This is a genomic window from Pseudomonas sp. 13B_3.2_Bac1, from assembly GCF_025466205.1.
GTDB classification, from domain to species: domain Bacteria; phylum Pseudomonadota; class Gammaproteobacteria; order Pseudomonadales; family Pseudomonadaceae; genus Aquipseudomonas; species Aquipseudomonas fluorescens_H.
Genome location: NZ_JANLOG010000065.1, coordinates 1 through 54,227, shown reverse-complemented (window position 1 = coordinate 54,227; position 54,227 = coordinate 1). Strand labels below are relative to the sequence as shown.

General features: G+C 60.4%; 60 protein-coding genes (1 of these 60 running past the window's edge). 26 read left to right on the top strand and 34 right to left on the bottom strand.

Translation table 11 applies throughout. From position 1 onward, the window contains the following. The 4 genes from NTD85_RS10090 to hmgA form a co-directional block, all read right to left on the bottom strand. Nucleotides 1-592: the 5' portion of an MFS transporter gene (locus NTD85_RS10090; protein WP_262142053.1), read on the bottom strand. The gene continues 779 nt to the left of window position 1, outside the view; 592 of the gene's 1,371 nt are visible here — the first part of the coding sequence; it begins with the start codon at nucleotides 590-592; the stop codon falls past the left edge of the window. A 146-nt stretch (nucleotides 593-738) separates the two neighbouring features. Next, on the bottom strand, nucleotides 739-1,374 hold the full coding sequence (gene maiA, locus NTD85_RS10085; RefSeq protein WP_103521449.1) for a maleylacetoacetate isomerase: 636 nt from the start codon (nucleotides 1,372-1,374) through the stop codon (nucleotides 739-741). Between the two features lie 12 nt (nucleotides 1,375-1,386). Next, complete coding sequence (fahA, locus tag NTD85_RS10080; RefSeq protein ID WP_103521450.1) at nucleotides 1,387-2,691, bottom strand: fumarylacetoacetase; 1,305 nt, start codon at nucleotides 2,689-2,691, stop codon at nucleotides 1,387-1,389. A gap of 3 nt (nucleotides 2,692-2,694) precedes the next feature. Beyond that, entirely contained in the window at nucleotides 2,695-3,999 is a 1,305-nt protein-coding gene (hmgA, locus tag NTD85_RS10075) for a homogentisate 1,2-dioxygenase (RefSeq protein WP_262142052.1), read from the bottom strand. Nucleotides 4,000-4,163: 164 nt separating this feature from the next. Between hmgA and NTD85_RS10070 the strand changes: the two genes are divergently transcribed. Then, nucleotides 4,164-4,958: an IclR family transcriptional regulator gene (locus NTD85_RS10070; protein WP_103521452.1), complete on the top strand. Its 795-nt coding sequence runs from the start codon at nucleotides 4,164-4,166 to the stop codon at nucleotides 4,956-4,958. Between the two features lie 24 nt (nucleotides 4,959-4,982). Here the strand turns inward: NTD85_RS10070 and NTD85_RS10065 are convergent, their stop codons facing one another. From NTD85_RS10065 to NTD85_RS10040, 6 genes are all read right to left on the bottom strand, one after another. Continuing rightward, on the bottom strand, nucleotides 4,983-7,379 hold the full coding sequence (locus NTD85_RS10065) for a dermonecrotic toxin domain-containing protein (RefSeq protein ID WP_410017535.1): 2,397 nt from the start codon (nucleotides 7,377-7,379) through the stop codon (nucleotides 4,983-4,985). Nucleotides 7,380-8,350: 971 nt separating this feature from the next. Continuing rightward, nucleotides 8,351-9,262, bottom strand: a complete 912-nt coding sequence (locus tag NTD85_RS10060) for an SDR family oxidoreductase (protein WP_201135777.1) — start codon at nucleotides 9,260-9,262, stop codon at nucleotides 8,351-8,353. Between the two features lie 202 nt (nucleotides 9,263-9,464). Then, on the bottom strand, nucleotides 9,465-10,367 hold the full coding sequence (locus NTD85_RS10055) for an alpha/beta fold hydrolase (protein WP_262142050.1): 903 nt from the start codon (nucleotides 10,365-10,367) through the stop codon (nucleotides 9,465-9,467). Then, nucleotides 10,367-11,149, bottom strand: a complete 783-nt coding sequence (locus tag NTD85_RS10050; protein WP_262142049.1) for a class II aldolase/adducin family protein — start codon at nucleotides 11,147-11,149, stop codon at nucleotides 10,367-10,369. Before NTD85_RS10050 ends, NTD85_RS10055 begins: the two co-directional genes overlap by 1 nt. Before the next feature lie 131 nt (nucleotides 11,150-11,280). Continuing rightward, nucleotides 11,281-11,967 (bottom strand): LrgB family protein, encoded by a 687-nt coding sequence (locus NTD85_RS10045; RefSeq protein ID WP_103485812.1) that lies wholly within the window; start codon nucleotides 11,965-11,967, stop codon nucleotides 11,281-11,283. Further along, nucleotides 11,957-12,343: a CidA/LrgA family protein gene (locus NTD85_RS10040; protein WP_226500625.1), complete on the bottom strand. Its 387-nt coding sequence runs from the start codon at nucleotides 12,341-12,343 to the stop codon at nucleotides 11,957-11,959. The genes NTD85_RS10045 and NTD85_RS10040 overlap by 11 nt, the downstream gene beginning before the upstream one ends. 94 nt (nucleotides 12,344-12,437) lie before the next feature. Between NTD85_RS10040 and NTD85_RS10035 the strand changes: the two genes are divergently transcribed. Continuing rightward, nucleotides 12,438-13,325, top strand: a complete 888-nt coding sequence (locus tag NTD85_RS10035) for a LysR family transcriptional regulator (protein WP_045122297.1) — start codon at nucleotides 12,438-12,440, stop codon at nucleotides 13,323-13,325. Here NTD85_RS10035 and NTD85_RS10030 read toward each other — a convergent pair. Continuing rightward, complete coding sequence (locus NTD85_RS10030) at nucleotides 13,315-13,770, bottom strand: flavodoxin (RefSeq protein ID WP_003221747.1); 456 nt, start codon at nucleotides 13,768-13,770, stop codon at nucleotides 13,315-13,317. The genes NTD85_RS10035 and NTD85_RS10030 overlap by 11 nt on opposite strands. A gap of 153 nt (nucleotides 13,771-13,923) precedes the next feature. On the opposite strand from NTD85_RS10030, the gene NTD85_RS10025 reads away from it, so the two are divergent. Together NTD85_RS10025 and NTD85_RS10020 are read left to right on the top strand one after the other, a co-directional pair. After that, a complete protein-coding gene (locus NTD85_RS10025; protein WP_201135781.1) occupies nucleotides 13,924-14,400 on the top strand; it encodes a PAS domain-containing protein in 477 nt (158 codons plus the stop codon). A gap of 55 nt (nucleotides 14,401-14,455) precedes the next feature. Then, nucleotides 14,456-15,061 carry a hypothetical protein gene (locus NTD85_RS10020; protein WP_003221742.1) on the top strand — a complete coding sequence of 202 codons (606 nt, stop codon included), beginning with the start codon at nucleotides 14,456-14,458 and terminating at the stop codon, nucleotides 15,059-15,061. A gap of 3 nt (nucleotides 15,062-15,064) precedes the next feature. Here NTD85_RS10020 and NTD85_RS10015 read toward each other — a convergent pair whose 3' ends face one another. Beyond that, on the bottom strand, nucleotides 15,065-16,024 hold the full coding sequence (locus NTD85_RS10015; RefSeq protein ID WP_262142048.1) for a MerR family transcriptional regulator: 960 nt from the start codon (nucleotides 16,022-16,024) through the stop codon (nucleotides 15,065-15,067). 210 nt (nucleotides 16,025-16,234) lie between these two features. Here NTD85_RS10015 and NTD85_RS10010 point away from each other — a divergent pair, with 210 nt between their 5' ends. From NTD85_RS10010 to NTD85_RS09985, 6 genes are all read left to right on the top strand, one after another. Continuing rightward, a complete protein-coding gene (locus NTD85_RS10010; protein ID WP_003221739.1) occupies nucleotides 16,235-16,804 on the top strand; it encodes an antibiotic biosynthesis monooxygenase in 570 nt (189 codons plus the stop codon). A 179-nt stretch (nucleotides 16,805-16,983) separates the two neighbouring features. Continuing rightward, entirely contained in the window at nucleotides 16,984-17,694 is a 711-nt protein-coding gene (gene folM, locus NTD85_RS10005; protein WP_262142047.1) for a dihydromonapterin reductase, read from the top strand. A 21-nt stretch (nucleotides 17,695-17,715) separates the two neighbouring features. Continuing rightward, a complete protein-coding gene (folE, locus tag NTD85_RS10000) occupies nucleotides 17,716-18,276 on the top strand; it encodes a GTP cyclohydrolase I FolE (RefSeq protein WP_003221735.1) in 561 nt (186 codons plus the stop codon). Then, entirely contained in the window at nucleotides 18,277-18,648 is a 372-nt protein-coding gene (folX, locus tag NTD85_RS09995) for a dihydroneopterin triphosphate 2'-epimerase (protein WP_003221732.1), read from the top strand. Nucleotides 18,649-18,716: 68 nt separating this feature from the next. Further along, nucleotides 18,717-19,013 carry a DUF1244 domain-containing protein gene (locus NTD85_RS09990; protein WP_003221730.1) on the top strand — a complete coding sequence of 99 codons (297 nt, stop codon included), beginning with the start codon at nucleotides 18,717-18,719 and terminating at the stop codon, nucleotides 19,011-19,013. Continuing rightward, the gene (locus NTD85_RS09985) at nucleotides 19,006-19,344 is read left to right on the top strand and encodes a HopJ type III effector protein (RefSeq protein WP_003221728.1); all 339 of its coding nucleotides are present in this window, start codon (nucleotides 19,006-19,008) and stop codon (nucleotides 19,342-19,344) included. Before NTD85_RS09990 ends, NTD85_RS09985 begins: the two co-directional genes overlap by 8 nt. A gap of 183 nt (nucleotides 19,345-19,527) precedes the next feature. Here the strand turns inward: NTD85_RS09985 and trxB are convergent, their stop codons facing one another. After that, the gene (gene trxB / locus NTD85_RS09980; RefSeq protein WP_003221727.1) at nucleotides 19,528-20,490 is read right to left on the bottom strand and encodes a thioredoxin-disulfide reductase; all 963 of its coding nucleotides are present in this window, start codon (nucleotides 20,488-20,490) and stop codon (nucleotides 19,528-19,530) included. Nucleotides 20,491-20,801: 311 nt separating this feature from the next. Between trxB and cysZ the strand changes: the two genes are divergently transcribed. Then, the gene (gene cysZ, locus NTD85_RS09975; RefSeq protein WP_007968036.1) at nucleotides 20,802-21,554 is read left to right on the top strand and encodes a sulfate transporter CysZ; all 753 of its coding nucleotides are present in this window, start codon (nucleotides 20,802-20,804) and stop codon (nucleotides 21,552-21,554) included. Nucleotides 21,555-21,608: 54 nt separating this feature from the next. After that, complete coding sequence (locus NTD85_RS09970; RefSeq protein ID WP_262142046.1) at nucleotides 21,609-22,808, top strand: glycosyltransferase family 4 protein; 1,200 nt, start codon at nucleotides 21,609-21,611, stop codon at nucleotides 22,806-22,808. Nucleotides 22,809-23,134: 326 nt separating this feature from the next. Here NTD85_RS09970 and NTD85_RS09965 read toward each other — a convergent pair whose 3' ends face one another. The 3 genes from NTD85_RS09965 to NTD85_RS09955 all read right to left on the bottom strand — a co-directional run bounded on the left by NTD85_RS09965 (nucleotide 23,135) and on the right by NTD85_RS09955 (nucleotide 25,472). Further along, the gene (locus tag NTD85_RS09965) at nucleotides 23,135-24,238 is read right to left on the bottom strand and encodes an NADH:flavin oxidoreductase (RefSeq protein ID WP_003221722.1); all 1,104 of its coding nucleotides are present in this window, start codon (nucleotides 24,236-24,238) and stop codon (nucleotides 23,135-23,137) included. 142 nt (nucleotides 24,239-24,380) lie between these two features. Beyond that, complete coding sequence (locus NTD85_RS09960; protein WP_103486179.1) at nucleotides 24,381-24,863, bottom strand: glutathione peroxidase; 483 nt, start codon at nucleotides 24,861-24,863, stop codon at nucleotides 24,381-24,383. Nucleotides 24,864-24,986: 123 nt separating this feature from the next. Further along, nucleotides 24,987-25,472: a peptidylprolyl isomerase gene (locus NTD85_RS09955; RefSeq protein WP_003221719.1), complete on the bottom strand. Its 486-nt coding sequence runs from the start codon at nucleotides 25,470-25,472 to the stop codon at nucleotides 24,987-24,989. Between NTD85_RS09955 and NTD85_RS09950 the strand changes: the two genes are divergently transcribed. From NTD85_RS09950 to NTD85_RS09940, 3 genes are read left to right on the top strand one after another with little or no spacing between them, the layout of a single operon-like run. After that, nucleotides 25,441-25,767, top strand: a complete 327-nt coding sequence (locus tag NTD85_RS09950) for a DUF3565 domain-containing protein (RefSeq protein ID WP_103486182.1) — start codon at nucleotides 25,441-25,443, stop codon at nucleotides 25,765-25,767. The two genes, NTD85_RS09955 and NTD85_RS09950, sit on opposite strands and share 32 nt — an antisense overlap. 60 nt (nucleotides 25,768-25,827) lie before the next feature. Beyond that, the gene (gene pta, locus NTD85_RS09945) at nucleotides 25,828-27,927 is read left to right on the top strand and encodes a phosphate acetyltransferase (RefSeq protein WP_003221718.1); all 2,100 of its coding nucleotides are present in this window, start codon (nucleotides 25,828-25,830) and stop codon (nucleotides 27,925-27,927) included. Beyond that, the gene (locus NTD85_RS09940; RefSeq protein WP_262142045.1) at nucleotides 27,928-28,833 is read left to right on the top strand and encodes an acyltransferase; all 906 of its coding nucleotides are present in this window, start codon (nucleotides 27,928-27,930) and stop codon (nucleotides 28,831-28,833) included. Nucleotides 28,834-29,667: 834 nt separating this feature from the next. Here the strand turns inward: NTD85_RS09940 and cysN are convergent. From cysN to NTD85_RS09925, 3 genes are all read right to left on the bottom strand, one after another. Beyond that, on the bottom strand, nucleotides 29,668-31,566 hold the full coding sequence (cysN, locus tag NTD85_RS09935) for a sulfate adenylyltransferase subunit CysN (protein ID WP_003221716.1): 1,899 nt from the start codon (nucleotides 31,564-31,566) through the stop codon (nucleotides 29,668-29,670). Nucleotides 31,567-31,575: 9 nt separating this feature from the next. After that, nucleotides 31,576-32,493, bottom strand: a complete 918-nt coding sequence (gene cysD / locus NTD85_RS09930) for a sulfate adenylyltransferase subunit CysD (protein ID WP_003221715.1) — start codon at nucleotides 32,491-32,493, stop codon at nucleotides 31,576-31,578. Between the two features lie 256 nt (nucleotides 32,494-32,749). Further along, on the bottom strand, nucleotides 32,750-33,508 hold the full coding sequence (locus NTD85_RS09925; protein ID WP_003221714.1) for a Nif3-like dinuclear metal center hexameric protein: 759 nt from the start codon (nucleotides 33,506-33,508) through the stop codon (nucleotides 32,750-32,752). A 103-nt stretch (nucleotides 33,509-33,611) separates the two neighbouring features. Here NTD85_RS09925 and algW point away from each other — a divergent pair, with 103 nt between their 5' ends. Beyond that, nucleotides 33,612-34,772, top strand: a complete 1,161-nt coding sequence (gene algW, locus NTD85_RS09920) for a Do family serine endopeptidase AlgW (protein WP_262142044.1) — start codon at nucleotides 33,612-33,614, stop codon at nucleotides 34,770-34,772. Nucleotides 34,773-34,894: 122 nt separating this feature from the next. On the opposite strand, the gene hisC is transcribed toward algW, so the two are convergent. From hisC to NTD85_RS09870, 10 genes are all read right to left on the bottom strand, one after another. Next, nucleotides 34,895-35,947, bottom strand: a complete 1,053-nt coding sequence (gene hisC, locus NTD85_RS09915) for a histidinol-phosphate transaminase (protein ID WP_262142043.1) — start codon at nucleotides 35,945-35,947, stop codon at nucleotides 34,895-34,897. A gap of 2 nt (nucleotides 35,948-35,949) precedes the next feature. Then, the gene (gene hisD, locus NTD85_RS09910) at nucleotides 35,950-37,287 is read right to left on the bottom strand and encodes a histidinol dehydrogenase (RefSeq protein ID WP_003221712.1); all 1,338 of its coding nucleotides are present in this window, start codon (nucleotides 37,285-37,287) and stop codon (nucleotides 35,950-35,952) included. A gap of 125 nt (nucleotides 37,288-37,412) precedes the next feature. After that, nucleotides 37,413-38,048: an ATP phosphoribosyltransferase gene (gene hisG / locus NTD85_RS09905; protein WP_003221711.1), complete on the bottom strand. Its 636-nt coding sequence runs from the start codon at nucleotides 38,046-38,048 to the stop codon at nucleotides 37,413-37,415. A 126-nt stretch (nucleotides 38,049-38,174) separates the two neighbouring features. Continuing rightward, nucleotides 38,175-39,440 (bottom strand): UDP-N-acetylglucosamine 1-carboxyvinyltransferase, encoded by a 1,266-nt coding sequence (gene murA / locus NTD85_RS09900; RefSeq protein ID WP_045122295.1) that lies wholly within the window; start codon nucleotides 39,438-39,440, stop codon nucleotides 38,175-38,177. 22 nt (nucleotides 39,441-39,462) lie between these two features. Next, nucleotides 39,463-39,702, bottom strand: coding sequence for a BolA family protein (locus NTD85_RS09895; protein ID WP_003221710.1), 240 nt, complete (start codon nucleotides 39,700-39,702; stop codon nucleotides 39,463-39,465). Between the two features lie 116 nt (nucleotides 39,703-39,818). Beyond that, complete coding sequence (locus tag NTD85_RS09890; protein WP_003221709.1) at nucleotides 39,819-40,124, bottom strand: lipid asymmetry maintenance protein MlaB; 306 nt, start codon at nucleotides 40,122-40,124, stop codon at nucleotides 39,819-39,821. Beyond that, nucleotides 40,121-40,774: a phospholipid-binding protein MlaC gene (locus NTD85_RS09885; protein WP_003221707.1), complete on the bottom strand. Its 654-nt coding sequence runs from the start codon at nucleotides 40,772-40,774 to the stop codon at nucleotides 40,121-40,123. The genes NTD85_RS09890 and NTD85_RS09885 overlap by 4 nt, the downstream gene beginning before the upstream one ends. An 11-nt stretch (nucleotides 40,775-40,785) precedes the next feature. Next, the gene (gene mlaD, locus NTD85_RS09880; RefSeq protein ID WP_007967220.1) at nucleotides 40,786-41,253 is read right to left on the bottom strand and encodes an outer membrane lipid asymmetry maintenance protein MlaD; all 468 of its coding nucleotides are present in this window, start codon (nucleotides 41,251-41,253) and stop codon (nucleotides 40,786-40,788) included. Continuing rightward, nucleotides 41,253-42,050: a lipid asymmetry maintenance ABC transporter permease subunit MlaE gene (gene mlaE / locus NTD85_RS09875; protein ID WP_003221704.1), complete on the bottom strand. Its 798-nt coding sequence runs from the start codon at nucleotides 42,048-42,050 to the stop codon at nucleotides 41,253-41,255. The genes mlaD and mlaE overlap by 1 nt, the downstream gene beginning before the upstream one ends. Then, entirely contained in the window at nucleotides 42,050-42,859 is an 810-nt protein-coding gene (locus tag NTD85_RS09870; protein ID WP_003221703.1) for an ATP-binding cassette domain-containing protein, read from the bottom strand. Before NTD85_RS09870 ends, mlaE begins: the two co-directional genes overlap by 1 nt. Before the next feature lie 275 nt (nucleotides 42,860-43,134). On the opposite strand from NTD85_RS09870, the gene NTD85_RS09865 reads away from it, so the two are divergent. The 10 genes from NTD85_RS09865 (at nucleotide 43,135) to NTD85_RS09820 (ending at nucleotide 50,164) form a co-directional block, all read left to right on the top strand. Next, entirely contained in the window at nucleotides 43,135-44,109 is a 975-nt protein-coding gene (locus NTD85_RS09865; protein ID WP_103520210.1) for a KpsF/GutQ family sugar-phosphate isomerase, read from the top strand. Next, nucleotides 44,109-44,633 carry a KdsC family phosphatase gene (locus NTD85_RS09860; protein WP_003221699.1) on the top strand — a complete coding sequence of 175 codons (525 nt, stop codon included), beginning with the start codon at nucleotides 44,109-44,111 and terminating at the stop codon, nucleotides 44,631-44,633. The genes NTD85_RS09865 and NTD85_RS09860 overlap by 1 nt, the downstream gene beginning before the upstream one ends. An 8-nt stretch (nucleotides 44,634-44,641) precedes the next feature. Continuing rightward, on the top strand, nucleotides 44,642-45,214 hold the full coding sequence (gene lptC, locus NTD85_RS09855) for an LPS export ABC transporter periplasmic protein LptC (RefSeq protein WP_103485944.1): 573 nt from the start codon (nucleotides 44,642-44,644) through the stop codon (nucleotides 45,212-45,214). Next, nucleotides 45,201-45,749, top strand: a complete 549-nt coding sequence (gene lptA, locus NTD85_RS09850) for a lipopolysaccharide transport periplasmic protein LptA (protein WP_262142042.1) — start codon at nucleotides 45,201-45,203, stop codon at nucleotides 45,747-45,749. The genes lptC and lptA overlap by 14 nt, the downstream gene beginning before the upstream one ends. After that, nucleotides 45,749-46,474 carry an LPS export ABC transporter ATP-binding protein gene (gene lptB, locus NTD85_RS09845; RefSeq protein ID WP_003221693.1) on the top strand — a complete coding sequence of 242 codons (726 nt, stop codon included), beginning with the start codon at nucleotides 45,749-45,751 and terminating at the stop codon, nucleotides 46,472-46,474. Before lptA ends, lptB begins: the two co-directional genes overlap by 1 nt. A 186-nt stretch (nucleotides 46,475-46,660) precedes the next feature. Next, a complete protein-coding gene (locus NTD85_RS09840) occupies nucleotides 46,661-48,154 on the top strand; it encodes an RNA polymerase factor sigma-54 (RefSeq protein ID WP_045122294.1) in 1,494 nt (497 codons plus the stop codon). 73 nt (nucleotides 48,155-48,227) lie between these two features. Next, nucleotides 48,228-48,536: a ribosome hibernation-promoting factor, HPF/YfiA family gene (hpf, locus tag NTD85_RS09835; RefSeq protein ID WP_003221690.1), complete on the top strand. Its 309-nt coding sequence runs from the start codon at nucleotides 48,228-48,230 to the stop codon at nucleotides 48,534-48,536. A gap of 12 nt (nucleotides 48,537-48,548) precedes the next feature. Next, nucleotides 48,549-49,013, top strand: a complete 465-nt coding sequence (ptsN, locus tag NTD85_RS09830) for a PTS IIA-like nitrogen regulatory protein PtsN (protein ID WP_003221688.1) — start codon at nucleotides 48,549-48,551, stop codon at nucleotides 49,011-49,013. A 2-nt stretch (nucleotides 49,014-49,015) separates the two neighbouring features. Next, nucleotides 49,016-49,873 (top strand): RNase adapter RapZ, encoded by an 858-nt coding sequence (gene rapZ, locus NTD85_RS09825; RefSeq protein ID WP_103485942.1) that lies wholly within the window; start codon nucleotides 49,016-49,018, stop codon nucleotides 49,871-49,873. A 15-nt stretch (nucleotides 49,874-49,888) separates the two neighbouring features. After that, nucleotides 49,889-50,164, top strand: coding sequence for an HPr family phosphocarrier protein (locus NTD85_RS09820; protein ID WP_003221684.1), 276 nt, complete (start codon nucleotides 49,889-49,891; stop codon nucleotides 50,162-50,164). A 37-nt stretch (nucleotides 50,165-50,201) separates the two neighbouring features. Here the strand turns inward: NTD85_RS09820 and NTD85_RS09815 are convergent, their stop codons facing one another. From NTD85_RS09815 to NTD85_RS09795, 5 genes are read right to left on the bottom strand one after another with little or no spacing between them, the layout of a single operon-like run. Next, nucleotides 50,202-51,095, bottom strand: coding sequence for a ZIP family metal transporter (locus NTD85_RS09815; RefSeq protein WP_262142041.1), 894 nt, complete (start codon nucleotides 51,093-51,095; stop codon nucleotides 50,202-50,204). 30 nt (nucleotides 51,096-51,125) lie between these two features. Further along, complete coding sequence (locus NTD85_RS09810; RefSeq protein ID WP_103521622.1) at nucleotides 51,126-51,737, bottom strand: superoxide dismutase; 612 nt, start codon at nucleotides 51,735-51,737, stop codon at nucleotides 51,126-51,128. Nucleotide 51,738: 1 nt separating this feature from the next. Continuing rightward, a complete protein-coding gene (locus tag NTD85_RS09805; protein ID WP_262142040.1) occupies nucleotides 51,739-52,179 on the bottom strand; it encodes a hypothetical protein in 441 nt (146 codons plus the stop codon). A 27-nt stretch (nucleotides 52,180-52,206) separates the two neighbouring features. Further along, a complete protein-coding gene (locus tag NTD85_RS09800) occupies nucleotides 52,207-53,583 on the bottom strand; it encodes a class II fumarate hydratase (protein WP_262142039.1) in 1,377 nt (458 codons plus the stop codon). Beyond that, nucleotides 53,564-53,971 (bottom strand): FagA protein, encoded by a 408-nt coding sequence (locus tag NTD85_RS09795; RefSeq protein WP_103521624.1) that lies wholly within the window; start codon nucleotides 53,969-53,971, stop codon nucleotides 53,564-53,566. Before NTD85_RS09795 ends, NTD85_RS09800 begins: the two co-directional genes overlap by 20 nt. Nucleotides 53,972-54,227: the final 256 nt, after the last annotated feature.

Here is a 54,227-nt window from a genome sequence, read left to right as displayed (position 1 = left end):
GCATCCACCACAGGAACGGGAACAGCAGCAGCGGCGTGACGCCACCGGCGAGGAACACCGCTTGCCAGCCAAAGCGGTCGATGAAGCCTGCGGCGACAAAACCACCCGCCGCACCGCCGAACGAAAACCCACAAGCGGCCAGCGTCACCATCAATGTGCGCAGACGCGGCGGCGAATATTCCGACATCAAGGCCATGGCACTGGGCATCGCCCCGCCCATGCCGATGCCGCAGATGAAGCGCGCGATCATCAGGGTATTCAGCGAATCGGCGAACACCATCAGCACCGTGAGGCTGGCGTAGATCAACACGCAGGCGAGCAGGATTCGCCGCACACCGAAGCGGTCGGCCAGTGGTGTCACGGCCAGCGAACCGAGCGTGAGGCCCAACAGGTTGGCGCTGAAAACAGGCCCGAACGCGGCTTTTTCCAGCCCCCAGTCCTGGGCCAGGGCCGGCACCACGTAACCGAGCACTTGGGCGTCGTAACCGTCGGTGACCAGCAACAAGGCGAGCAGGATCAAGAGCAACCACTGATAGCGGGACACAGGACGGGCGTCGAGTGCCGCGCGGAAGCTGGCAATCTGGTTGTGCATCGCAAGGTACCTGTTTTGTTTTTATGATTTTTTAGGTGCAACACGGACTACAGGTGGGAGCGGGCTTGCTCGCGAAAGCGGTGTGTCAGTCAACATCCCCGTAGCTGACACTCCGCTTTCGCGAGCAAGCCCGCTCCCACAGGGTCTTACGGGGTATCGGGCTGGTTGGCCGGATGCGCCTTGATGAACGCCGGATGCTCAGCCGCCAACGCCGCCACCCGCCGAATCCGCGGATAAGCCTCAAGACTCACGCCGAACCGCTCGGCCGCATACAACTGCGGAATCAGATAAACATCCGCCACACACGGCCACTCGCCGAAACAGAAACCGCTGTCACCGATCAATTGCTCGACGGTCGCCAGCCCCTGACTGATCCAGTGCGCGATCCACTCCACCACCTGCGGCTCTTCGTGGCCCAACTGGCGCAGGCGATTGAGCACGCTGACGTTATGCAGCGGATGCACATCGCAGCCGATCACCGCCGCCACGCCGCGCACATGGGCACGGGCGGCAAGGTCTTCGGGCAGCAGTGGCAACTGTGGATAACGTTCTTCCAGGTACTCGATGATCGCCGGCGACTGAATCAGCAACTCGCCTTCATCGGTGCGCAAGGCCGGCACCCGGCCCTGCGGATTGATCGCCAGATACGCCGCCTGCCGATGCTCGCCCCCCGACGGCGCGATCAGGTTGACCGGCAACGCGGTGTAGTCGAGCCCTTTCAGCGCCAGAGCGATGCGCACCCGGTATGACGAGGTCGAGCGGTAATAGGTGTAGAGATCCATGATCCGCTCCTGTCAGCGCGCCGCCAGCACTTTGCCGCGGCATTCGCCGAAGCCGATCGAGGCGAAACCGTCACGGGCACAACGCGCACGCAGAATGATTTCGTCGCCGTCCTCAAGGAATTTGCGCACTTCGCCGGAGGCCAGTTCGATCGGCTTTTTACCGCCCTCGGTGATTTCCAGCAGGCTGCCGAACTGACCGCTTTGCGGGCCGGACAAAGTCCCCGAACCGAACAGGTCGCCGGCCTGCAACTGGCAGCCGTTGACGCTGTGGTGCGCGACCATTTGCGCGACGGTCCAGTACATGTAGCGGGTGTTGCTCAGAGTCAGGCGATGGGCCGGCAGATTCTGTTCGCGCATGGCTTCGGTGAGCAGCAGCACTTCCAGTTCAATGTCGAAAGCGCCGCCATCCTGATCGCGTTTGTCGAACAGGTATGGCAGCGGCTGTGGATCACCTTCCGGGCGCGCAGGTTGTGGGGTGCGGAATGGCTCAAGCGCTTCGGCCGTCACCACCCACGGCGACACACTGGTGATGAAGCTCTTGGAGAGGAACGGGCCGAGCGGCTGGTATTCCCAAGCCTGGATATCGCGGGCCGACCAGTCGTTGAGCAGGCAGAAACCGGCGATGTGTTCGGCGGCATCACCGATGGCAATCGGCTCGCCCATTTCGTTGCCCTGGCCGATCCAGATGCCCAGCTCCAGTTCGTAGTCCAGACGTGCGCAAGGGCCGAAGGTCGGCTCGCTCGCACCGGCCGGCAGGGTCTGGCCTTTCGGACGACGCACGTCGGTGCCGGAGGCGCGCACCGTGGAGGCGCGACCGTGATAGCCGATCGGCACGTGTTTGTAGTTTGGCAGCAGCGGGTTGTCCGGACGGAACAGTTTGCCGACGTTCTGCGCGTGCTCGATGCCCACGTAGAAGTCGGTGTAATCGCTGATGCGCGCCGGCAGGTGCAACTGGCAATCGGCAGCCAGTGGCAACAGTTTCGCGCCTTGGGCTTCGATGGCGCCGCGATGGCTGCTGCCCTCGCTGAACAATTCCAGCAAACGGCTGCGCAAGGCTACGCGGGCTTCGCGACCGAGGTCGAAGAAGGCGTTCAGCAGACCGCCGTGCATGGCTTCGACCGCGCTGCGTGCCGCGCCGTCGAACAGCCCGGCTTCGAGCGCCACTTGCAGATCGAAAATGTGCTCGCCGATCGCCACGCCTGCGCGCGGCGCCGCGCCATTGAGGCTGAACACGCCCAGCGGCAGGTTCTGCAACGGAAAATCCGCGTGGCCGTTGGCCGAAGCAACCCAACTGCGGGTGATGGAAGTCTGAGTCATGGGTTATCTCCGGGTCGGGTCGAACGTGGCGGGCAGCGTGGCCCAGCAGGCGTCGTAATTGGATTGCAGTTGCGGGCAGTCGAGGGCGAAGCGGCTCGGGCGCAGCACCTGACTGGTCTCGAACATGAAGGCCATGGTGTTGTCGATCTTCGCTGGTTTGAGTTCGGCGTTGATCGCTTTGGTGCAGGTTTCGCCATCCGGGCCGTGGGCGCTCATGCAACTGTGCAGGGACGCACCGCCGGGCACGAAACCTTCAGCCTTGGCGTCGTACTCGCCCTGAATCAGGCCCATGAATTCGTTCATCAGATTGCGGTGGAACCACGGTGGACGGAAGGTGTTCTCGGCGACCATCCAGCGTGGCGGGAAGATCACGAAGTCGAGGTTGGCCAGCCCGTGCACGCTGGTCGGCGAGGTCAGTACGGTGAAGATCGACGGATCCGGGTGATCGAAGCTCACGGTGCCGATGGTGTTGAAACGGCGCAGGTCGTATTTGTACGGCACGTTGTTGCCGTGCCAGGCCACCACGTTCAACGGCGAATGATCGAGCTCGGTGCCCCACAACTGGCCGAGGAATTTCTGCACCAGCGTGGTCGGCTGCTGCAGGTTTTCGTAGGCGGCGACCGGGGCGAGGAAGTCCCGCGGATTGGCCAGACCGTTGCTGCCGATCGGCCCCAGATCCGGCAGGCGCAGCGGCGCGCCGTGGTTCTCGGCAACGTACCCGCGCGCTTCCGGATCAAGCAGCTCGACGCGGAATTTCAGCCCACGCGGCAGCACGGCGATTTCCAGCGGCGCGATTTCGAGCACACCAAGTTCGGTGGCAATCCGCAGCCGCCCGAGTTGCGGCACCAGCAGCAGCTCGCCGTCGGCGTTGTAGAACACCCGCTCCATCGAGCGGTTGGCGCAATAGTTGTAGATGCTGATGCCGGCAGGTTTTTCCGCCGCCGAATTGGCGACCATGCCGACCAGACCGTCGATGAAATCGGTCGGCTCAGCGGGGATCTGCAGCGGATTCCAGCGCAGGCGATTGGGCGTCACTTCACCCAGCGGGCCGCCGGCCAGTTGCCGCTCCAGTTTGACGAACGCCGGGTGATTGGCCGACGGCTGAATGCGATACATCCAGGTGCGCCGGGCTTCACTGCGGGTCATGGTGAATGCAGTGCCGGAGAGCAATTCGGTGTAGAGGCCGTAGGGGGCTTTTTGCGGGGAGTTCTGGCCGATGGGCAAGGCGCCGGGCAACGCTTCACTGCTGAATTCGTTGCCGAAACCGGACTGGTACGCCAGCTCCGACGCGTTTGAATCGAGGTTCATGGAGCCTCCTGAACAGGGAGTCGGCAGTGGCCCATCGCTCTGGCTCAGAGGTTTGCGCACGCCGGGGTTGTTATTATCGTAATTCGATTACGCATAACGTAATTTGCTCGCTATCCAGCGTCAAGCTATAAAGACGCCCATTCGTTTTGGAACCCGGCCGCACCATGGAAAAAACCAGCGACAGTAACGGCAAACAGAAAGTCCGCTCCGCCGAGGTCGGCACCGACATCCTCAAGGCTTTGGCCGAGTTGTCGCCGTCCACCTCGCTGTCGCGTCTGGCCGAACATGTGCAGATGCCGGCCAGCAAGGTGCACCGCTATCTCCAGGCCCTGATCGCCAGCGGCTTCGCCGAGCAAAACGCCGCCACCAACCATTACGGCCTCGGCCGTGAAGCGTTGCGCGTGGGCCTTGCAGCCCTGAACAGTATGGACGTACTCAAAGTCGCCGCCCTGCCCTTGTCCGAGTTGCGCGACGAACTGAACGAAACCTGTTTTCTCGCAGTGTGGGGTAATCAGGGCGCGACCGTGGTGCACATCGAACCGGCGGTGCGCGCGGTGACGGTGGTGACGCAGTTGGGTTCGGTATTACCGCTGCTCAGTTCGTCCACCGGGCTGGTGTTCAGCGCCTACCTGCCACATCGCGAAACCGATGAATTGCGCGAGCAGGAAACCGCCGTCGCCAATCATCCGCTGGCCGATGAAAAAACCTATTCGGACCTGTGCGAACAGATCCGCGCGCGCAGCCTGCATCATGTGCATGGCTTGCTGATGCCCGGTGTGGATGCGCTGTCGGCGCCGGTGTTCAACGCGGTCGGGCAGATCGCCGCCGTGCTCACCATCGTCGGCCCGACTTCGCTGTTCCACGCCGATGAAAACGGCCCGGCTGCCCAGCGTTTGCTGGCGGCAGCGCGAGCCGTCAGTTGGCGAATGGGCTATCAGGCCGACGACCTCCATCCCTGAAGCGCCGCCGGCCATGTCTCGCAATCAGGCGAGGGTGGTTTTGCTGGCGGTGCTCTGCGGGTCATCAAGGATCTCTTGAATCACCTCCAGCAAGCGTTTGGGCAATCGAGTCTGACCGGACGCTTCGGCCACCAGCTTCTCGATCACGTAAGCATCGCCTATCAGCCCGATGACGTTCTTCTGAACTTGGGTCACCGACGCCTTGGTGAACCCGGCCTTGCCCAGGGATGCCAACTCGATCAGCGCATCCTTGAAATGCCCGAGGGCGCGCGCCCGCTCGCCCAACCCATAAGCCTCGAACCCTTGCACCATCGCTTTGGTGAACAGCACGGCCGTGAGGGCGATGCCGACGGGCGCGAACACAATACTGATGGCTCCCGCCGCCGCGACCACCGCGTCGAACAGCAGACCGCCGATGATTTCCTTGAGGCTTCGGGTCTTTTCATCCACATCGGCAATCACCTTGTGCAGAACGCTTTCGTAACACTCGTTGAAGTCGGTGATGTGAATCCTGCCATTGAGCGTTGGGGCCTGCGTGGCTCTGGACGATTCTTCAAGCTCACGCAGATAGCTCCCCACCTGCAGCTGATGCTTCACGTAGAGCCGCTGATGCAGGTAGTCGCCCAGGCCTAGTGTCTTGACCGCACTGACAAACTCGCTGAACGGTCGCAACTCGCGGCCATCCGGAGCGTCGGGGGTAAACAGGTATTCGATGACCTGCCCCTGCAGACGCAGCCTGAACACATAGACCCCCACTACCGGCCGCAACAACAGATGCAACTGATGCAGAACACTGTGCCCGACGTTGCCGAAGGCGTCGGCCTGCCGGGTGATCTGTCGCAGATCATTTTCGACGTACAGGTTGACTACCCCGAGCAAGGCCTCAACGTGCGCCTGCGGCAGTTGCCCGTTGAACTGTCCCTGCATGATCGCCACCCGCATCCGCCGCTGGAGGATGGCCAGTGCAATGCCTCGCTTGAGCAGCCCCTCGGAATTGGCTGGATTGAGGTCAACGGCGCGTAGCTGACCGATGTATTGTTCCCCCGGACGCAAGGTTCTCGACCAACTGGCGATGTCACGGATGTCCAGCCCAGTGAACGGCGGGTGCCCGTCCAGCAGCACGAAACGCGGGTATAGCGGCTGCCCCGTTTGATCGGCATAAAACGCGACCTCACCCACGATCAACTCATGCAAGGTCATCCTCTGTCGCTCGTCGATCTGCACCTCGATCAGGTCCGGATCGATGACAACCTGCTGGCCCCGTTGCAACAAGACTTCTTCTACCCGCGCCTTGATCAGATCACGGCAAAACTTTTCATAGGATGCAAAACCGCACTGGCGTATCTGGATGGTCTGCAGCGCCTTGAGTTCGCAGTTGATCCGGGTGAAGCCCTGACGCAACGTTTCATCCGCCGTGCGGTAGCCGTATGGCGTCTGACCCTCTTCCTGCGACACCCGCCAGGCGCGCTCGTTGAAAACCAGAGGGTCGAGCACTGCGGCACCGCCAGAGTGCGCGGGCGCGAGCGTCAGGCCGATCCAGGCATCGCCGCGCTGAGAAGCCTGCTTGAGGTAACCAGTGATTTGCTGGCGATCCAGGGCATGGGACTGCCAGGTCAGATAGTCACGTCCACGCTCGGTGGCCGCCCAGGCCGCTACTTCAAGATTGAGGATCCGGAAGGTGTGTTTCTCATACCAGTCCCGACCGTCGGGCGACCCCGGGGCATACAGCAGCCAGCTATCCTCGCCCGCGCCGCGACTGCCGACGGCCACCAGATCCTTGAGCGCGCGGACGTCCGCACGCAGCTGCAAAGGGGCAATCGTCAGCGCCGCGTCCCCGGCGACGGCACTTTGAATCCGCTGCAAGTTGGCGTCACTCAAATGTCCCTGACACTTCGCGGCAAAAGCACTCAGCAGCAATTGATCACGGATGAGACTGTTCAAGGCTGCCAGCACGCCCTGGCGTTCGTACGCCTTGCGCAAGCGGACACCGTATTCGGCGCGAACACTGCTGGTGACGATTTTTTCCAGCCATGGCTGGTTCAGACCCGCGGGCAGTCCGTCCCCGGAAAAGCTGATTCGCCCGCGCATGCCCGGCTCATGCAGGCCTTGCAGCAACAGATCCGTCAACGAGCGCCTGTCCTCCTGAATCACCGTGCGCCCCGCCGCCTGGAATACATAACGGCTGTGAGTGACGATCAAATCGGGATCCAGTGGGTTGCCGAAGTCCTGCTCCAACTCCCGACTCATCAGTGAACGGGCGAAAGCGCGCAAACTTGCGGCGTCCTCCAGTTGCCGATCCAGCTCGATCTGGCTATCGACCCACTGCTGTTCCAGCTCGCAGTACTTAAGTTTCTCTTTCGCCCCCACTCGGCTCAGCCATGTCGGCGCAGTGCTGTCTTGAGTGGAAATATGTGTATTCATGACGTTCATTGAAATGCCCTTATGAGAAGTCGATCAGCCAATTCCAAAAATTGGCAACCCAATCTAAATAAGGACAAACCAACTCCCAACCTCACAACCAATACCAAAATCCAGAGAACATGACCGCATATGACACAGCGTTAATGTCGAAACATAAATGTGATTTAACCCACACCGCACTCGACTGACGTCTAGTGCCTCTGCCCGGTATTCGTTATTCAGCCATCCCATTGAATAGAGGCGCCAGGATCGACAACTTCACATCGTGCAAAAGAAACAGCATCGCTGCGGCAATATATTGATCAAAATAAGCGTCGGCCCCTCAGTGGTGCCACGACATGAAATGCACGCGGATGCCCTCTGACGAAGGGGCAGTGCCCTCAATGAGTCTTTGGACTGTTGCATGCCCCGTAACAGTGCATGTCCGGAATCGCTATTTTTCCTTCGGATCGAACCCCTTATTCTGAGCGGGCTTTCACGGCAGGCGCCGTGAAGCAGGAAGCCTTGGCTGCTGAGCCCCTCGCGCCATCGCTGACCGTTTTCAGATCAATCGAATCTTCGGATTGATCGCCCCGGTGTTCACTGACGTTGATTTGTAGCTCCTTGATCCAACGTCTTACCTTGGCCGCTGCGTTTGCAGCGGCCTTTTTTATGCCTGACAAAAAGCAAGCGTACCCTCCTGAAAGAAAACTCCGAAAAACCCATCGAACACTTCTTATTGCGTAGAAGTACGCAACCCTGCGATTAAAGAAAATTCGAAAGCGCACTCCATCAAACAAGCTTCAATTCATGGAGTGTTCAGACTTTGAATTCAGGCCTTGTCGTAACTTGAACGACTCAAGCATCGCCTGGCGACAAGGGTCGTATTGCCGAGCGTCAAGGCACGGCGTGCTGCCAATGGAAAACCCGGATTCAAACCTGAAAAATAAAAAAACGAGCAAACACGTTGTGCCTGCTCGTTATTTTTCTTGTTAGAGCGAATACTTCTGCAAATTCCCCATCATTTCCTTCAACGCTTCAATATTGTCCTTCGGATGCGCCGCGCCCTCGAAATCGCAGATCTGTTGCCAGTGCGCCGCGACATCTTCCGGGGAGAAGCCGCTGCGGGGATCGAACCCGGCGCCGAGGCTGCGTTCCCAGCGCACCTTGCCCATCCAGCCGCCACCGACTTCAAACAGGCCGGAGGTCTCCTGGCACTGCTCGCTGGCCAGGTACACCACCAGCGGGCTGACCAGTTCCGGTTTGAGCTGTTCGAACACTTGCGGCGGGATCAGGCCTTCGGTCATGCGCGTGCCACCGGTGGGGGCGATGGCGTTGACCAGGATGTTGTTCTTGCGTCCTTCGATGGCCAGGGTACGGGTCAGTCCGTAGAGGCCAAGTTTGGCCATGCCATAGTTGGACTGGCCGAAGTTGCCGTAGATGCCCGAAGTCGAAGCCGTGAAGATCACTCGACCGTAGCTTTGCTCGCGCAGGTGCGGCCAGGCGGCGCGGGTGACTTTATAGGCGCCCTCGACGTGGACGCGATAGACCAGATCCCAGTCGGCGTCGTCCATCTTGTGAAAGGTCTTGTCGCGCAGGATCCCGGCGTTGTTCACCACCACGTCGACACGGCCAAAGACATCGAGGGCGTTTTGCACCAGTTTGTCGCCGTCAGTGACCGAATCGTGGTTGGCCTCGGCGATGCCGCCGGCTTCGCGAATTTCCGCCACCACCCGGTCGGCGGCGGAGGCGTTGGCACCTTCACCCTGGGTCGAGCCGCCGAGGTCGTTGACCAGCACTCTGGCGCCGTGCCGGGCGAACAGCAAAGCGTGCGCCCGACCGAGGCCACCACCGGCCCCAGTGACGATCACGACTTTATCTTCGAAACGTACGGACTCATTCATCGCGGGAACTCCAGCTGGCCTGAGGGACAATAATCCCGAGTGTCAGGCACGGGGCGTTAGGTCACAACGAACAGGGCTGGGGCTGAATGGTGGGCGATAAGGCTGGGGGATGATGAACAGCAAAATCCAAAGATCGCAGCCTGCGGCAGCTCCTACAGAAGGTTGGTGCAGGAGCTGGCGCAGGCTGCGATCTCTTGATCTTTCAGGAACACGCGACCTTGCGCGGCGGCAACTCCAGGCGCTCACGAAACGCCAGATAATGCTTGAGCACCTGCACCGGCGCTTCGATCTGCGGATAGTGGCCGATGCCCGGCAACAGTACGGTGTCGGCATCGGTAATCAGCTTGCGGTAACGCTCGACCATGTGCGCACCGGAGATCGGATCGACTTCGCCATCGATCACTCGTAAGGGCACATCTCCACGTTGCATCGCCGACACCCAGCGGTCACGTTGCACCCGACGCTCCGGGATATAGCCGATCAATTTGTGCAGGATGCGCGGGCCGCGATGGGTCTCGATCAGACTCCAGAAATCATCCAGTTCGCTTTCGCTGGGCCGGGTCTGCGGGCCGAAAATCTGCCGAAAACTTTTCACCAATGCATCACGGGTAAACGCACGCCCGATCATCCAGCCCAGCGGACTGAGCAGCAGCTTTTGCATCAACACCGGTCTATGGGTTTCCGGGAACAGGCCGCCATTGAGAAAGACACAACTGGCGACCTCGATACGATTTTCGTAATGCCGGGCGAGCAGTTCCTGGGCAACGCTGTCGCCATAATCGTGGGCCAGCAGGTGCACCGCTTGCTCGACCTGAAGATGCGCCAACAGCGCCTGTTGCAGGTCGGCCTGTTCCAGCAGGCTGTAGCTGTGATTCAGCGGTTTGGCCGAATCACCGAAACCGAGCATGTCGCAAGCGATCACTCGGTAACGCTGGGCCAGCGGCTGCCACAGGTAGTGCCAGTCCCAACTGGCCGTCGGGAAACCATGGATCAGCAGCAGCGGTTCACCCTGCCCCGCCGTCCAGTAACGGATCGACTGGCCGCGAAAGACAAACGTCCGGCTGCGTTTGCGCCAGACACACAAAGGAATCTCGGCAAGAGGCATTAGAGTTTATATCCGGGGTCTTGTTTATCGAGTTTGCGCAGCAGTGCCGGCCAAGCCAGCGCGCCGCCCATGCCTTGAGCACTTTTGGTCACGCCGGCGATCATCGCCTTGGCTCCCGCGAGGATTTGCGGTTCGATGGCGATCAGTTCAGCACCGCCGGTTTGCGCCATGACCTGAATGTCGCAGGCGCGCTGGAAGGTGAACATCATCAGAAAGGTGTCGGCGATGGTGCCGCCACAGGTCAACAGACCGTGGTTGTGCAGCATCAGGAAATTGTTATCGCCCAGGTCGGCCTGCAAGCGCGCCTTCTCATCGTGATTCAGCGCCACGCCTTCGTAGGCGTGATAGGCCAGGCTCGACAGCACGAACAGCGACTGCTGACTGATCGGCAACACACCCTGTTTTTGCGCGGAAACGGCTACACCGGACGCGGTGTGGGTATGCAGCACACAAACCACATCGTGCCGTACCTCGTGCACGGCGCTGTGGATGGTGTAACCGGCGGGATTGATTTCGTAGGGACTGTCCATGAGCTTGTTGCCGGCCTGATCGACTTTGACCAGGCTCGAGGCGGTGATCTCATGGAACATCAACCCGAACGGGTTGATCAGGAAGTCTTCGGTGCCAGGGACCTTGGCGGAAATGTGGGTGAAGATCAGGTCATCCCAGCCATGCAGCGCCACCAGTCGATAGCAGGCGGCCAGATCGACCCGGGTCTGCCATTCCGCGGCACTGACCTGGTCTTTGACATTAAGGGGCGATTGGACGGGGGCTACGCTCACTGTATGCACCTCTGCGTTCTTATTGTTTTGCACGTGTCAGCAGTCTAGTCAGCTCCCACAATTCACGTAGTTGCATTGCCAGCCAGCTTGATGACTGAGCGGGTCAGCAATGCAAACAGCTTGGATCCATGTCAAAGCAACGACGCCAATAAAGGCGCGGCGAACAGATTGAGCAGCCCGGTCAGCACCATCACCAGCCCCGCCACCGAGCCTTCCTCACCGCCCACTTCATGCGCCCGACTGACCCCGGCCCCATGCGCGCCAACCCCAAACAACGCACCACGCGCCAGCGCACTGCGCAGCGGCAACCACTTGAGCAATACACCGCCGAGCATCGCGCCGAACACGCCAGTGAACATCACGAACACGGCAGTCAGTTCCGGCACGCCACCGAGATCCTGCGCCAGCGGCATGGCGAATGGCGTGGTGATCGAGCGTGGCACCAGCGACATCGTGACTGAGGTGTCCAGCGCCAGCGCCCTGGCCAGTCCGAACGAGGTGGCGATCGACGCCGCGCTGCCGGCGAGCATACCCAGCAACAGCGCTGACCAGTGCCGTACCAACAAGCGCCGCTGTTGCCAGATCGGCACGGCGAAGGCGACCGTCACCGGCCCGAGCACCAGCATCAACCAATGGGTGTTGCTCGAATATTCGGCATACGCGGTGTGCAGCGGCACGGCGAGCGCCAGCAGCAGTGCCGGCACCAGAATCAGTGGCGACAGCAGATAGCGCCCGGTGCGCCGATAAATCCAGCGACTGAACAGGTACGCCAGCAGAGTGAATGCGAGCCAGAACATCGGCATCCATTCAAGCTTCATGGGACCGCCTCAGACGCACGGCCAGCTCTACGGTGAACGCAGTCACCAGCATCACCATCAGGGTACTGGCGCCGATCACCAGCAGAATCCGCCAGCCGTCATTGCGTAACAGCGCGCCGTAGTCGAGCAGGCTCATCAGCGCCGGAATAAAGAACAGCAGCATCTCGGCCATCAGCAATCCGGCCCCCAGTTGCAGCGCCGCCGGTTTGACCCAGCCGAATGCGAACGCCAGCAGCAACAAGGCCATGCCGATGACGCCGCCGGGAATCGGCCACGCCAGCCACGCGGCGATCTGGCAGCCGAGCAGGTAGAGACCGAGCAACACGGTCAGCTCGGCGAATAGACGGGAAAGATACTTGAGGGATGCGGCGTTCATGATGGGCTCCTGACAGGGGCTCATTTTACGAAGCGGCCTGTCATCCCAGAAGCGAATTGTTAGACTCAGCACTATTCCAAAACGGAATCGGATCATGGAATTCAAACAGCTGCGCAGTTTTGTCGAAGTCATGCATCAAGGTGGCTTCACCCAAGCGGCGAGAACCCTGCACATCAGCCAGTCGGCAGTGAGCAAGCAAGTCGCGCAACTGGAGCAGAGCCTCGGCACGCCGTTGCTCGAACGGCTCGGCTCGCAACTGCGCCTGACCGCCGCGGGCAGCGTGGTGCTGCAGCGGGCCGAAGGCATGTTGCGTTTGCGCAATGAGTTGCTGAGTGAACTGGATGATCTGAGCCAACTGGCGCGCGGCGAATTGCGCCTCGGTCTGCCGCTGCTGGGCAGTGATGCGTTATTCGCCGGACTGTTCGCCGAGTATCGGCGGCGCTATCCGAACATCAGCATTCAATTGCTTGAAGGCGGCAGTCGCAACGTCGAGCAGGCGGTACTCAGCGGCGAACTGGAGTTGGGCGGCAGCCTGTTGCCGAAAGATCCGCAGTTCGACTTTCAGCCGTTCTGCGACGAGAAACTCGATGCGTTGCTGCCGGTGGATCATCCGTTGGCGGCTCGCGGCGAGATTGCTCTTGAGGAGTTGGCCGACACGCCGTTCCTGCTGTACCAGCGCAGTTTCGTGCTCAATGACCGGTTATTGCAGGCCTGCCAGCAAATGGGTTTCACCCCTAAAGAGGGTGGGCGCAGCGGCCAGGCGGACTTTCTCGTGGCACTGGTCGCCGCCGGGCAAGGCGTGGTGCTGCTGCCCAGCGTGGTCGCCCGGGCACTGGAGCGTCCGGGCGTGGTGCGCCTGACGTTGCGCGCGCCGGATTATCTGCGCTGGGACATAGCGTTCATCTGGCGTCAGGGCGCCTATCTGTCAAAAGCCGCCCAGGCCTGGCTGGCCTTGCTGCGCGAGCGCGCGATCAGCCCTTGAGCGTGGCGATCAGTTGCGCCAGCCATGGCTCGGCGTCGGCTTCCGGGGTCACGCTTTCGCTCGCGTCCAGACGCAGCATGTCCTGCACTTCGCGCACGCCCAGCTCGGCGAACAACTCGCGCATCAGTTCGCCGCCGCCGCAGAACGTATCGCCGTAACTGGCATCGCCCAAACCGATCACCGCGCCGGGCAAACCTCGCCATGCCATTGGCAATTGATCGCGAATTGTCGAATACAGCGGCATGAGGTTATCCGGCAACTCGCCCATGCCGGTAGTCGAGGTCACGGCAAGCAGCGCTTCAGGGCCGAAAGAAAGCAGATCCGCCAGGCTGGCACGTGGGCTGTAGTAGGTTTCAAAACCGGCGGCTTTCAACAGGTTCTGGGCGTGGCGAGCGACTTCTTCGGCAGTGCCGTAGACCGAACCGGAGAGAATGGCGACTTTCATCAAACGGATCCTGAAACGAAAAAAAAGAGCCGCGATAGTACCAGCCCGAAGGATGAAGTTGCGATTGGCTCTCAACGGATACTGATGGCCTATAGACAGCGCCGGTTGATCTTCTAGAATGCGAGCCATCGACAATGCTGAAAGGATTCACAGATGATCAATGCCAGTCTGCTGCAAATGGTGATCAACGCGTCGAACGATGGAATTGTGGTGGCAGAGAAAGAAGGCGAGCAGGACAACATCCTGATCTATGTAAACCCGGCCTTCGAACGCCTGAGCGGCTACACCAGCGAAGAAATCCTCTATCAGGACTGCCGTTTTCTGCAGGCCGGAGACCGCGATCAGGCGAGCCTGGCGCGGATTCGCGAGGTGCTGCGCAACGGTGGATCGTGTCGGGAAACACTGCGCAACTACCGCAAGGACGGCACGCCGTTCTGGAATGAACTGTCACTGTCGACGGTGAAAAACGCGGATGACGGGATGACTTACTTCGTCGGCGTACAGAAGGATGTGACCGTTCAGGTCAAGGCCCAGCAACGTGTGACACAGCTGGAAGCCGAGGTCGCCGCACTGCAGGCGGAGCTGGCAGCGTTGAAAGCGACGAACGGCGCAAACAAAACTGCGAACTAAGTGTCATTAACTACAATCACCAATGACTTTGTAACTATTTCTTTCGAGCCAGGCCATGCAACGCGACGCACTCCTGACCCAGGACGAGCTGGATTTCATCCAGACCATGCAGCATAACCCGCAGCTTAATGTGCGGGATGCGACGTCGAGCCTGTTGGTCAACGGTGGTTCGCAAATCCGCGATCTGCTCACGCGCCTCGCTGCTCACGAACAAGTGACCATCCAGGCCAACTTCGAAAACCAGCAAATGACCTTCCCGCTGCATCTGGTGGAGGACGAATTCCACGCGCTGCATCTGCGTCTCGGTGTACCCAGCATTTACGAAGACGGCCCGATGATCCGGCCATGGCGTCTGACGCTTGAAGAACCGGTGGCACTGGAAAACGCCAAGGGCCAGCCGGGGGCGATGTGGGTTCACGAGGTATCGCACAAAGGCCTGCTGCTGGAGATGCGCAACAAAACCAAACCGCCGAGGCATTTCGCCCTGTGGTTCAGCCCGTCAGGTTATGAGCGGATCTCCCTGCGTGGCAACTTCGAGCGAGAGACCGAACAGGGTTTCTTTGCCTATGAACTCAGCCAGACCGATGCCGACGAAACCGAACGCCTGCGCCAGTTCATCCTGCAGCAACATCGCCTGACCCACCCTGCTCTGCACACCTGAAATTCACGTATCCAGTTTGCCCGCGAGAAACTGCGTCATGCGCTGACGCATTGTCGCCCCTTCGTTGCCCAGACAACCAATCGAAGAACCCGCCAGGCTGTCCTGCGCCAGATCCGCGGTATCACCGGCCAGCATCACCTGACAATCGAGGCTCAAGGCCAGACGGTTCAACCGTCGCGGCAAATCGGCTGTCGGAGCGTGATTGGAAAACAGCACCAGCGCCTGCGGCTTGATCCGCTCGCACACCAGCGCCAACTCATCGAATGGCTGACCGGTGGTCAGCACCCGCACCCCGGCGTCATTGCCACTGAGAAACAACGCAGCGACCAGCAACTCAAGCTCCCGGCACTGACCGGCCAGCGCGCTGACGACCACCTTGCGCGGCTGCGTGCCGCGCAGCACGACGATGCGCTGCAAGACCCGCGCCCGCAGAAAGCCATCGAAAAACAGCCACTCGCTGGTCTGGCCGAAGGCGTCCTGGCGCTGCAGCATCTGCAGCCACAAAGGCATGAGGATGTCCTGAAACACCACAGGCAACGCGTAGGACGAGAAGATCTGGTTGTAGACCAGATCCAGCGCCCGGTCGTCAAATGAACGGACGGCGAGTTGCACCTGCTGCTGCCACTGCGCGTAATCAGCCTGTACCAGATCATCGGAAATAATATGGGCCAAGGCTTTCAACGGCTCGGTCCTGGCGAGGATCTTGCCGACCTTGCTCACGGCCACACCGCGATCAATCCAGTCGACAATGCTGCGCACACGCTCGATTTCGGTCATCGAATACAGACGATGCCCGCTTTCGGTGCGCGTTGGTTGAATCAACCCGTAGCGACGCTCCCATGCACGTAGCGTGACGGGATTCACGCCCGTCAGCCGCGAAACCTCACGAATGGGAAACAGCTCTTCACGCTCGAGCGCGACAGAGCCCTGCGAGGCAGGGTGAATGTCCGTTTTGACAGGCATTGTCCGATCAATGTCCTTGATGGTTCTTGGATCCCATTCTATATCCGATGCCCCATCAGCGTTCAAGCAATGATCTGCGACGAACGTCTCTGGTTTAATCACGAAAATCAGGAATAATCCTTGCTTGTTGAAAAGCGCAGGCTCCTACCCCCGCCTGCGTATTGCGAAGTTCCTACCCGGAGCGACGCACTCGGAATACGGAGATACATAATGTCTACTTCCCCCGTCACGCTGATGGTTGCGCGTCGCGTCGCCGACGGCCGCTATCAGGACCTGATGGCCTGGCTGCGCGAAGGCGAACAACTGGCCACAGACTTTCCCGGTTACCTGGGTTCCGGCGTGCTCGCTCCGCCACCCGGTGACAACGAATTCCAGATCATTTTCCGCTTCGTCGATGAGCAGACCCTGCACGCCTGGGAGCACTCGGCCTCGCGTACCGCGTGGCTGGCCCGTGGCAGCGATCTGTTTGCACACCCCAAAGAGCACCGCGTCAGCGGCATCGAAGGCTGGTTTGGTGCGGCCGGTCAACGGCCACCGCGCTGGAAACAGGCCGTGGCGATCTGGCTGGCGTTCTTCCCAGTGTCACTGCTGTTCAACTTTGTCCTCGGGCCATTGCTCGGCGAGATGAGCCTGCTGCCGCGCGTGTTGATCAGCACGGCGTGCCTGACGCCATTGATGGTGTATTTCTTTATCCCGTTGTCGACGCGGTTGCTGGCCAACTGGTTGAACAGTGTTCCAGCACCTCGACTGCCTGTTGAACCAGTGTCTCAAAACCGCTGAGAGCCCATGTGGGAGCGGGCTTGCTCGCGAAAGCGTCGTGTCAGTTGATGCATCCGTGTCTGGCACACCGCATTCGCGAGCAAGCCCGGCTCCCACAAAAGCACAGCACCCGTCTTGCGATAGGTGGGCACCCCGCGTCACTGTTATAGTTTTTACTCCCACCGCGACGCGAGCCACTCATGTCCATATCCTCCGCCCCGATCCTCATCACCGGTGCCGGCCAGCGTGTCGGTCTGCACTGCGCGCAGCGTTTGCTTGAGGACGGCCATCGGGTCATCTTTACCTACCGCAGCGAACGTCCCGGCGTGCAAACCCTGCAGGATCTGGGCGCTATCGGCGTGTTCGCGGACTTTTCCAGCGAAGCTGCCATCCTTGCCTTCATCGATGAACTGAAGACCCGCACCGATAGCCTGCGCGCCATCGTGCACAACGCCTCCGAATGGCTGGCGGAAACCCCGGGCAGTGAAGCCGAAGCCTTCTCGCGCATGCTCAATGTGCACATGCTCGCGCCGTACCTGATCAATCTGCACTGCGCCGACCTGCTCAAGCGCTCTACCCCGGCCGACATCATCCACATCAGCGACGATGTCACGCACAAGGGCAGCAGCAAACACATCGGTTATTGTGCCAGCAAGGCCGGGCTCGACAGCCTGACCCTGTCCTTCGCCGCGCGCTATGCGCCGGCAATCAAGGTCAACGGCATCGCACCGGCCCTGCTATTGTTCAATCCCGACGACGACGCGGCGTACCGCGCCAAGGCGCTGGCCAAATCCGCGCTGGGCATCGAGCCCGGCAGCGAAGTGATCTACCAGAGCCTGCGCTATCTGCTCGACAACCCCTATGTCACCGGCACGACCCTGACCGTCAACGGCGGACGTCACGTCAAATAAGTTGCTGCGCGAGGATCTGCCATGACCCGTTCCCTGCCCGAGAATTACCGCGAGATCCTCATCGGCCTCGGCGAAGATCCCGACCGCGAAGGCTTGCTCGACACGCCGCTGCGCGCGGCGAAAGCCATGCAGTATCTGTGTCATGGCTACGAACAGAGTGTGGATGAGATCGTCAATGGCGCGCTGTTCGCTTCCGACAGCGACGAGATGATCATCGTCGCCGACATCGAGCTCTACTCGTTGTGCGAACATCACCTGCTGCCCTTCATCGGTAAGGCCCATGTGGCTTATATTCCGACAGGCAAGGTGCTGGGGCTGTCGAAGATCGCGCGGCTGGTGGACATGTTCGCCCGGCGCCTGCAGATTCAGGAAAACCTCACCCGGCAGATTGCCGATGCGGTGCAACAGGTCACCGATGCCGCCGGCGTCGCGGTGGTCATCGAGGCCCGGCACATGTGCATGATGATGCGCGGTGTCGAGAAACAGAATTCGACCATGAACACCTCGGTCATGCTCGGCGCCTTTCGCGAGTCGAGCAACACCCGCCAGGAGTTCCTGCAATTGATTGGACGGAGCAAGTAAATGTCACAACTTCAACCGGGAATGGCGCGCATCCGGGTCAAGGATCTGCGCCTGCGCACCTTTATCGGGATCAACGAGGACGAGATCCTCAACAAGCAGGATGTGCTGATCAACCTCACCATCCAGTACGCCGCGCAGGAAGCGGTGCGCGACAACGACATCGACCACGCGCTGAACTATCGCACCATCACCAAGGCGATCATCGCCCACGTCGAGGGCAATCGCTTTGCGCTGCTCGAACGCCTGACCCAGGAATTGCTGGACCTGGTGATGACCAATACCGCGGTGCTGTACGCCGAAGTCGAAGTCGACAAGCCGCATGCGCTGCGGTTCGCCGAGTCGGTGTCGATCACCCTCGCCGCCAGCCGCTGAGCATGTCTGGCGCATCGCGCGCCAGACTTTTATCATCCGCGCCACGAATAGACTGCACAGAGCCCATCATGACCGAGCAACAACGCCTCGAACTCGAAGCCGCCGCCTTCCGTCGGCTGGTCGCCCACCTGGACAGCCGCAAGGACGTGCAGAACATCGACCTGATGAACCTCGCCGGGTTCTGCCGCAACTGCCTGTCCAAGTGGTACAAGGCTGCCGCCGATGAGCAGCAGATCGAGGTCAGCCTCGATGACGCACGCGAAGTGGTTTACGGCATGCCTTACGCCGAGTGGAAAGCCCAATATCAGCAAGAAGCCAGCGCCGAGCAACAAGCGGCGTTCGCCAAAGGAAAACCCAATGAGTGATCTGAACACCCTGCGCGCCAGCCTCAAAAGCGGCGAACACGCTTTCGCCGACACCCTGGCTTTCATCGCCGCCGGTTACGACTATCAGCCTCAAGCGTTCAACAACGGTGGCGTGGAAAACGCCGCTGGGCAGAACGAAGGTTCGTGCAAGACCCTGGGCCTGGCACTGCTGGAAGGCCTGAGCGATGAAGAAGCGCTGCTGGCGTTCGGTGAACATTACCGTTCGGTGGTGGCGACGCCAGAAGGCAGTGACCACGGCAATATCCGTGCGCTGATCAAGCACGGTCTGGCCGGTGTGAAGTTCGAAACGCAGCCCCTGACCCGCCGCTGAATCCCATAGACAACGCCATCCCCTGTGGGAGCGGGCTTGCTCGCGAAGGCGCCGTGTCAGGCGACTTTTCTTTGTCTGAGACAACGCTTTCGCGAGCAAGCCCGCTCCCACAGGGTTATGCGGTGCAGCGGAAATACGGGCACAAAAAAAACCGGCCGAAGCCGGTTTTTTTGTGTCTGCGATTTAGAACGAAGCGTTCTGCAGACCGTCCAGGTAACGCTCGGTGTCCAGTGCAGCCATGCAGCCGGCGCCGGCCGAGGTGATGGCCTGACGGTAAACGTGGTCGGCCACGTCACCGGCAGCGAAGATGCCTTCGACGCTGGTTGCAGTCGCGTTGCCGTCACGGCCGCCCTGCACCACCAGGTAACCGTCTTTCAGGGTCAACTGGCCTTCGAACAGCGAAGTGTTCGGAGTGTGGCCGATCGCGATGAATACGCCGTCGACCTTGATTTCGTCGAAGCTGCCGTCGTTGTTCTTCAGACGCGCACCGGTCACGCCCATGTTGTCGCCCAGCACTTCGTCGAGGTTGGCGTTCAACTTGAGGATGATCTTGCCTTCGGCCACACGGGCGTTGAGCTTGTCGATCAGGATCTTCTCGGCGCGGAAGGTTTCGCGACGGTGGATCAGGGTCACGGTGCTGGCGATATTAGCCAGGTACAGTGCTTCCTCAACAGCGGTGTTGCCGCCGCCGACCACAGCCACTGGCTTGTTGCGGTAGAAGAAACCGTCGCAGGTCGCGCAGGCCGAAACGCCTTTGCCCATGAACGCTTCTTCCGACGGCAGGCCCAGGTAACGAGCGCTGGCACCGGTGGCGATGATCAGGGCGTCGCAGGTGTAAGTCGCGCTGTCGCCGGTCAGGGTGTATGGCTTGGCAGCGAAGTCCACGGCGTTGATGTGATCGAAAACGATCTCGGTTTCAAAACGCTCGGCGTGCTCGCGCATCCGCTCCATCAGCGCCGGACCGGTCAGGCCGTGAACGTCGCCTGGCCAGTTGTCGACTTCGGTAGTGGTGGTCAATTGACCACCAGCCTGCATGCCGGTGATCAGCAGTGGTTTGAGGTTGGCACGGGCGGCGTAGACCGCGGCGCTGTAACCGGCAGGGCCGGAACCGAGAATAATCACTCGCGAATGACGGACTTCAGACATGACCTGCTCCTGTTGACCGAGCCGAAAGACTGGCGCGGAACGCCGGACTGCCGGCGGGAATAAAAAAGGACTGTGGATAACCTTGGGGAAGGCATGAGCTCGACAGTCCTGTAAAAAGTTGGGTGCAGCGTATCGAGGGGGGCAAGATTAAGGAAATACGGTTTAACAATCCAGCTCATAGGTGGTCTCTATGCGCAGACTCCGACCAGATCGACGTCTTTGTTACAGTGAATGTCGATCGCTCTGCCGCGCTTTCGCACGCAGTGCAAAGCCGGTAAGGTCGGCGCGTTTTCCCTTGCTCGGAGCACCTTATGCCCGCACCTGTTCTGTCCGGCCCGCAATACCTGCGCGAAGGCCTCAAACTGGTTCTCAGCCCCGGCCTGCGCCTGTTCGTGTTGCTGCCACTGGCAATCAACCTGGTGCTGTTCGTCGGATTGATCTATCTGGCCGGCCATCAGTTCAGCCTGTGGGTCGACAGCCTGATGCCATCGCTGCCCGACTGGCTGAGTTTCCTCAGCTATATCCTCTGGCCGCTGTTCGTGGTGCTGGTGGCGCTGATGGTGTTCTTCACCTTCACCATGCTCGCCAACGTGATCGCCGCGCCGTTCAACGGTTTCCTCGCGGAAAAAGTCGAAGTGGTGGTGCGCGGCACTGACGATTTCCCGGCCTTCAGCTGGGGCGAACTGATCGCGATGATCCCGCGTACCCTCGCCCGGGAAATGCGCAAACTTGGCTACTTCCTGCCCCGGGCGATCGGCCTGTTCATCCTCTCGTTCATCCCGGTGGTGAACATCGTCGCCGCGCCGCTGTGGCTGCTGTTCGGCGTGTGGATGATGGCGATCCAGTACATCGACTACCCGGCGGACAACCACAAACTGGGCTGGAACGAAATGCTCGCCTGGCTGCGCCAGAAGCGCTGGCAGAGCATGAGTTTTGGCGGGATCGTCTATCTGGCGCTGCTGATTCCAGTGGTCAACATTCTGATGATGCCGGCCGCTGTGGCCGGGGCAACATTGTTCTGGGTGCGTGAACGGGGTGCGGAGAACCTCGTCACGCAGCGCTAGGCCGCTCCCAGACAGCCAGTCACAAATCCATCATCCGAACGTCACAGGCACGACATGGCCTCAGCCGACACTGAGGTCATGACGACAGCTCTGCATATCACCCTGATCAGCGAAACCTTCCCACCGGAAATCAACGGGGTGGCCAATACCCTTGGCCGCTTGTGCGATGGCTTGCGCGCGCGTGGGCATCAGGTGGAGCTGGTGCGCCCGCGTCAGGCGGGCGATCCGCAGCGCGTCGAGGACGATGCCTTGCTGTTGTGCCGGGGCTGGCCGTTGCCGGGTTATCCCGGACTGCAATGGGGTCAGTCGTCGATGCACAAGCTGCTGCGGCGCTGGAAACGCCAGCGCCCGGATGTGCTGTACATCGCCACCGAAGGCCCGCTCGGTTTGTCGGCCTTGCGCGCGGCGCGACGTCTGGGGATCTCGGTGGTCAGTGGCTTTCACACCAATTTTCAGCAGTACACCAATCAGTACGGGCTGAGTTTGCTGACGCGCTTGCTCACGCATTATCTGCGCTGGTTTCACAACCGCTCGGCGATGACCCTGGTGCCCAGTTTCAGTCAGCGCCTGGAACTGGAGCGTCGGCATTTCGATCGCCTCGCCCTGCTGTCCCGTGGCGTGGACAGCCAGTTGTTTCACCCGGCCAAGCGCCTGAACGGCTTGCGTGAACAATGGGGTTTGTCCGAGCAGGACATCGCGGTGATTCACGTCGGACGTCTGGCCCCGGAGAAGAACCTCGGCCTGCTCAAGCGCTGCTTCGACACCCTGTGCAGCACTTATCCACAGCGCAATCTGAAGCTGATCGTGGTCGGCGACGGACCGCAACGTCTGGCGCTGGAAAAGCAAATCCCGCAGGCGATCTTCTGTGGTTCACAACTCGGCGAAGCGCTGGCGGCGCACTATGCGTCCGGCGATATCTTTCTGTTTCCGAGCATGACCGAAACCTTCGGCAACGTGGTACTTGAAGCACTGGCGTCCGGTCTGGGGGTGGTCGCTTACGATCAGGCTGCGGCGGCGCAGCACATCCGTCACGGCTACAACGGCGTGTTGGCGATGCCCGGGGATGAGGAAGCGTTTTGCGATGCGGCGGCGTGGTTATTGGAAGAGGACGAGCGCTTGCGCTGTGTGCGTCTGAATGCGCGGCAGCATGCCAGTCGCCAGGGCTGGGCGGCGATCATCGAGCAGTTTGAAAAGCATTTGCGTGGCGCGTGTGTGCGGGAGCAGGTGTTGCCGAATGCGCAGACATTACCTTAGATAATCGTCGACTCAGATGCCCTCTTCGCGAGCAAGCCCGCTCCCACATTTGGAATGCATTTCAAAATGTGGGAGCAGGTGGTGCCGAATGCGCAGACATTACCTTAGATAATCGTCGACTCAGATGCCCTCTTCGCGAGCAAGCCCGCTCCCACATTTGGAACGCATTTCAAAATGTGGGAGCAGATGGTGCCGAATGCGCAGACATTGCCTTAGATATCGTCGACTCTGATGCCCTCTTCGCGAGCAAGCCCGCTCCCACATTTGGAATGCATTTCAAAATGTGGGAGCGGGCTTGCTCGCGAAGGGGTCGGTAATGGCGACGCTTAAACCAGGGTCATCAACGCCTCACGGCTGAACGGCAGAATGTCCTGCTCACGCCCTTCACGGACTTTCAGCGCCCAGTCCGGATCCACCAGCAGCGCACGGCCAACCGCCACCAGATCGAATTCGTCGTTGTTCAGACGCTCCAGCAGTTTCTCCAGGCTCGCCGGTTGCGCGACTTTATCGGTGTTGACCATGAACTGCAGGAACTCACCGTCCAGGCCGACACTGCCCACTGTAATGGTAGGTTTGCCGGTGAGCTTGCGCGTCCAGCCCGCCAGGTTCAGCTCGGAACCATCAAATTCAGGCTCCCAGAAACGCCGCGTCGAGCAGTGGAAAATGTCCACCCCAGCGTCGGCCAACGGCTTGAGGAATTCGCCCAGCGCCTCCGGGGTCTGCACCAGACGCGCGGTGTAATCCTGCTGCTTCCACTGCGAAAAACGGAAGATGATCGGGAAGCCTTCACCGACTGCCGCACGCACCGCTTGAATCAACTCGATGGCGAACCGCGAACGGTTGGCCAGGCTGCCGCCGTATTCATCGGTACGCTGGTTGCTGCCTTCCCAGAAGAACTGGTCGATCAGATAGCCGTGGGCGCCGTGGATTTCCACGCCGTCCATACCGATGCTTTGCGCATCCTTTGCCGCTTGGGCGAAAGCACCGATCACGTCTTGAATGTCCTGTTTGGTCATGCCGTGCACCACGACCTGGCCATCCTTGAGTTTTTCCGTCGGGCCGTAAGCCGGGACGCTGGCGTCCGGCTCGGTGCCGATGCGGCGCACGCTGCCGACGTGCCACAGTTGCGGAACAATCTTGCCGCCCTCAGCGTGTACCGCATCAACCACCTTCTTCCAGCCGGCCAGTGGCGCTTCGCCGAAGAACTGCGGCACGTTCGGGTAACCGTTGGAAGCCTTATGACCGACGGTGGTGCCTTCGGTGATGATCAGACCAACACCGGCCGCAGCGCGGCGACGGTAGTACTCGATCACTTTGGAATTGGGTACGCCACCTGGGGAAAACGAGCGGGTCATCGGCGCCATGACCACACGGGTCGGCAGTTCGAGGGCACCGAGGTGGAACGGTTTGAACAGGGCTTGAACCGGCATTGGAAGGCTCCACAGGGAATGACTTTATGACGGCGATAATATGAACAGTCCGTGCCTTTGAACAGCACTATTGATCTGAATGATTAAGGGTCAAAAGTCAGGCAAAAAAAAATCGCAGCTCAATGGCTGCGATTTTTGTGTTTCAGCCCAGCGCTTTTTCAATCGCGTGGACAATGGTCGGATCATCCGGCGGCGTGCGCGGCGAGAATCGCGCCAATACCCGGCCATCCTTGCCGAGCAGGAATTTCTCGAAGTTCCAGGTGATATCCCCCGGAAACTCTGCGCCCTCGCCCGCCAGCAAGCGGTACAGCTGATGACGATCATGGCCGTTGACTTCAAGCTTGCTCGACAACGGAAACGTCACACCATAGTTCAGGCTGCAGAACTCCTGGATTTGCTGTTCGGTACCTGGCTCCTGACCGGCAAACTGATTGCACGGCAGGCCCAGCACACTGAAGCCTTTGTCTTTGAATTGCTGATAGAGGTTTTCCAGTGCCGCGTACTGTGGGGTCAAGCCGCATTTGGAGGCGACGTTGACCACCAGCACGACTCGGCCCTTGAAAGGCGCCAGCGGTAGCTCCTGACCATCCAGGGCTGTCAACTTAAGGTCGTGAAAAGCACTCATGACGTACTCCAGGGATTCCGTGTTCTACTCGAAACAGCCACTTGGCGAGGCCACCAAGGACAGCCGCGGACTAAAAAGGCGCCCGCAGGCGCCTCTCCAGTACTCGAAGCTTAGCGCAGAAAATCAGTGGTGATGGCCACCTTCGCCATGGACGTGGCCATGAGCAACTTCTTCCTGGCTGGCATCACGAACAGCAACGACCTTCACTTTGAAGTTCAGGCGCTGACCGGCCAGTGGGTGGTTACCGTCGACGGTGACGTCGTCGCCGTCCAGGTCACGGATGGTCACAATCTGCATCTGGCCGTCCGGCGCCGAAGCGTGGAACTGCATGCCGACTTCCAGCTCGTCAACGCCTTCGAACATGCTGCGGCTCAGGGTGCTGACCAGTTCAGCGGCGTATTCGCCGTAAGCGTCTTCCGGCTCAACGGAAACTTCCAGCTCGTCACCGACAGCTTTGCCTTCCAGAGCTTTTTCCAGGCCCGGGATGATGTTGCCTGCGCCTTGCAGGTAGACCAGCGGAGCGCCGCCGGCGGAGCTGTCGATGACCTCACCAGCGTCGTTGGTCAGGGTATAGTCGATGGAGACAGCCTTATTGGCGGCGATCAGCATGGGGCGAGACCTTTTGCATAAGAATATAGAAAGGCCAAGTTTAGCGAAGCAATCGCGCGAAAGCGAACACAACCCGGACAAACGGGATTCGACGCTCACCGGCTTCCATCAGGATGAAGACGGTCACTGGGTGGCCGAGCTTTCCTGTGGCCACACCCAGCACCTGCGTCACCAGCCGCCGTGGCAATCGCGGGCCTGGGTTCTTGATCCGGCGCAACGTATTGAAAAAATAGGCCAACCCTTTGCCTGCGGTTGGTGCGCACAAGGCTCGGTTAGCGATAACCTTGGCGACTGAATTGCGGTAGGCGGTCACGTATAGATCGCCACCATTGCCATGCACCCTTAGAGAATCCGCATGCAAACTTTTTTTATCGCGCCCACCGATTTTGGCGTGGGTCTGACCTCCATCAGCCTCGGGCTGGTGCGTACCCTGGAGCGGGCCGGTCTGAAAGTCGGCTTCTTCAAACCGATTGCCCAGCCGCATCCGGGCGATACCGGCCCTGAGCGTTCCACCGAACTGGTGGCGCGCACCCACGGCCTGAAACCGCCGCAGCCACTGGGCCTGGCCCACGTCGAGCGGATGCTCGGCGACGGCCAGCTCGATGAGTTGCTCGAAGAAATCATCGCCCTTTATCAGCAAGCCGCCATCGGTAAAGACGTGCTGGTGGTCGAAGGCATGGTGCCTACCCGCAGCGCCAGTTACGCCGCGCGGGTCAACCTGCACCTGGCCAAGAGCCTCGATGCCGAGGTGATTCTGGTCTCGGCGCCGGAAAACGAAGTGCTCGCCGAACTCTCCGGCCGCGTCGAATTGCAGGCGCAACTGTTCGGCGGCCCGAAAGACCCGAAAGTCCTCGGCGTGATCCTCAACAAGGTCAAGACCGATGAAAGCATGGACGCCTTCGCCACACGTCTGAAGGAGCATTCGCCGCTGTTGCGCAGCGGTGATTTCCGCCTGCTCGGTTGCATTCCGTTCCAGCCCGAACTCAACGCACCGCGCACCCGTGACGTCGCCGACCTGATGGGCGCGCAGGTGCTCAACGCCGGCGATTACGAAACCCGGCGCATGACCAAAATCATCATCTGCGCCCGTACCATGCGCAACACCGTGGAGCTGCTCAAACCCGGCGTGCTGGTGGTGACCCCGGGCGACCGCGACGACATCATTCTTGCGGTCAGCCTCGCGGCGTTGAACGGCGTACCGCTGGCCGGGCTGTTGCTGACCAGTGACACCCTGCCCGATCCGCGCATCATGGACTTGTGCCGAGGCGCGTTGCAGGCCGGCCTGCCGGTGTTGTCGGTGAGCACCGGCTCCTACGACACCGCCAACCTGCTCAATGGCCTGAACAAGGAAATCCCCATCGATGACCGCGAGCGCGCGGAGATCATCACCGACTTCGTCGCCAGCCACCTCGACGCCAAGTGGCTGCATCAACGCTGCGGCACGCCGCGGGAAATGCGCCTGTCACCCGCGGTATTCCGCTATCAACTGATTCAACGGGCGCAGTCGGCGAACAAACGTATCGTCCTGCCCGAAGGCAGCGAACCACTCACCGTGCAAGCGGCAGCAATCTGCCAGGAGCGCGGCATCGCCCGTTGCGTGTTGCTGGCCAAACCCGAGGACGTCGAAGCGGTGGCCCGCGCGCAAGGTATCGAGTTGCCGCCGGGGCTGGAGATTCTCGATCCGGACCTGATCCGCGAGCGCTACATCGAGCCGATGGTCGCCCTGCGCAAAAGCAAAAGCCTCAACGCGCCGATGGCCGAACAGCAGCTGGAAGACACCGTGGTGATCGGCACCATGATGCTCGCGCTGGATGAGGTCGACGGTCTGGTCTCGGGCGTGATCAACACCACCGCCAACACCATCCGCCCGGCCCTGCAACTGATCAAGACCGCACCGGGCTGCACGCTGGTGTCGTCGGTGTTCTTCATGCTGTTCCCCGAAGAAGTGCTGGTCTACGGCGACTGCGTGATGAACCCGCACCCGAGCGCAACAGAACTGGCCGAGATCGCTCTGCAAAGCGCCGACTCGGCTGCCGCATTCGGCATCACCCCGCGCGTGGCGATGATCAGTTACTCCAGCGGCGAATCGGCCAGCGGCGAAGAAGTCGAGAAAGTCCGCGAAGCCACCCTGCTCGCCCACGAGCAACAGCATTCGCTGCTGATCGACGGCCCGCTGCAATACGACGCCGCTGCCAACGCAGACGTCGCCCGGCAACTGGCACCGAACAGCCAGGTGGCCGGTCGCGCCACGGTGTTCGTGTTCCCCGACCTGAACACCGGCAACACCACCCACAAAGCCGTGCAGCGCAGCGCCGACTGCGTCAGCCTCGGCCCGATGCTGCAAGGCCTGCGCAAACCGGTGAACGACCTGCCGCGCGGCGCGCAGGTCGACGACATCGTCTACACCATCGCCCTGACCGCGATCCAAGCCGCCAACCGACCTATGGATGTGTAAATGCTGGACTTCCTGCCCGCCCCGATTCGCGGCTTGATCGCCGCGCTGCTGTTGGCGCTCAATACGATTCTGCTGTGCTCGTTCCTGTTCTGCGTGGCGCTGATCAAAGTGCTGCCCTTCGACCTCGCCCGCCGCGCCTCACTGTGGCTGATGAGCCACACCCACGAAGCGTGGATCAGCAACAACAAAGCCTGGATGAACCTGGTGCGCCGCACGCGCTGGCACATCAGCGGCCTGCAAGGTCTGGACTACCAACACTCGTACCTGATCACCAGCAACCACCAGAGCTGGGTCGACATCCTGGTGCTGCAATACGTACTCAACCGCCGTATTCAGCCGCTGAAGTTCTTCCTCAAACAGGAGCTGATCTGGGTCCCGGTGATCGGTCTGGCGTGGTGGGCGCTGGGCTTCCCGTTCATGAAGCGCTACTCCAAGGCCTACCTGGAAAAGCACCCGGAAAAGAAAGGCAAAGACCTGAAAACCACGCGCAAGACCTGCGCGAAATTCCGCAACAACCCGGTGGGGATTTTCAACTTCGTCGAAGGCACACGCTTCACCGAAGGCAAACATGCGCAACAGCAGTCACCGTTCAAATACCTGCTCAAACCCAAGGCCGGCGGCATCGCGTTTGTGCTCGATGCCATGGGCGAACAGTTGGAGTCGATCGTCAACGTGACCATTCACTACCCGGGCGGGCGCCCGGGTTTCTGGGATCTGCTGTGCGGCAACGTGCGCGACGTGGTGGTGCACTTTGAAGAACTGAAAATCCCACCGGCATTCATCGGCAAGAACTACGACCAGGACGGCGAATATCGCCTGCAATTCCAGGGCTGGATCAACCAGCTGTGGCAGGACAAGGATGCGCTGCTGGAACAGATGCACCGAGAATTCCCGAAGCAGCACTAAACCTTGTGGGAGCCTGGCTGCTGGTGATTGTGGAGGATCAGCAAGCATCATTGGTGAATGACACACCGCCATCGCTGGCAAGCCAGCTCCCACAGTTGGAATGGGTGCGTTCAGTTGGAGATTGGTCGCTCGCAGGCCGCCTTCGTTGGCAAGCCAGCCCCCACATTGGGATTGGGTGCATGCAGTTGGGGATTGATTGGGGGCAGGCCGCTTTCGCGAGCAGGCTCGCTCCTACAGTTTTGGGCTGGGTGTGTTCAGTTGGGGATTGGTCGGCTGTCAGGCCGCCATCGCTGGCAAGCCAGCTTCCACAAAATCAAGATCAAAAGATCGCAGCCTGCGGCAGCTCCTACAGGGAAGATAAGTACAACCCGCACGCGGCGCATGCCGCCCCACTCCAGGATGAGCGCAAGCTCGGCTGCCGCTCTTGATCTTGATCTTGATCCACGGGCGACGTCGGAAGGCTGAGTGGAGGGATTGATCCGGGGGTGGGAGCGCAGCGACCGTTTGGCGCAGCCAAACACAGCGAGAGGAGGTGCAGCGAAGCAAACCGTAGGCGCTGCCCCCCGGATCGATCCCGCAGCGAAGGCACCCCGAGCCCCAGCGAGCGGGCCGCACGCAGGAGCAAGCCTTTTTGGTTACTTTTTCGGCGTCTGGAAAAAGTGACCCGCCGTAAGGGCGGAACCCTAAGCCGCCGTTACCACAGCAACGGATATACACCCAAAACCCCAAGAGCATGGTCGGCCCAAAGGCCGCCACCGCCGAAAACCAAATTACTCCAATAAAAAAGCCCGCCGATGATCACTCATCCACGGGCTCTTCATTTCCAGCTAACGCTTAAATCGCGCCACGCTGACGCAGCAGATCCAGCACTTGCTTAACGCTTTCTTCCAAAGACAACGACTGCGTGTCGATCACCAGATCAGCATTCAGCGGCACGTCATACGGGAACGACTCACCCGGAATATTATCGCCACCCGCAGCATACAAGCCCTGCGGATCACGCTCGGCACACACCGCCGGCGAAGCCTGCACATAAACCGTCAGCAGACGCTCCTTACCGATCAGATCCTTGGCCTGTTCGCGACCTTCAGCACTCGGCGCAACAAACGCCGCCAGCGTCAACAGACCGGCCTCGTTGAACTGACGCGCCACATGCGCAGCACGCCGCCAGTTCTCGGTACGGCCAGCACGATCCTGCGGCAGCCCCTTGTTCAGGTCGTGACGCAGATTCTGACCATCCAGCACAAACACCGCACGGCCCATGTCGAACAGCTTGCGCTCGACCGCATAGGCCAGCGTGCTCTTGCCCGCGCCCGACAGACCGCTGAACAACACGGTAGCCGGCTGCTGGCCAAAGCGCTGGGCACGTTCCTCAGTGGCAACGTGAGCCAGTTTGCCGTGGTGCGAGGCAGTCCCGTGAGCCACTGGCTGAGCGATGATCATGCCGGCGCCGACGGTGCCATTGGTCAGACGATCGATGACGATGAACGCGCCGGTGGTGCGGTTGCTGTCGTAACCGTCGAGGGCGATCGGCGCGTCGAGCGCGATCTTCACCTTGCCGATTTCGTTGAGCTGCAACGCGCTCGCCGGGCCTTCTTCGAGGGTGTTCACGTCGACCTTGTTGACGATGCTGGCGATCGAGCCCGGCACATAACTGGTCGCGCGTTTGATGTCGTATTTCTTGCCCGGCAGCATCGGCTCTTCAGCCATCCACACCAGCATCGCTTCGAAGCTGTCGGTGACCGGCGGCACGTTGTCGGCATGCACCAGCAGGTCGCCGCGGGAGATGTCGATTTCGTCTTCCATGGTCAGCGTCACCGCTTGACCCGGGCCGGCCTGCTCCAGCTCACCTTCGAAGGTGACGATGGATTTGACGCGGCTGCTCTTGCCCGACGGCAGAACCACCACTTCGTCGCCCTTGTGCACGATGCCGCTGGCGAGGGTGCCAGCGAAACCGCGGAAGTTCAGGTTCGGACGGTTGACGTACTGCACCGGGAAACGCAGATCGGTGAAGTTGCGGTCGCCCGCCACTTCCACGGTCTCGAGGATTTCCATCAGCGACTGGCCTTTGTACCAAGGCGAGCGCTCGGACTTGTTCACCACGTTGTCGCCCTTGAGGGCAGACATCGGCACGAAGTGCATGCTGGTCGGCTTCATCTTCAAGCCTTCGGCGAACTTCAGGTAGTCGGCCTTGATCGACTCGAACACGCCTTCATCGAAGTCCTTCAGGTCCATCTTGTTGATGGCGACCACGATGTGCTTGATGCCGAGCAACGAGGCGATGAAGCTGTGGCGACGGGTCTGGGTCTGCACGCCGTAACGGGCGTCGACCAGGATGATCGCCAGGTCACAGGTGGACGCACCGGTGGCCATGTTGCGGGTGTACTGCTCATGGCCGGGGGTGTCGGCGATGATGAATTTGCGCTTGGCGGTGGAGAAATAGCGGTAAGCGACATCGATGGTGATGCCCTGCTCACGCTCGGCCTGCAGGCCATCGACCAGCAATGCCAGGTCGATGTCGTCACCGGTGGTGCCGACTTTCTTCGAATCGCGGGTGATGGCTTCCAGGTGATCTTCGTAGATCATCTTGGAGTCGTGCAGCAGGCGCCCGATCAGGGTGCTCTTGCCGTCATCGACGTTACCGCAGGTCAAAAAGCGCAGCAGCTCTTTACGCTCGTGCTGGCCCAGGTAGGCGAGGATGTCCTCGCTGATCAAATCAGATTGGTGCGACATGACAACCCCTTAGAAATAACCCTGACGTTTCTTGTCTTCCATCGAGCCTGCGCCATCGTGGTCGATGACCCGGCCCTGGCGCTCGGAAGTTCGCGTCAGGAGCATTTCCTGAATGATGTCCGTGAGGGTTTCAGCCTCGGACTCCACCGCGCCCGTCAACGGGTAGCAGCCAAGGGTACGGAAACGCACTTTCTTTTTGACGATGCGTGCCTTGTCCTCGTCGGACAGGTGTTCGAGGATGCGGTCGTCGTCGATCATGATCAGCGTGCCGTTCTTCTCGATCACTTCGCGCTCGGCGGCGAAGTACAGCGGCACGATCGGGATGCCTTCGAGGTAGATGTATTGCCAGATGTCCAGTTCGGTCCAGTTCGACAACGGGAATACACGAATGGATTCGCCCTTGTTGACCTTGCCGTTGTAGACGTTCCACAGCTCCGGACGCTGATTCTTCGGGTCCCAGCGATGCTTGCTGTCGCGGAACGAGTACACACGCTCCTTGGCGCGGGACTTCTCTTCATCGCGACGGGCGCCGCCGAACGCTGCGTCGAAACCATGCTTGTCGAGCGCCTGCTTCAGGCCCTCGGTCTTCATGATGTCGGTGTGCTTGGCGCTGCCGTGGGTGAACGGATTGATGTTCTGCGCCACGCCGTCGGGGTTGATGTGAGTGATCAGGTCCAGGCCCAGCTCTTCGACCATCTTGTCGCGGAACTTGTACATCTCCTGGAATTTCCAGCGAGTGTCGACGTGCATCACCGGAAACGGCAGTTTGCCCGGGAAGAACGCCTTGCGTGCCAGATGCAGCATCACGGCGGAGTCTTTACCGATGGAGTACAGCATCACCGGGTTGTCGAACTCGGCGGCCACCTCGCGGATGATGTGGATGCTTTCCGCCTCCAGCTGTTTCAGATGCGTCAGTTTGTCGACCATGGCTACTCACGAAAGCTTTCTTATGAACGGCCAGCGGGCCGTGTTCGAGCGGGGAATCCTAGCACAGCGACCTCTTCTAATCAGGACGCCTACTAGATCGAAAGGGCATATGAATATGCCCACCAGTTCGGCCGTGAAACGCTGTTCCTGTGGGAGCGGGCTTGCTCGCGAAGGCGGAGGATCAGTCAAAATCATTGTTGAATGACACACCACTTTCGGGAGCAAGCCCCCTCCCGCACTGGATAGATGTTTAGCCTCAGATCGGGTTCGGGCAGTCGATGAAGATGTGTTCGAGGGCAAAACGCTTCGCCAGATAATCGCCCAGCGCCTGCACGCCATAGCGCTCGGTGGCATGGTGGCCGGCGGCGATGAAGCTGATGTCGTTTTCCCGAGCGCTGTGGAAGGTCTGCTCGGAGGCTTCACCGCTGAGGAACAGATCAACACCCGCCGCTACGCCCTGGTCGATATAGCCCTGCCCGCCACCGGTGCACCAGCCGACCCGGCGGATCATCGCACTGCCTTCGACCAGCAGCGGTTCGCGGCCCATGACCTCTTGAACCTTGCGCGCGAAATCACGCGGGGTCATCGGCTCATTCAACGAGCCGACCAGCCCGACAATCTTCAGATTGTCCGGGTCCAGCGGCCCCTCGACGGTAATGTCCAGCTGACGCGCCAGTTGCACGTTGTTGCCGACCTCCGGGTGCAGATCCAGCGGCAGGTGATAGGCGAGCAGACTGATGTCGTGCTTGAGCAGCGTCTTCAGGCGCCGCTGCTTCATGCCGGTGATGCACGGGTTCTCGCCCTTCCAGAAATAGCCGTGATGCACCAGCACCAGATCGGCCTCGGCTTCCACCGCGGCATCGAGCAACGCCTGACTGGCAGTCACGCCGCTGACGATACGCATCACCTGCGGACGGCCTTCGACCTGCAGGCCGTTGGGGCAGTAATCGGCGATTTTCGCACTGCCGAGGTAACGGTCGGCTTCTTCGACCAGGGTGCTGAGGGCGACGGCCATGAAAGACTCCTAAATATCCCGTTCAGAGGCACGCGCGGCCTCGTATAATGCGCGACATTATGGGCGGTCTGACCCCGCCTGCAACTTTTCCAGGACGTGCTTAATGCTCAAGGCGCTGCGTTTTTTCGGCTGGCCGCTGTTGGCCGGTGTGCTTATCGCTCTGTTGATTATTCAACGTTACCCGCAGTGGGTCGGGCTACCAAGCCTCGACGTCAACCTGCAACAGGCCCCGCAAACAACCAGCGTGCAGCAGGGGCCGGTGTCCTATGCGGACGCAGTGGTCATCGCCGCACCGTCGGTGGTCAACCTCTACACTACCAAGGTCATCGCCAAACCGGCGCATCCGCTGTTTGAGGATCCGCAATTCCGGCGTTTCTTCGGTGACAACTCGCCGAAGCAGAAACGCATGGAATCGAGCCTCGGCTCCGGCGTGATCATGAGCCCGGAAGGCTACATTCTGACCAACAACCACGTGACCACCGGCGCCGACCAGATCGTGGTGGCGCTCAAGGACGGTCGTGAAACCCTCGCCCGCGTCATCGGCAGCGACCCGGAAACCGACCTCGCGGTACTGAAGATCGACTTGAAAAACCTGCCGGCAATCACCGTCGGCCGCTCCGACAGTATTCGCATCGGCGACGTCGCGCTGGCCATCGGCAACCCGTTCGGCGTCGGCCAGACCGTGACCATGGGCATCATCAGCGCCACCGGGCGCAACCAGTTGGGTCTGAACAACTACGAAGACTTCATCCAGACCGACGCGGCGATCAACCCGGGCAACTCCGGCGGCGCACTGGTCGATGCCAACGGCAACCTCACCGGGATCAACACCGCGATCTTCTCCAAGTCCGGCGGCTCGCAGGGCATCGGTTTTGCGATACCGGTGAAACTGGCGATGGAAGTGATGAAGTCGATCATCGAGCACGGTCAGGTGATTCGTGGCTGGCTCGGTATTGAAGTGCAGCCGCTGACCCAGGAACTGGCCGAGTCGTTTGGCCTGTCCGGGCGTCCGGGAATTGTCGTGGCGGGAATCTTCCGCGATGGCCCGGCACAGAAGGCCGGCCTGCAACTGGGTGACGTGATTCTGAGTATCGACGGCGAACCGGCCGGTGATGGCCGCAAGTCAATGAACCAGGTGGCGCGGATCAAGCCGACCGACAAGGTGACCATCCAGGTCATGCGCAACGGCAAGGAACTGAAGCTGACCGCTGAAATCGGCCTGCGTCCGCCGCCGGCGCCGGCGCCGGTCAAAGAAGAAGAGTAAGCGCCTTCCCAAAACAATGTAGGAGTGAGCCTGCTCGCGATGGCGCCGGGTCAGTCAGCATAAATGTTGAATGTCCGTCCGCTATCGCGAGCAGGCTCACTCCTACAGGGGGCAGCGCTGTATCAGAGGTCGCCGAGGCCGTCGATCAGCGCCTGATTCTGCTCCGGCGTACCGATCGAAATCCGCAGGAACTGGGCAATCCGCTCCTGCTTGAAGTGACGCACAATTACGCCCTGCTCGCGCAGCTTGGCCGCCAGCCCCGCAGCATCGTGTTGCGGGTGACGGGAGAAGATGAAGTTCGCCGCCGACGGCAGCACTTCAAAGCCTTTGGCCTGCAACTGCGCGATCACCCATTCGCGACTTTCGATGACCAGACGGCAGGTCTTGTCAAAATACTCGCGATCCTCGAACGCCGCCGCCGCACCGACAATCGCCAGGCGATCCAGCGGATAGGAGTTGAAGCTGTTCTTGATCCGCTCCAGCGCTTCGATCAGATCCGGATGACCCACCGCCAGACCGACGCGCAGCCCGGCCAGCGAGCGCGACTTGGACAGGGTCTGGGTCACCAGCAGATTCGGATAACGATCCACCAGACTGATCGCGGTTTCGCCGCCGAAGTCGATGTAGGCCTCATCCACCACAACCACCGAATCCGGGCTGGCCTTGAGGATCTGCTCGACCGCTTCCAGTGCCAGCAGGCAACCGGTCGGTGCGTTCGGATTGGGGAAAATGATCCCGCCGTTCGGTTTGGCGTAGTCCGCCGGGTTGATCTGGAACTGCGCGTCCAGCGGCACGGCATCGAACTGGATGCCGTACAGACCGCAATACACCGGATAGAAGCTGTAGCTGATGTCCGGGAACAGCAGCGGCTGCTCGTGTTGCAGCAGACCGTGAAAGATGTGCGCCAGCACTTCGTCCGAACCGTTGCCGAGGAACACCTGATTGCTCTGTACGCCGTAGTAGTGGGCGACAGCGGTTTTCAGCAGATCGCTGTTCGGGTCCGGGTACAGGCGCAGGTTGTCGTTGAGCTCGGCCTGCATCGCTGCCAGTGCTTTGGGCGACGGGCCGTAGGGGTTTTCGTTGGTATTGAGCTTGACCAGTTTGGTCAGCTTCGGCTGTTCGCCCGGCACATACGGCACCAGATCCTTGACGAACGGGCTCCAGAATTTACTCATGTTCACTCCCCCTGCCCTTGCAGAAAGTCTGCATCTTTAATGCGATATTCGGCGCTGCGTGCGTGCGCGCTGAGGGATTCGCCGCGCGCCAGCACCGAAGCGGTCTTGCCCAGCTCGGAAGCACCGGCCTCGGAGCAGAAGATGATCGACGAACGTTTCTGGAAGTCGTACACACCCAGCGGCGAGGAGAAACGCGCGGTGCCGGAGGTCGGCAGCACGTGGTTCGGACCGGCGCAGTAGTCGCCCAGCGCCTCGGAGGTGTGGCGGCCCATGAAGATCGCGCCGGCGTGACGGATCTGCGGCAGCCACGCTTGCGGGTCGGCGACCGACAGCTCCAGGTGTTCCGGGGCGATGCGGTTGGCGACTTCGATGGCTTGCGCCATGTCACGCACGTGGATCAGCGCACCACGGCCATTGATCGAGGTTTCGATGATGGTCGCGCGGTCCATGGTCGGCAGCAGTTTGTCGATGCTGGCGGCGACCTTGTCGAGGAACTCGGCGTCCGGGCTGACCAGAATCGCCTGGGCGTCTTCGTCGTGCTCGGCCTGGGAGAACAGGTCCATGGCGATCCAGTCCGGATCGGTCTGGCCATCGCAGACCACGAGAATTTCCGACGGGCCGGCGATCATGTCGATGCCGACCTGACCGAACACGTGACGCTTGGCGGTGGCGACATAGATGTTGCCCGGGCCGACGACCTTGTCCACCTGTGGCACGCTTTCGGTGCCGTAAGCCAACGCGGCAACCGCTTGCGCGCCGCCGATGGTGAACACCCGGTCAACGCCGGCAATGCAGGCCGCCGCCAGCACCAACTCATTGATTTCACCGCGCGGGGTCGGCACGACCATGACCACTTCGGTCACGCCAGCGACCTTGGCCGGAATCGCGTTCATCAACACCGACGACGGGTACGACGCCTTGCCGCCCGGCACATACAGGCCGGCGCGATCCAGCGGCGTGACCTTCTGCCCGAGCACGGTGCCGTCGGCCTCGGTGTAGCTCCAGGAATCCTGTTTCTGTTTTTCGTGATAGCTGCGCACCCGCGCCGCGGCTTTTTCCAGCGCCTCGCGCTGTGCCACGGTGATGCGAGTCAGGGCCAGTTCCAGACGCTCGCGCGGCAGGATCAGGTCGGCCATCGACGCCACTTCGAGGCCGTCGAACTTCTGGGTGAATTCGACCAGCGCCGCGTCACCGCGCTCGCGCACAGCCTTGATGATGTCCAGCACGCGCTGATTGACCGAGTCGTCAGACACACTTTCCCAGCTCAGCAGATGATCCAGATGATGCGCGAAATCCGGGTCAGCAGCGTTGAGTCGGCGAATTGCAGTCGGTGCGGTCATAGCGAGAGCCTCATAGGAATGGCAAAAACTCAGGCGCCCTAACTTAGCAGTCGTTTCCGCTTGGGCACCTGAGATTCTGGCTATGAGGCGGATAGACGGGCGCGACTCAAGGTCGCGCAGGTACATCAGCCGCGGTGTCGCGATTCCACTGCCTTGCGCAGGGTATCGATCAACGCCTGGATTCGGGCGTGTTGCATCTTCATCGAAGCCTTGTTGACCACCAGGCGCGAGCTGATCGTGGCGATCAGTTCCTGAGGTTCCAGGCCGTTGGCGCGCAGGGTGTTGCCGGTGTCGACCACGTCGATGATCTTGTCGGCCAGGCCGATCAGCGGCGCCAATTCCATCGAGCCGTAGAGCTTGATGATGTCGACCTGACGGCCCTGCTCGGCGTAGTAACGCTTGGCGACGTTGACGAACTTGGTCGCCACGCGCAGACGGCCCTTGGGCTCGGCCGCGCCGATCTTGCCGGCGGTCATCAGCTTGCACTGGGCAATCTGCAGATCCAGCGGCTCGTACAGGCCCTGGCCGGTGTATTCCATCAACACGTCTTTACCGGCGACGCCGAGGTCGGCCGCGCCATGCTCGACATAGGTCGGCACGTCGGTGGCACGCACGATCAACAGACGTACGTCATCCTGAGTGGTGGGGATGATCAGTTTGCGGCTCTTGTCCGGATTCTCGGTCGGCACGATGCCCGCTTCAGCGAGAAGCGGCAGGGTGTCGTCAAGGATGCGGCCCTTGGACAGTGCGATGGTCAACATGGGAAACGTCAGTCCTTATCAAGGTACTCATGTCCGGTCGCAATCGGCGCCGGACACACATCGAGCCGGATACCGGCTCGACTCGAAACGAATTCAGTGGACACTTCCCTGTGCCCAGTGCAGCTACTAGCCCGGAACGCGACGGATCTTGGCGCCCAGCATCTGCAGTTTTTCTTCGATGCACTCGTAACCACGGTCGATGTGGTAGATGCGGTCGATCAGGGTGTCGCCTTCGGCCACCAGTGCCGAGATCACCAGGCTGGCCGAAGCACGCAGGTCGGTGGCCATCACTGGCGCGCCCTTCAGGACTTCAGTACCGGTGACGATCGCAGTGTTGCCTTCGACCTGGATCTTGGCGCCCATGCGGTGCAGTTCGTAAACGTGCATGAAACGGTTTTCGAAGATCGTCTCGATCACTGCGCCGGTGCCTTCGGCAATGGCGTTGAGCGAGATGAACTGTGCCTGCATGTCGGTCGGGAACGCCGGGTACGGCGCGGTGCGCACGTTGACCGCTTTCGGGCGCTTGCCGTGCATGTTCAGCTCGATCCAGTCTTCACCACTGGTGACTTCAGCGCCGGCTTCACGGAGCTTTTCCAGAACGGCTTCGAGGATGGTCGGATCGGTGTCCTTGACCTTCACGCGGCCACCGGTGACCGCAGCGGCCACCAGGTAGGTGCCGGTTTCGATACGGTCAGGCATGACCTTGTAGAAGCACGAACCCAGACGCTCGACGCCATCGATGGTGATGGTGTCGGTGCCGGCGCCGGAAACTTTGGCACCCATGGCGTTGAGGAAGTTCGCCAGGTCAACCACTTCCGGCTCGCGCGCGGCGTTCTGCAGGACGCTGCGGCCCTTGGCCAGGGCAGCTGCCATCATGATGTTTTCGGTACCGGTCACACTGACGGTATCGAAGAAGAAGCTGGCGCCGCGCAGGCCGCCTTCAGGCGCCTTGGCCTTGATGTAGCCGCCTTCGACGTCGATCACCGCGCCCATGGCTTCGAGGCCACGGATGTGCAGGTCGACCGGACGCGAACCGATGGCGCAACCGCCAGGCAGGGCGACTTCGGCTTCGCCGAAACGCGCAACCATCGGGCCCAGTACCAGGATCGAGGCACGCATGGTTTTCACCAGTTCGTACGGTGCGATCAGGGTCTTGATGGTGCGTGGATCGATTTCGACGCTGAGTTTCTCGTCGATCACCGGCTCGATGCCCATGCGACCGAACAGCTCGATCATGGTGGTGATGTCGTGCAGGTGCGGCAGGTTGCCAACGGTCACCGGGCCATCGCACAGCAGGGTGGCAGCCAGAATCGGCAGGGCGGAGTTCTTCGCCCCGGAGATACGGATTTCGCCATCAAGACGAACGCCACCGGTAATAATCAATTTATCCATAAGAATCTCGACGCCCTTGGGCTCAGGTGCGCTCGGCCCAGGCCGCGCGGCTGAAAAATTTCATAGTGACCGCATGGATGCTGCCATCGGCGATCCACGGGTTCAAATGGGCATAGATGCTCTGCTGACGCTTGACCGGGCTTAACGCCGCCAGTTCATCGCTAATCACGTTCAGCTGAAAGTTGCAGCCTTCGCCTTCAACTTCCACCTGCGTTCCTGGCAGCTTCCCTTCAAGGAAGCTCTTCACTTCTACGGCCTGCATGCTCAACCTCAATCGGCGCCCTGTGCGCACGGGTCGGACATCATACAAAAAAGCCCCGCGCCTGCGAACCCCGCATTGGCAGGACTCTGACGGGGGGCTTTTTTATCGATGCGGGTTCAGGGGTGCGCCAGCAACTCGGTCAGTTCACTGACCTGAGCGATTTCGCGCATGTCTTCCGGCATCGCGCGGATGCTGACAACCTTGCCGGCCGCCTGGGCATCGCGCATGAAGCACAGCAGCAGGGACAAGCCGACGCTGCTGGACTTCTTCACTGCCGAGCAATCGATGACCAGCGACGTCGCCTTGCTGGACTTGATCAGCGCCTGGCCTTCCTTGCGCAGGTCGGGACCTGTGCGGTAATCCAGTACTCCACTGAGCAATAGCTCGTCGACGTCACTCATACGTATTGCCGCCTCACTCATTGCGCTGGCTTCGCGGCAGCTTTGTCGGTTTCTTCCTTGGCCTTGGCCACTTCACCGGCCCAACCATTGATGGTCTTGTCCAGGTCGTTGCCATTGCGCTGCATCGCATCGGCGAACTGGTCACGGAACAGCTTGCCGATGTTGATGCCGTTGATGATCACGTTGCGCAGTTTCCACTCGCCGTTGATCTTCTCCAGCGTGTATTGCACTGGATAGATCGCGCCGTTGTTGCCCTTGACGGTCATGCCGACGCTGGTGCGATCGCCGGACTCATCCTTGGCAGGATCTACGGTAATGCCCTGGTTGTTGTACTCGAGCAAAGCGTTGCCATAGAACTGGAACAGACCGCGCTTGAAGTTTTCCTGGAACGTCTGCATCTGCGCAGGCGTGGCCTTGCGCGAATACTTGACGGTCATGATGCTCTTGGAAATGCCCTCGGCATCCACCACGGGACCGACAATGGTGTTCAGCGCCGTGTAGAAGTCCTGCGGATCCTTCTTGTACTTCTCTTTATTGGCCGACAGGTCGGCCAGCATCCGGTTCGTGGTGTCCTGAACCAGATCGTGCGCCGACTGTCCAGGCGCAGCGTTAGCCAGCAGTGGCAGTGTCGCGAGCAACACCAACAGGCCACGTCGCAAGGTAGAGATCATTCAAAAGCTCCTCATTTGGCGTCTTTGCTAACGGTATTGAGCAGGAATTTACCGATCAGGTCTTCCAGTACCAGAGACGACTGCGTGTCGTGGATGGTTCCACCATCCTTCAGACGGGTGTCTTCCCCGCCCACGCTGATACCGATGTACTTCTCGCCCAACAGGCCAGCGGTCAGGATAGACGCTGTGGAGTCGGTCGGCAGGTTGTCGACCTTTTTATCCACTTGCAGGGTTACCCGCCCGGTGAAGCTGTCGCGATCCAGATCGATGGCCGTGACCTTGCCGATGGTCACACCGGCCATGGTCACTTTGGCTCTGACCGTCAAACCGGCGATATTGTCGAAGTAGGCATACAGTTTATAGGTGTCGGTGGTCGAAGTCGGAGACAGGCCACTGACCCGCAGGGCAAGCAGCAACAAGGCCAGGATCCCTGCCAGCAGGAACAGGCCGACACCGATTTCCAGGGTGCGGTTTTGCATCAGAAATCTCCAAACATCAAAGCGGTCAGAATAAAGTCCAGGCCCAGTACCGCCAGCGAGGCGAATACCACGGTCTTGGTGGTGGCGCGACTGATGCCCTCGGAAGTGGGCTCACAGTCATAGCCTTGGAATACGGCGATCCAGGTCACGACGAAGGCGAAAACGATACTTTTGATGACGCCGTTGAGCACATCGCTGGTGAAGTTCACGCTGTTCTGCATGTTCGCCCAGTAGGAACCTTCATACACGCCAAGCCAGTCGACAGCCACCCACGAACCGCCCCAGATCCCCACCACGCTGAAAATCATCGCCAGCACCGGCAGGGAAATGAAACCGGCCCACAGACGCGGGGCAATAATGTATTTGAGCGGATCGACACCGATCATTTCCAGGCTGGAAAGCTGCTCGGTGGACTTCATGTTGCCAATTTCCGCGGTCAGCGCCGAACCGGCACGCCCGGCAAACAGCAAGGCGGTCACCACCGGCCCCAGTTCACGCAGCAACGTCAGGGCCACCATCTGCCCCACCGCCTGCTCCGAACCGTAGCTCGACAGAATACTGAAGCCCTGCAGCGCCAGCACCATGCCGATGAAAATCCCGGACACGACGATGATCACCAGCGACATCACGCCAACCGAATGCAGCTGCTTGACCAACAGGCCAAAACCGCCGCTGATGCCGCCACGACCGAGCAGGGCGTGGAACAGGAACAGGGTCGCACGACCAAACACCGCAACGGCGTCGATCGCCGCCTCGCCGAAACGGCGTACGCGTTCTATTAATGAAATTCTGCGCATCAGCGCTTCCCCAGAAGATCTGCGCGGTAATCCGTCGCTGGAAAATGATACGGCACCGGGCCATCGGGGTTGCCGGTCATGAACTGGCGAATACGCGGCTCATCCGAATTCATCAACTCGTCCGGCGTGCCCTGCCCCAGCACCTGACCATCACCCACTACATAGATGTAGTCAGCGATGCTCGCGGTTTCGGCCAGATCGTGGGAGACCACGATACTGGTGATCCCCAGCGCATCGTTGAGCAGACGGATCAGGCGTACCAGCACGCCCATGGCGATCGGGTCCTGACCGACGAAAGGCTCGTCGTACATGAGAATCTGCGGATCGAGCGCAATTGCCCGGGCGAGCGCCACGCGACGCTTCATGCCGCCGGACAGTTCGTCGGGCATCAGCTCGATGGCGCCGCGCAGACCGACCGCCTGCAATTTGAGCAGAACGATGTCGCGGATCATTTCATCCGGCAATTGGGTATGAACGCGCAGGGGGAAAGCGACGTTCTCGAAGACATCGAGATCGGTAAACAGCGCGCCGCTCTGAAACAGCACGCCCATGTGCTTGCGCGCATCGAACAGATCACTGCGCGACAGCGTCGGCAGGTTCTGGCCGTTGACCCAGACTTCGCCGCTGGAAGGACGCAACTGTGCACCCATCAAGCGCAACAAAGTGGTCTTGCCGCACCCGGAAGGTCCCATGATGCCGGTAACCTTGCCACGCGGGATGCGAATATCGACGTTATTGAAAATGCTGCGCGCACCGCGCTTGAAGGAGACTCCCTTCAGCTCGACCGCGTAGGCGTTATCGGCACTCATCTAAACTCCTTGCGATGCAGCCTCTCACTCGGACGCCTGGCTTTCCGCAGAAAGCACATACCTCCCGGGCAGGCCGAACTGGCGGCGAACTATATCACTGCAAAGGCCAAGCGCCCAAGGCCCATGCCCCCCTGTGTTCAGCGATATGACAGGCGCGGCCGCGCTTTTTCAGGGTTTTGGTTACGAGGAATGACAAAGCACAACGAACTTGCGTGAGGCTTTTCAACATAACCGCTATAATCGCCGCCTTTTCATCGGGCTATACGATTTCTGACATGAGCCAATCCAGCGACCTGATTCAATCGGCACAACGCACCATCCGCCTCGAAGTGGAAGCCGTACAAGGCTTGTTGCCCCATATCGACGCCGATTTCGTACGCGCTTGCGAGATGATTCTGGCCAGCAAAGGCCGTGTGGTCGTGGTCGGCATGGGCAAATCCGGGCACGTCGGCAACAAGATTGCCGCGACCCTGGCCAGCACCGGCACCCCGGCATTTTTCGTCCACCCCGCCGAAGCCAGTCATGGCGACATGGGCATGATCACCCGTGACGACGTGATTCTCGCCCTCTCCAACTCCGGCTCGACCAACGAAATCGTCACCTTGCTGCCCCTGATCAAGCGCCTGGGTATCCAGTTGATCAGCCTGACCGGCAATCCGCAGTCGCCGTTGGCCAAGGCCGCCGAAGTCAATCTCAATGTTCACGTCGAGCACGAAGCCTGCCCGCTGAACCTGGCGCCGACTTCCTCGACCACCGCAGCGCTGGTCATGGGCGATGCCCTGGCCGTGGCGCTGCTGGAAGCGCGTGGTTTCACCGCCGAAGATTTTGCTTTTTCCCACCCGGGCGGAGCCTTGGGTCGACGCCTGCTGCTGAAAGTGGAAAACGTCATGCACGCCGGGCAAGAGCTGCCGCAAGTACAACGCGGCACCCTGCTCAAGGACGCGCTCATGGAAATGACCCGCAAGGGTCTGGGCATGACCGTCATCCTTGAAGCCGATGGCAAGCTGGCCGGGATCTTCACCGACGGCGACCTGCGCCGCACCCTGGATCGCAGCATCGACATCCGCAGCGCCACCATCGACCAGGTCATGACCGCACACGGCAAGACCGCACGGCCCGAGATGCTCGCCGCCGAAGCGCTGAAAATCATGGAAGACCACCGAATCAACGCACTGGTGGTCGTGGACGAAGAAGATCGCCCGATCGGCGCCTTCAACCTCTCCGATCTGCTGCGTGCAGGAGTGATGTAATGACAAGCGATCTGCTGCAACGCGGCAAAGCGATCAAACTGGCGGTGTTCGACGTCGACGGCGTCCTCACCGACGGGCGCCTGTACTTCCTTGAAGACGGCAGCGAATTCAAGACGTTCAACACCCTCGACGGCCAAGGCATCAAGATGCTGATGAATGCCGGTGTCGAGACGGCCATCATCAGTGGCCGCAAGACGCCGGTGGTTGAGCGCCGGGCGAAGAACCTCGGCATCCCGCATCTGTTTCAGGGCCGCGAAGACAAATTGGTGGTTCTGGACGGTCTTCTGCAGCAACTGGGCCTAAGCTATGAACAGGTCGCCTACCTCGGTGACGACTTGCCTGACCTGCCGGTGATCCGCCGCGTAGGCCTGGGCATGGCCGTCGCCAATGCTGCCGATTTCGTGCGCGAACACGCCCATGGCGTCACTCGGGCCCGTGGTGGCGAAGGTGCCGCCCGCGAATTCTGCGAATTGATCCTGCGCGCCCAGGGCCGCCTCGATGCGGCCAACGCCGCGTACCTGTGAGCCAAATCATGTTTAGCAAAAAATTTCGCAACTTCCTGCTGTTCGGCTGTATCGCTGCCATGTTTGCAGCGGTCGGCTACTGGAATATCAGTCCGGAACGCTTCCTCGACAAGCCTGCAGCCAAGGCCGAAGACACTGCCATCGACTGGTACGCCACCAATACACACACCTTTCAGTACCTCCCGGACGGCAAGCTGCAATACGAGATGACGTCGGACAAGGCCGAGCACCTGAAAGCGACGGATGTGACGCTTGTCACCAAACCCGACCTGAACATGTTCCGCGGTACCGAGTTTCCGTGGCACGTGACCAGCGAGCGCGGTGAAGTGAATTCGGGCGGCACCGAGGTCGAACTGATCGATTCCGTACGCGTCAAGCGTACTGACGAAAAGAACCGCGACACCTTGATCACCAGCACACGCATGACAGTGTTCCCGCAGCAGCAATATGCGCAGACCGCGCAACCCGTTAGAATCGACGGCGCTGGCGGTGTATCGACTGGCGTGGGAATGAAGGCGTATTTGAAGGAAAGCAGGATACACCTGCTATCGAACGTAAGAGGACAGTATGAGGCTCGTTAAAACCCTCCCTATTTTGCTCAGTCTGGGCGCAGCACTGGGAAGCGTGAGCGCCTGGGCTCTGCCGAACGATCAGCAGCAACCTATCCGCATTCAGGCCGACGACGCCCAACTGGACGACAAGAACGGCATCGCCACCTATAAAGGTGACGTGATCATTACCCAGGGTTCGATGATCGTTAAGGGTAATACGGTGACCATCACCCGTACCCCGACCGGCGATATCGACGTGGTGACCTCGGTGGGCAACCTTGCCTACTTCGAGCAACTGCAAACCCAGGGCGACACCAAGCCTGTACAGGGCTGGGGCGTGACGATCCAGTACCACGCTGCGCAAAACCGCGTCGTGCTGATCGACAAGGCCAAGGTTGTCGACAAGGACAACAACACCACTCAGGGCGAAAAAATCGTCTATGACACGGTGAAAAAACTGGCCAGCGCCGGCCGCGCTACCGGCAGTAAAGTCACCGAGGCGCGTCCGCGCATCGACATGGTGATCCAGCCGAAGCCGAAAAACGACGAGAAAAAGGCCCAGTAATGGCAACTCTGAAAGCTCAACACCTGGCCAAGGCCTATAAAAGCCGCCAGGTTGTGCGCGACGTCAGCCTGTCGATCGACAGTGGCCAGATCGTTGGCCTGCTCGGCCCGAACGGCGCCGGCAAGACGACCTGCTTCTATATGATTGTCGGCCTGGTGCAGGCCGATCAGGGCCGCGTGTTGATCGATGATCTGGACGTCAGCCATCAGCCGATGCACGGCCGCGCCAAGGCCGGTATCGGCTATCTGCCGCAAGAAGCGTCGATCTTCCGCAAACTGTCGGTGGCCGATAACATCATGGCCATCCTCGAAACCCGCGCGGAACTCGACAAGGCCGGTCGTCGCAAGGAACTGGAAAGCCTGCTGCAGGAATTCCACATCAGCCACATCCGCGACAACCTCGGCATGAGCCTGTCCGGTGGTGAACGCCGCCGGGTGGAAATCGCCCGCGCACTGGCGACCGCACCGAAATTCATCCTGCTCGACGAACCGTTCGCCGGTGTCGACCCGATCTCGGTCGGCGACATCAAGCAGATCATCCACCACCTCAAGGCCAAGGGCATCGGTGTTCTGATCACCGACCACAACGTGCGTGAGACCCTGGATATCTGCGAAACCGCCTACATCGTCAACGACGGTCAACTGATCGCCGAAGGCGATGCTGCGACCATCCTTGCCAACGATCTGGTGAAGGAAGTGTATCTGGGCCACGAGTTCCGCCTGTAAGCACCAAGGCACTTGGCCAGCCTCCGGGTGCTGTATCGATGAAGCAGGCTTTTATACGCTTTTATTGTTACAGCGCTCTAGGCAAACACGACAGTTTCAGGCATATAATTTGCTTAAGTTTGGCGCTTCGGCGCCCTGTAGTGGATGGCGCATGCGCGCCGGCGAATAAGGTGTTAAGCCCCTGCCATGAAACCATCGCTAGTCTTGAGAATGGGCCAGCAGCTGACGATGACACCGCAGCTGCAACAGGCCATCCGCCTGCTCCAATTGTCGACCCTGGACCTGCAACAGGAAATCCAGGAGGCCCTGGAATCCAATCCGATGCTCGAACGCCAGGAAGAAGGCGACGACTTCGACAACTCCGATCCTTTGGCCGACAACGCCGAACAAAAGCCCAACACCGACATTCAGGAACCGTCATACCAGGAAACCGCCCCGACGGTGGACAACCTGGAGGAAGGTGAATGGAACGAGCGCATTCCCAACGAGCTGCCGGTCGACACTGCCTGGGAAGATGTCTACCAGACCAGCGCCAGCAGCCTGCCCAGCAGCGATGACGACGAGTGGGACTTCACCACCCGCACCTCTGCCGGGGAAAGCCTGCAGAGCCATTTGCTCTGGCAATTGAACCTGGCGCCGATGTCCGACACCGACCGCCTGATCGCCGTGACCCTGATCGATTGCATCAACAATCAGGGCTACCTCGACGAAACCCTCGAAGAAATTCTCGACGCCTTTGATCCGGAACTCGACATCGAGCTGGACGAAATCGAAGCCGTCCTGCACCGCATCCAGCAGTTCGAACCCGCCGGCATCGGCGCCCGCAACCTCGGCGAATGCCTGTTGCTGCAACTGCGCCAGCTCCCGGCCAAGACTCCGTGGCTGAACGAAGCCAAGCGTCTGGTCAGCGATTACATCGATCTGCTCGGCAGTCGCGACTACAGCCAGCTGATGCGGCGCATGAAGCTCAAGGAAGATGAGCTGCGTCAGGTCATCGAACTGGTGCAAAGCCTGAATCCGCGCCCGGGCTCGCAGATCGAATCGACTGAAGCCGAGTACGTGGTGCCGGACGTCATTGTGCGCAAGGACAACGAACGCTGGCTGGTCGAGCTGAATCAGGAGTCGGTGCCCCGTCTGCGGGTCAACGCACAGTACGCTGGTTTTGTCCGTCGCGCCGACACCAGCGCCGACAACACTTTCATGCGCAATCAGTTGCAGGAAGCGCGCTGGTTCATCAAGAGCCTGCAAAGCCGCAACGAAACCCTGATGAAAGTGGCGACCCAGATCGTCGAGCATCAGCGCGGTTTCCTGGAGTACGGCGACGAAGCCATGAAGCCGTTGGTCCTGCACGACATCGCCGAGGCGGTCGGCATGCACGAATCGACGATTTCCCGCGTCACTACCCAGAAATTCATGCATACCCCACGGGGTATTTATGAACTGAAATATTTTTTCTCCAGCCACGTCAGCACCTCCGAAGGCGGCGAATGCTCGTCCACGGCGATTCGCGCGATCATCAAGAAACTGGTTGCGGCGGAAAATCAGAAAAAGCCGTTGAGTGACAGCAAGATCGCTGGTTTACTGGAGGCACAAGGCATTCAGGTGGCTCGCCGCACCGTCGCCAAGTACCGCGAATCCCTCGGGATCGCGCCTTCGAGCGAACGCAAGCGGTTGATGTAAGCCACGTTACAGCGTTCCAGTGGCAGGCTCTTCGGCCTGCCGCTTTATGCACTGGCAACGAAGGAGAAGCTGTATGCAAGTCAACATCAGTGGACACCAACTGGAAGTGACCCAACCTCTGCGTTCCTATATCGAGGAAAAACTCCAACGACTGGAGCGCCATTTCGACAAGATCACCAACGTGCAGGTCACGATGTGCGTCGAAAAGCTGAAGCAGAAAATCGAAGCCACCTTGCATATTCCCGGCAGCGAAGTGGTCGCCAACGCAGAAGATACTGACATGTATGCTGCGATCGACGCACTGACCGACAAGCTGGATCGCCAACTCAAAAAGCATAAGGAAAAGACCCAGAGCCTCCTCCAGGGCGCGACAGGTCGTTAACACCCCCAACCCATGATCCGACTTGAAAGTATCCTGACCCCCGGCCGTTCCCTGGTGAACGTGCCGGGCGGCAGTAAAAAGAAAGCCCTCGAACAGATTGCCAACCTGATCGCCCGCGAAGTGCCGGGTCTGGAGATGCAAGATGTCTTCGAGGCGCTGATCGCCCGTGAGAAACTCGGCTCCACCGGTTTCGGCAACGGCATCGCCATTCCCCACTGTCGCCTCAAAGGCTGTGAAGCGCCTGTCAGCGCTTTGATGCACCTTGATGCGCCTATCGATTTCGATGCCATCGACGGTGCGCCGGTTGACCTGCTGTTTGTCCTGCTGGTCCCGGAAGCTGCCACCGATGCCCACCTGGAATTACTGCGCCAGATCGCCAGCATGCTCGATCGCAAGGAAGTGCGCGAAAAACTGCGCAGCGCACCGAGCAACGAAGCCTTGTATCAGGTCGTCCTGAGCGAGCAAAACGGGCATTAATCATGCGCTTGATCATCGTCAGCGGCCGCTCCGGCTCGGGTAAAAGCACTGCCCTGGATGTCCTTGAGGACAACGGCTACTACTGCATCGACAACCTGCCGGCCGGTCTGCTGCCGGAACTGGCCGAACGCGCGCTGATCCACACCGAACTGGCCCAGCCGCTGGTGGCGGTGTCGATTGATGCGCGCAACCTGCCAAGCCACCTGTCGCGCTTCCCCGAGTTGCTGGAAGAAGTCCGCGCCCGGCACATCCAGTGCGATGTGCTGTATCTGGATGCCGACGAAGAAACCCTGCTCAAGCGCTTTTCGGAAACTCGCCGTCGTCACCCGCTGAGCACGGCCAACCGCTCGCTGGCCGAAGCGATCAACGACGAGACCGCCCTGCTCGGGCCGATTGCCGACCTGGCCGACCTCAAGGTCAACACCACCAATCTGAACCTGTACCAGTTGCGCGACACCATCAAGCTACGCCTGCTGAACCAGCCGGAGCCGGGCACGGCCTTTCTGGTCGAGTCGTTCGGCTTCAAGCGCGGCATGCCGGTGGATGCGGATCTGGTGTTCGACGTGCGCTGCCTGCCCAATCCGTACTGGAAGCCTGAATTGCGCGCACAGTCCGGTCTCGATGCACCGGTCGCCGAATATCTGGCGGCGCAGCCGGAGGTTGAGGAGATGTTTCAAGACATCTACGGCTACCTGAATAAATGGCTGCCGCGTTTTGCCGCGAGCAACCGCGCCTACGTCACCATCGCCATTGGCTGCACTGGCGGGCATCACCGCTCCGTTTACCTGACCGAACGCCTGGGTCAGGCCCTGCAGAAAACCCTGAAGAACGTCCAGGTTCGCCACCGCGACCTCACTTAAAGGATTCACACCGCGATGCCTGCTCTGGAAATCGAAATCATCAATAAGCTGGGCCTGCATGCCCGAGCGTCGGCCAAATTCGTCGGGGTAGCGGGCCAGTTCCCGGATTGCACGATCAGAGTGGGGCGTACACCCGAAACCACGGTCGATGGCAAAAGCATCATGGCGATGATGATGCTGGCCGCCGGCAAAGGCACCAAGATCTATCTGAGTACCGAAGGCCATCAGGAGCAGGAAGCGCTGGATGCGCTGGTGGCATTGATCAACAACTACTTCGATGAAGGTGGTTGATCCTGCATGGAGGGGGAGCTTGCTCCCTCTCTGCCAATCAGCCCAGCGCCGTATCCATCACCATCATCAGACAGAACCCGATCAGCAAGCCAAGACTGGCGAGCTTGTCATGACCATTGCGTCGCGACTCGGGGATCACTTCATGCGTCACCACCAGCAACATCGCCCCCGCCGCCAGCGCCAGCCCCAACGGCAACAACAGCTCCGCCAGACTGACCAGCCACGCACAGAGCAGCGCAAACATTGGCTCGACCAGCCCTGAAGCCGCCCCGATCAAGAACGCCCTGACCCGCGACATCCCCGCCCCGGCCAGCACCAGCGCAATCACCAATCCTTCTGGCACATCCTGCAAGGCAATGCCCATCGCCAGACTGTCGGCATCCGGCATGCCACCACCTGCCGAGACACCCACCGCCATGCCTTCCGGGATGTTGTGGGCAATGATGGCGAAGACGAACAGCCAGATCCGCGGCGCAATCACCGGGCGCTCAGGGGTACCGACGAGCATTTCCGGTGAGGCGCCGGACAGTTTCAGGTCCACCAGATACAAGCCGAATGCACCGAGCATGATGCCGAAGCAGATCAGCCCGCTGGCTGCCCACGGTGTCAGGCCCAGAGTTTCGGCGGCACCAATGCCCGGCACGATCAGCGAAAACGCAGTCGCTGCCAGCATCACGCCGGCGCCGAAACCCAGCAGCGTATCGCTGAGCATCTGCGGCATGCGCCGGATCACCAACACCGGCACCGCGCCGAGCGCCGTGCCGAGGGCGCAGATTGCCCCACCCTGCAAGGCCCGCGACAGCTTCGGCTGTAGATCCAGCCATTCCAGGCCATGCGCCGCAAGCAGAGTCATGCCCGCCAGCAGCAACAGCGACCCGACCGCGTAACGAAACATGCGCCCACCGCCAATCGACAGTGTTTCAGTGCCCATAGTCAGCCCTGGATTGTTTTTATAGATGGCTTAAACCAGTGCGGCCTGATAACGCGCGGCGACTTCAGGCCAATTGATCACGTTGTAGAACGCGTTGATGTATTCCGGACGGCGGTTCTGATAACGCAGGTAGTAGGCGTGCTCCCAGACATCCAGACCGAGAATCGGCGTATTGCCATTCATCAGCGGGCTGTCCTGATTACCGCTGCTTTCCACGATCAGTTTCTTGTCGGGAGTGACGCTGAGCCAGGCCCAGCCGCTGCCGAAACGGGTCAGTGCGGCTTTGGTGAAGGCGTCCTTGAAACTGTCGAGGCCGCCCAGTTGCTCATCGATCGCCTTGGCCAACGCGCCATCTGGCTTGCCACCGCCATTGGGCACCATGACTTCCCAGAACAGCGAATGGTTGGCGTGGCCGCCGCCCTGGTTGATCACCGCTGCGCGGAGTTTTTCCGGCAACTGCTGGACGCTGGCGACCAGTTTTTCCACCGGCCACTCGGCGTACTCAGTGCCTTCGACGGCGGCATTGAGGTTGTTGATGTAGGTCTGGTGGTGCTTGGTGTAATGAATCTCCATGGTTTGCGCATCAATGTGCGGTTCCAGGGCGTCGTAGGCGTACGGCAAGGCAGGCAAGGTAAAAGCCATTTCAGTGGACTCCATGGTGATGTGAGGCAGGCGCGCGGCGCGCATCGCCGGTATCCGGGTGCAGCAGGCGCTGGGTGCGCGGGTATTCGCCGTGCTCGCTGATGAAATTCAGCAGCTCGACGTAGGTCTTGCTGCTCTGGCGTAGTGCGGCTTCACGCAGGGCCGGACGCAGGCGCTCGTCCTGCATGGTTTGCAACAGCCGTTGATGAATCGCGCAGAGGTACTCTGCGCTCTCCTCCGGCTGATTCAGGCGCAGGTGCAGATCCGCCAGGTTGTGGTGGGAGATGACGCAGGCCGCCACCGCTTCGTCGGCATCGGCCCAGCGCTCGAACAGCACTTGCGCCAGGGCCAGGGCCTGCAGATAAGCTTCACGGGCATCAATCAGCTCGCCCAGCATGAAGCAGCGATTGGCCCGTTCGATCGTGCGTTTCCAGTGCTCCATGGTGAGCCTCCAAAGCGGTTGCGGGATTTACACGCCGCCGGCGGTGAGTTTCTCGGGGTTGAGCAACTCTTCCAGTTGGCTGCGCGACAGATCGGTGTGTTCCAGCGCGACGTCGATCACCGGACGCCCTTGTTTGTAGGCCTGCTTGGCGATTTCGGCAGCCTTCTGATAGCCGATGATCGGGTTGAGCGCGGTGACCAGAATCGGGTTGCGCGACAGCGCTTCCTTGAGCCGCGACTCATTGACCTTGAAGCTGGCGATGGCCTTGTCGCCGAGCAGACGACTGGCATTGGCCAGCAGTTCGATGCTGCTGAGCAGGTTCTGGGCGATGATCGGCAGCATCACGTTCAGTTCGAAATTGCCCGACTGGCCGGCGATGGTGATCACCGAGTCGTTGCCGATCACTTGCGCGGCGACCATCGCAGTGGCTTCCGGAATCACCGGGTTGACCTTGCCCGGCATGATCGACGAACCCGGTTGCAGCCCTTCGAGCTCGATCTCGCCGAGACCGGCAAGCGGCCCTGAGTTCATCCAGCGCAGGTCGTTGGCGATTTTCATCAGCGACACAGCGATGGCCTTGAGCTGGCCGGAAACGGCGACGGCGGTGTCCTGCGAGCCGATCAGCGCGAACAGATCCTTGCCCGGAGTGAATTGCACATGGGTCAGCTGGCTCAGTTGGCGGCTGAAACGTGCGGCGAACTCAGGATGCGCATTGATCCCGGTACCAACCGCCGTACCGCCCTGTGCCAGCGATTGCAGGCTCGGCAGCAAATCCTGCAGGTGACCGATGTTGGCCTTGAGCTGTTGCGCCCAGCCATTGAGCACCTGACTCATGCGCACCGGCATCGCGTCCATCAAATGGGTGCGACCGGTTTTGACGTGGTGATGCACCTGTTCGGCTTTGTTTTCGATCACCTGCACCAGGTGCAGCAACGCCGGCAACAGCTGTTCGTGCAAAGCCAGGGCAGCGCTGACGTGGATGGTGGTCGGAATGATGTCGTTGCTGCTCTGGCCGCAATTGACGTGATCGTTCGGGTTGACCGGCTCGTCGAGCAGACGGCTGGCGAGGGTCGCAATCACTTCGTTGGCGTTCATGTTGGAGCTGGTGCCGGAGCCGGTCTGGAAGATATCCACCGGAAAATGCTGCATGAAGTCGCCTTCGAGCAGGCCTTGGGCCGCATCGCTGATGGCTTTGCCTTGGGCGGCGCTGATCTGGTTGAGTTCGACGTTGGCCCGGGCGGCAGCGGCTTTGGCGAGGATCAGCGCACGGATGAATTGCCTCGGCATCGGTTGGCCGCTGATCGGGAAGTTATCCACTGCGCGCTGGGTCTGCGCGCCGTAGAGAGCGTCCACCGGCACCTGCAATTCGCCCATGCTGTCGCGCTCAATACGTGTCTTGGTCATCTGAAAATCCTTGCACCAGTTCAATAAGAGGAATCGAGGGAAGCAACTCGCAGGTCGCCAGTTGCCAGGTGTAGCGCTGCCAGCGCTGGAGCCGGCAGTTGCACAGCGACAGGCGCTCCATTTCACGCAGCGGGCGCCAGGCTTGATCGAGACACAGACTGCGCCAGTGCCACGGCAACGCGATGTCGGTGGCTGTGTCGAGCAGCAGACGGAAGGAGGTTTCAGCGATGGTCCACGGGGAAGTCGCCGTACAGCAGGCCAGATAGCGGCCTTCGGCCAGGTAATGTTCGATCAGGCGCGGTTCGTCAGGATCCATCGCGCAACGGATCTGGCGACTCATCCAGCGCCAGCTTTCGAGGTACGGCTGCTCGTGCAAGGCAGAACTCATGATCCGGGACTCGTTCGGAGATGAGATTTATTATTAGATGATAATGAGAACCAAAACAAGAGCGCCTATGTACACAGACTCCATTGTGGGAGCGAGCCTGCTCGCGAAGGCGTCGTGTCAATCGCCGCTGCGGTCGGCTGTTAAATCGCTTTCGCGAGCAGGCTCGCTCCCACAGGGTTTTGTGGGGAGCCAACAAAAAAGGCGCGCCACCCGATGGGGGGGCGCGCCTTTTTTGTTGCCGCCGGGTTTTTTGTAA

What these genes read in the sequence shown, in the direction of transcription:
- mlaD (WP_007967220.1), bottom strand. Translation starts at nt 41,253, where the DNA reads ATGCAAAACCGCACCCTGGAAATCGGTGTCGGCCTGTTCCTGCTGGCA.
- folX (WP_003221732.1), top strand. Translation starts at nt 18,277, where the DNA reads ATGTCACAACTTCAACCGGGAATGGCGCGCATCCGGGTCAAGGATCTG.
- NTD85_RS09895 (WP_003221710.1), bottom strand. Translation starts at nt 39,702, where the DNA reads ATGCAGGCCGTAGAAGTGAAGAGCTTCCTTGAAGGGAAGCTGCCAGGA.
- lptB (WP_003221693.1), top strand. Translation starts at nt 45,749, where the DNA reads ATGGCAACTCTGAAAGCTCAACACCTGGCCAAGGCCTATAAAAGCCGC.
- NTD85_RS10040 (WP_226500625.1), bottom strand. Translation starts at nt 12,343, where the DNA reads ATGAACGCCGCATCCCTCAAGTATCTTTCCCGTCTATTCGCCGAGCTG.
- NTD85_RS09795 (WP_103521624.1), bottom strand. Translation starts at nt 53,971, where the DNA reads ATGAGTTCTGCCTTGCACGAGCAGCCGTACCTCGAAAGCTGGCGCTGG.
- NTD85_RS09890 (WP_003221709.1), bottom strand. Translation starts at nt 40,124, where the DNA reads ATGAGTGAGGCGGCAATACGTATGAGTGACGTCGACGAGCTATTGCTC.
- NTD85_RS09870 (WP_003221703.1), bottom strand. Translation starts at nt 42,859, where the DNA reads ATGAGTGCCGATAACGCCTACGCGGTCGAGCTGAAGGGAGTCTCCTTC.
- NTD85_RS09960 (WP_103486179.1), bottom strand. Translation starts at nt 24,863, where the DNA reads ATGAGTGCTTTTCACGACCTTAAGTTGACAGCCCTGGATGGTCAGGAG.
- cysD (WP_003221715.1), bottom strand. Translation starts at nt 32,493, where the DNA reads ATGGTCGACAAACTGACGCATCTGAAACAGCTGGAGGCGGAAAGCATC.
- NTD85_RS09820 (WP_003221684.1), top strand. Translation starts at nt 49,889, where the DNA reads ATGCCTGCTCTGGAAATCGAAATCATCAATAAGCTGGGCCTGCATGCC.
- NTD85_RS10045 (WP_103485812.1), bottom strand. Translation starts at nt 11,967, where the DNA reads ATGAAGCTTGAATGGATGCCGATGTTCTGGCTCGCATTCACTCTGCTG.
- fahA (WP_103521450.1), bottom strand. Translation starts at nt 2,691, where the DNA reads ATGACTCAGACTTCCATCACCCGCAGTTGGGTTGCTTCGGCCAACGGC.
- NTD85_RS10070 (WP_103521452.1), top strand. Translation starts at nt 4,164, where the DNA reads ATGGAAAAAACCAGCGACAGTAACGGCAAACAGAAAGTCCGCTCCGCC.
- hisD (WP_003221712.1), bottom strand. Translation starts at nt 37,287, where the DNA reads ATGACCGCACCGACTGCAATTCGCCGACTCAACGCTGCTGACCCGGAT.
- algW (WP_262142044.1), top strand. Translation starts at nt 33,612, where the DNA reads ATGCTCAAGGCGCTGCGTTTTTTCGGCTGGCCGCTGTTGGCCGGTGTG.
- NTD85_RS09965 (WP_003221722.1), bottom strand. Translation starts at nt 24,238, where the DNA reads ATGCCGGTTCAAGCCCTGTTCAAACCGTTCCACCTCGGTGCCCTCGAA.
- hmgA (WP_262142052.1), bottom strand. Translation starts at nt 3,999, where the DNA reads ATGAACCTCGATTCAAACGCGTCGGAGCTGGCGTACCAGTCCGGTTTC.
- NTD85_RS09865 (WP_103520210.1), top strand. Translation starts at nt 43,135, where the DNA reads ATGAGCCAATCCAGCGACCTGATTCAATCGGCACAACGCACCATCCGC.
- NTD85_RS10015 (WP_262142048.1), bottom strand. Translation starts at nt 16,024, where the DNA reads ATGCCTGTCAAAACGGACATTCACCCTGCCTCGCAGGGCTCTGTCGCG.
- NTD85_RS09990 (WP_003221730.1), top strand. Translation starts at nt 18,717, where the DNA reads ATGACCGAGCAACAACGCCTCGAACTCGAAGCCGCCGCCTTCCGTCGG.
- NTD85_RS09985 (WP_003221728.1), top strand. Translation starts at nt 19,006, where the DNA reads ATGAGTGATCTGAACACCCTGCGCGCCAGCCTCAAAAGCGGCGAACAC.
- NTD85_RS09885 (WP_003221707.1), bottom strand. Translation starts at nt 40,774, where the DNA reads ATGATCTCTACCTTGCGACGTGGCCTGTTGGTGTTGCTCGCGACACTG.
- maiA (WP_103521449.1), bottom strand. Translation starts at nt 1,374, where the DNA reads ATGGATCTCTACACCTATTACCGCTCGACCTCGTCATACCGGGTGCGC.
- murA (WP_045122295.1), bottom strand. Translation starts at nt 39,440, where the DNA reads ATGGATAAATTGATTATTACCGGTGGCGTTCGTCTTGATGGCGAAATC.
- lptC (WP_103485944.1), top strand. Translation starts at nt 44,642, where the DNA reads ATGTTTAGCAAAAAATTTCGCAACTTCCTGCTGTTCGGCTGTATCGCT.
- NTD85_RS09940 (WP_262142045.1), top strand. Translation starts at nt 27,928, where the DNA reads ATGCTGGACTTCCTGCCCGCCCCGATTCGCGGCTTGATCGCCGCGCTG.
- NTD85_RS10030 (WP_003221747.1), bottom strand. Translation starts at nt 13,770, where the DNA reads ATGAAAGTCGCCATTCTCTCCGGTTCGGTCTACGGCACTGCCGAAGAA.
- cysZ (WP_007968036.1), top strand. Translation starts at nt 20,802, where the DNA reads ATGCCCGCACCTGTTCTGTCCGGCCCGCAATACCTGCGCGAAGGCCTC.
- NTD85_RS10060 (WP_201135777.1), bottom strand. Translation starts at nt 9,262, where the DNA reads ATGAATGAGTCCGTACGTTTCGAAGATAAAGTCGTGATCGTCACTGGG.
- mlaE (WP_003221704.1), bottom strand. Translation starts at nt 42,050, where the DNA reads ATGCGCAGAATTTCATTAATAGAACGCGTACGCCGTTTCGGCGAGGCG.
- trxB (WP_003221727.1), bottom strand. Translation starts at nt 20,490, where the DNA reads ATGTCTGAAGTCCGTCATTCGCGAGTGATTATTCTCGGTTCCGGCCCT.
- NTD85_RS10035 (WP_045122297.1), top strand. Translation starts at nt 12,438, where the DNA reads ATGGAATTCAAACAGCTGCGCAGTTTTGTCGAAGTCATGCATCAAGGT.
- rapZ (WP_103485942.1), top strand. Translation starts at nt 49,016, where the DNA reads ATGCGCTTGATCATCGTCAGCGGCCGCTCCGGCTCGGGTAAAAGCACT.
- NTD85_RS09955 (WP_003221719.1), bottom strand. Translation starts at nt 25,472, where the DNA reads ATGCTGATCGCCGCCAATAAGGCTGTCTCCATCGACTATACCCTGACC.
- NTD85_RS09950 (WP_103486182.1), top strand. Translation starts at nt 25,441, where the DNA reads ATGGAGACAGCCTTATTGGCGGCGATCAGCATGGGGCGAGACCTTTTG.
- folE (WP_003221735.1), top strand. Translation starts at nt 17,716, where the DNA reads ATGACCCGTTCCCTGCCCGAGAATTACCGCGAGATCCTCATCGGCCTC.
- NTD85_RS09860 (WP_003221699.1), top strand. Translation starts at nt 44,109, where the DNA reads ATGACAAGCGATCTGCTGCAACGCGGCAAAGCGATCAAACTGGCGGTG.
- NTD85_RS09805 (WP_262142040.1), bottom strand. Translation starts at nt 52,179, where the DNA reads ATGGAGCACTGGAAACGCACGATCGAACGGGCCAATCGCTGCTTCATG.
- hpf (WP_003221690.1), top strand. Translation starts at nt 48,228, where the DNA reads ATGCAAGTCAACATCAGTGGACACCAACTGGAAGTGACCCAACCTCTG.
- folM (WP_262142047.1), top strand. Translation starts at nt 16,984, where the DNA reads ATGTCCATATCCTCCGCCCCGATCCTCATCACCGGTGCCGGCCAGCGT.
- NTD85_RS10055 (WP_262142050.1), bottom strand. Translation starts at nt 10,367, where the DNA reads ATGCCTCTTGCCGAGATTCCTTTGTGTGTCTGGCGCAAACGCAGCCGG.
- cysN (WP_003221716.1), bottom strand. Translation starts at nt 31,566, where the DNA reads ATGTCGCACCAATCTGATTTGATCAGCGAGGACATCCTCGCCTACCTG.
- NTD85_RS10010 (WP_003221739.1), top strand. Translation starts at nt 16,235, where the DNA reads ATGTCTACTTCCCCCGTCACGCTGATGGTTGCGCGTCGCGTCGCCGAC.
- lptA (WP_262142042.1), top strand. Translation starts at nt 45,201, where the DNA reads ATGAGGCTCGTTAAAACCCTCCCTATTTTGCTCAGTCTGGGCGCAGCA.
- NTD85_RS09800 (WP_262142039.1), bottom strand. Translation starts at nt 53,583, where the DNA reads ATGACCAAGACACGTATTGAGCGCGACAGCATGGGCGAATTGCAGGTG.
- NTD85_RS09815 (WP_262142041.1), bottom strand. Translation starts at nt 51,095, where the DNA reads ATGGGCACTGAAACACTGTCGATTGGCGGTGGGCGCATGTTTCGTTAC.
- NTD85_RS09925 (WP_003221714.1), bottom strand. Translation starts at nt 33,508, where the DNA reads ATGGCCGTCGCCCTCAGCACCCTGGTCGAAGAAGCCGACCGTTACCTC.
- hisC (WP_262142043.1), bottom strand. Translation starts at nt 35,947, where the DNA reads ATGAGTAAATTCTGGAGCCCGTTCGTCAAGGATCTGGTGCCGTATGTG.
- NTD85_RS10025 (WP_201135781.1), top strand. Translation starts at nt 13,924, where the DNA reads ATGATCAATGCCAGTCTGCTGCAAATGGTGATCAACGCGTCGAACGAT.
- pta (WP_003221718.1), top strand. Translation starts at nt 25,828, where the DNA reads ATGCAAACTTTTTTTATCGCGCCCACCGATTTTGGCGTGGGTCTGACC.
- NTD85_RS09810 (WP_103521622.1), bottom strand. Translation starts at nt 51,737, where the DNA reads ATGGCTTTTACCTTGCCTGCCTTGCCGTACGCCTACGACGCCCTGGAA.
- NTD85_RS10065 (WP_410017535.1), bottom strand. Translation starts at nt 7,379, where the DNA reads ATGAATACACATATTTCCACTCAAGACAGCACTGCGCCGACATGGCTG.
- NTD85_RS09970 (WP_262142046.1), top strand. Translation starts at nt 21,609, where the DNA reads ATGGCCTCAGCCGACACTGAGGTCATGACGACAGCTCTGCATATCACC.
- NTD85_RS09840 (WP_045122294.1), top strand. Translation starts at nt 46,661, where the DNA reads ATGAAACCATCGCTAGTCTTGAGAATGGGCCAGCAGCTGACGATGACA.
- ptsN (WP_003221688.1), top strand. Translation starts at nt 48,549, where the DNA reads ATGATCCGACTTGAAAGTATCCTGACCCCCGGCCGTTCCCTGGTGAAC.
- hisG (WP_003221711.1), bottom strand. Translation starts at nt 38,048, where the DNA reads ATGTTGACCATCGCACTGTCCAAGGGCCGCATCCTTGACGACACCCTG.
- NTD85_RS10020 (WP_003221742.1), top strand. Translation starts at nt 14,456, where the DNA reads ATGCAACGCGACGCACTCCTGACCCAGGACGAGCTGGATTTCATCCAG.